The sequence below is a fragment of the Bradyrhizobium sp. Kon10 genome (assembly GCF_055807395.1).
In genome coordinates this window covers 112,133-166,269 of record NZ_JBVVOZ010000006.1, presented here as the reverse complement: position 1 = coordinate 166,269, position 54,137 = coordinate 112,133, and the positions used below count along the sequence as shown (strand labels likewise).

59 protein-coding genes (2 of these 59 running past the window's edge) are annotated in these 54,137 nt (G+C 63.3%); 24 read left to right on the top strand and 35 right to left on the bottom strand.

Annotated features, from left to right (window positions below; all coding sequences use genetic code 11):
- Positions 1 to 224 carry the 3' portion of a hypothetical protein gene (locus tag AC0L2O_RS11720; protein WP_473369906.1) on the top strand. The gene continues 85 nt to the left of window position 1, outside the view, so 224 of the gene's 309 nt are visible here — the last part of the coding sequence; its start codon lies beyond the left edge, outside the window; the stop codon is at positions 222 to 224.
- 43 nt (positions 225 to 267) lie between these two features.
- A complete protein-coding gene (locus AC0L2O_RS11715; protein WP_473369818.1) occupies positions 268 to 1,164 on the top strand; it encodes a glycosyltransferase family protein in 897 nt (298 codons plus the stop codon).
- 4 nt (positions 1,165 to 1,168) lie between these two features.
- On the opposite strand, the gene AC0L2O_RS11710 is transcribed toward AC0L2O_RS11715, so the two are convergent.
- The 3 genes from AC0L2O_RS11710 to AC0L2O_RS11700 form a co-directional block, all read right to left on the bottom strand.
- Positions 1,169 to 1,951 (bottom strand): Crp/Fnr family transcriptional regulator, encoded by a 783-nt coding sequence (locus AC0L2O_RS11710; RefSeq protein ID WP_473369817.1) that lies wholly within the window; start codon positions 1,949 to 1,951, stop codon positions 1,169 to 1,171.
- Positions 1,952 to 2,118: 167 nt separating this feature from the next.
- Positions 2,119 to 2,667: a hypothetical protein gene (locus AC0L2O_RS11705; RefSeq protein ID WP_369722261.1), complete on the bottom strand. Its 549-nt coding sequence runs from the start codon at positions 2,665 to 2,667 to the stop codon at positions 2,119 to 2,121.
- 16 nt (positions 2,668 to 2,683) lie between these two features.
- Positions 2,684 to 3,859 (bottom strand): zinc-dependent alcohol dehydrogenase, encoded by a 1,176-nt coding sequence (locus AC0L2O_RS11700; RefSeq protein ID WP_369722262.1) that lies wholly within the window; start codon positions 3,857 to 3,859, stop codon positions 2,684 to 2,686.
- A gap of 162 nt (positions 3,860 to 4,021) precedes the next feature.
- Here AC0L2O_RS11700 and AC0L2O_RS11695 point away from each other — a divergent pair, with 162 nt between their 5' ends.
- Entirely contained in the window at positions 4,022 to 4,804 is a 783-nt protein-coding gene (locus tag AC0L2O_RS11695) for an SDR family NAD(P)-dependent oxidoreductase (protein ID WP_473369816.1), read from the top strand.
- A 273-nt stretch (positions 4,805 to 5,077) separates the two neighbouring features.
- Here the strand turns inward: AC0L2O_RS11695 and AC0L2O_RS11690 are convergent, their stop codons facing one another.
- Positions 5,078 to 5,272, bottom strand: a complete 195-nt coding sequence (locus tag AC0L2O_RS11690) for a DUF3072 domain-containing protein (protein ID WP_369722264.1) — start codon at positions 5,270 to 5,272, stop codon at positions 5,078 to 5,080.
- A 265-nt stretch (positions 5,273 to 5,537) separates the two neighbouring features.
- On the opposite strand from AC0L2O_RS11690, the gene AC0L2O_RS11685 reads away from it, so the two are divergent.
- The 3 genes from AC0L2O_RS11685 (at position 5,538) to AC0L2O_RS11675 (ending at position 6,993) form a co-directional block, all read left to right on the top strand.
- Entirely contained in the window at positions 5,538 to 5,744 is a 207-nt protein-coding gene (locus AC0L2O_RS11685) for a hypothetical protein (RefSeq protein ID WP_409187731.1), read from the top strand.
- A complete protein-coding gene (locus AC0L2O_RS11680; RefSeq protein WP_473369815.1) occupies positions 5,741 to 5,962 on the top strand; it encodes a hypothetical protein in 222 nt (73 codons plus the stop codon). Before AC0L2O_RS11685 ends, AC0L2O_RS11680 begins: the two co-directional genes overlap by 4 nt.
- Positions 5,963 to 6,075: 113 nt before the next feature.
- A complete protein-coding gene (locus AC0L2O_RS11675) occupies positions 6,076 to 6,993 on the top strand; it encodes an NAD(P)/FAD-dependent oxidoreductase (RefSeq protein ID WP_473369814.1) in 918 nt (305 codons plus the stop codon).
- A 57-nt stretch (positions 6,994 to 7,050) separates the two neighbouring features.
- Here AC0L2O_RS11675 and AC0L2O_RS11670 read toward each other — a convergent pair whose 3' ends face one another.
- From AC0L2O_RS11670 to AC0L2O_RS11655, 4 genes are all read right to left on the bottom strand, one after another.
- The gene (locus AC0L2O_RS11670) at positions 7,051 to 7,260 is read right to left on the bottom strand and encodes a hypothetical protein (RefSeq protein ID WP_473369813.1); all 210 of its coding nucleotides are present in this window, start codon (positions 7,258 to 7,260) and stop codon (positions 7,051 to 7,053) included.
- 140 nt (positions 7,261 to 7,400) lie between these two features.
- Positions 7,401 to 7,790: a response regulator gene (locus tag AC0L2O_RS11665; RefSeq protein WP_473369812.1), complete on the bottom strand. Its 390-nt coding sequence runs from the start codon at positions 7,788 to 7,790 to the stop codon at positions 7,401 to 7,403.
- A complete protein-coding gene (locus AC0L2O_RS11660) occupies positions 7,780 to 10,929 on the bottom strand; it encodes a CheR family methyltransferase (protein ID WP_473369811.1) in 3,150 nt (1,049 codons plus the stop codon). The genes AC0L2O_RS11665 and AC0L2O_RS11660 overlap by 11 nt, the downstream gene beginning before the upstream one ends.
- Positions 10,926 to 11,165 carry a type II toxin-antitoxin system ParD family antitoxin gene (locus AC0L2O_RS11655; RefSeq protein WP_148777175.1) on the bottom strand — a complete coding sequence of 80 codons (240 nt, stop codon included), beginning with the start codon at positions 11,163 to 11,165 and terminating at the stop codon, positions 10,926 to 10,928. Before AC0L2O_RS11655 ends, AC0L2O_RS11660 begins: the two co-directional genes overlap by 4 nt.
- A 320-nt stretch (positions 11,166 to 11,485) precedes the next feature.
- Here AC0L2O_RS11655 and AC0L2O_RS11650 point away from each other — a divergent pair, with 320 nt between their 5' ends.
- A complete protein-coding gene (locus tag AC0L2O_RS11650; protein ID WP_369722274.1) occupies positions 11,486 to 11,884 on the top strand; it encodes a DUF6894 family protein in 399 nt (132 codons plus the stop codon).
- Positions 11,885 to 11,901: 17 nt separating this feature from the next.
- Here the strand turns inward: AC0L2O_RS11650 and AC0L2O_RS11645 are convergent, their stop codons facing one another.
- A complete protein-coding gene (locus AC0L2O_RS11645; protein ID WP_473369810.1) occupies positions 11,902 to 12,873 on the bottom strand; it encodes a Crp/Fnr family transcriptional regulator in 972 nt (323 codons plus the stop codon).
- A 408-nt stretch (positions 12,874 to 13,281) separates the two neighbouring features.
- Between AC0L2O_RS11645 and AC0L2O_RS11640 the strand changes: the two genes are divergently transcribed.
- Positions 13,282 to 15,090 (top strand): SDR family oxidoreductase, encoded by a 1,809-nt coding sequence (locus AC0L2O_RS11640; RefSeq protein WP_473369809.1) that lies wholly within the window; start codon positions 13,282 to 13,284, stop codon positions 15,088 to 15,090.
- Positions 15,091 to 15,195: 105 nt separating this feature from the next.
- A complete protein-coding gene (locus tag AC0L2O_RS11635) occupies positions 15,196 to 16,506 on the top strand; it encodes a hypothetical protein (RefSeq protein WP_473369808.1) in 1,311 nt (436 codons plus the stop codon).
- A 5-nt stretch (positions 16,507 to 16,511) separates the two neighbouring features.
- On the opposite strand, the gene AC0L2O_RS11630 is transcribed toward AC0L2O_RS11635, so the two are convergent.
- Both AC0L2O_RS11630 and AC0L2O_RS11625 read right to left on the bottom strand, forming a co-directional pair.
- Positions 16,512 to 17,492 carry a DUF305 domain-containing protein gene (locus tag AC0L2O_RS11630; RefSeq protein WP_473369807.1) on the bottom strand — a complete coding sequence of 327 codons (981 nt, stop codon included), beginning with the start codon at positions 17,490 to 17,492 and terminating at the stop codon, positions 16,512 to 16,514.
- 170 nt (positions 17,493 to 17,662) lie between these two features.
- Positions 17,663 to 17,800 (bottom strand): hypothetical protein, encoded by a 138-nt coding sequence (locus AC0L2O_RS11625; RefSeq protein WP_473369806.1) that lies wholly within the window; start codon positions 17,798 to 17,800, stop codon positions 17,663 to 17,665.
- Here AC0L2O_RS11625 and AC0L2O_RS11620 point away from each other — a divergent pair.
- Positions 17,784 to 18,071: a hypothetical protein gene (locus tag AC0L2O_RS11620; RefSeq protein WP_473369805.1), complete on the top strand. Its 288-nt coding sequence runs from the start codon at positions 17,784 to 17,786 to the stop codon at positions 18,069 to 18,071. The genes AC0L2O_RS11625 and AC0L2O_RS11620 overlap by 17 nt on opposite strands.
- A gap of 25 nt (positions 18,072 to 18,096) precedes the next feature.
- Here AC0L2O_RS11620 and AC0L2O_RS11615 read toward each other — a convergent pair whose 3' ends face one another.
- A complete protein-coding gene (locus AC0L2O_RS11615; RefSeq protein WP_473369804.1) occupies positions 18,097 to 18,819 on the bottom strand; it encodes a DUF72 domain-containing protein in 723 nt (240 codons plus the stop codon).
- Here AC0L2O_RS11615 and AC0L2O_RS11610 point away from each other — a divergent pair.
- A complete protein-coding gene (locus AC0L2O_RS11610; RefSeq protein ID WP_369722280.1) occupies positions 18,818 to 19,150 on the top strand; it encodes a hypothetical protein in 333 nt (110 codons plus the stop codon). The two genes, AC0L2O_RS11615 and AC0L2O_RS11610, sit on opposite strands and share 2 nt — an antisense overlap.
- Positions 19,151 to 19,168: 18 nt before the next feature.
- On the opposite strand, the gene AC0L2O_RS11605 is transcribed toward AC0L2O_RS11610, so the two are convergent.
- The 6 genes from AC0L2O_RS11605 to AC0L2O_RS11580 all read right to left on the bottom strand — a co-directional run bounded on the left by AC0L2O_RS11605 (position 19,169) and on the right by AC0L2O_RS11580 (position 25,157).
- Positions 19,169 to 20,401 (bottom strand): hydantoinase/carbamoylase family amidase, encoded by a 1,233-nt coding sequence (locus AC0L2O_RS11605; RefSeq protein WP_473369803.1) that lies wholly within the window; start codon positions 20,399 to 20,401, stop codon positions 19,169 to 19,171.
- On the bottom strand, positions 20,394 to 21,179 hold the full coding sequence (locus tag AC0L2O_RS11600) for an ABC transporter ATP-binding protein (RefSeq protein ID WP_409187747.1): 786 nt from the start codon (positions 21,177 to 21,179) through the stop codon (positions 20,394 to 20,396). Before AC0L2O_RS11600 ends, AC0L2O_RS11605 begins: the two co-directional genes overlap by 8 nt.
- Positions 21,176 to 21,949, bottom strand: a complete 774-nt coding sequence (locus tag AC0L2O_RS11595) for an ABC transporter permease (protein WP_473369905.1) — start codon at positions 21,947 to 21,949, stop codon at positions 21,176 to 21,178. The genes AC0L2O_RS11600 and AC0L2O_RS11595 overlap by 4 nt, the downstream gene beginning before the upstream one ends.
- 73 nt (positions 21,950 to 22,022) lie before the next feature.
- Positions 22,023 to 22,967 carry an ABC transporter substrate-binding protein gene (locus AC0L2O_RS11590; RefSeq protein ID WP_409187748.1) on the bottom strand — a complete coding sequence of 315 codons (945 nt, stop codon included), beginning with the start codon at positions 22,965 to 22,967 and terminating at the stop codon, positions 22,023 to 22,025.
- A 106-nt stretch (positions 22,968 to 23,073) separates the two neighbouring features.
- Positions 23,074 to 23,802, bottom strand: a complete 729-nt coding sequence (hutC, locus tag AC0L2O_RS11585) for a histidine utilization repressor (protein WP_473369802.1) — start codon at positions 23,800 to 23,802, stop codon at positions 23,074 to 23,076.
- Positions 23,799 to 25,157, bottom strand: a complete 1,359-nt coding sequence (locus AC0L2O_RS11580) for a formimidoylglutamate deiminase (protein WP_473369801.1) — start codon at positions 25,155 to 25,157, stop codon at positions 23,799 to 23,801. The genes hutC and AC0L2O_RS11580 overlap by 4 nt, the downstream gene beginning before the upstream one ends.
- Positions 25,158 to 25,256: 99 nt before the next feature.
- Here AC0L2O_RS11580 and hutI point away from each other — a divergent pair, with 99 nt between their 5' ends.
- The 3 genes from hutI to hutU are packed head-to-tail and all read left to right on the top strand — an operon-like array spanning position 25,257 to position 29,726.
- A complete protein-coding gene (hutI, locus tag AC0L2O_RS11575) occupies positions 25,257 to 26,471 on the top strand; it encodes an imidazolonepropionase (protein WP_473369800.1) in 1,215 nt (404 codons plus the stop codon).
- Positions 26,468 to 28,027 (top strand): histidine ammonia-lyase, encoded by a 1,560-nt coding sequence (gene hutH, locus AC0L2O_RS11570; protein WP_473369799.1) that lies wholly within the window; start codon positions 26,468 to 26,470, stop codon positions 28,025 to 28,027. The genes hutI and hutH overlap by 4 nt, the downstream gene beginning before the upstream one ends.
- Before the next feature lie 28 nt (positions 28,028 to 28,055).
- Positions 28,056 to 29,726 (top strand): urocanate hydratase, encoded by a 1,671-nt coding sequence (gene hutU, locus AC0L2O_RS11565; protein ID WP_473369798.1) that lies wholly within the window; start codon positions 28,056 to 28,058, stop codon positions 29,724 to 29,726.
- 64 nt (positions 29,727 to 29,790) lie between these two features.
- Here hutU and AC0L2O_RS11560 read toward each other — a convergent pair whose 3' ends face one another.
- Complete coding sequence (locus AC0L2O_RS11560; protein ID WP_473369797.1) at positions 29,791 to 30,729, bottom strand: hypothetical protein; 939 nt, start codon at positions 30,727 to 30,729, stop codon at positions 29,791 to 29,793.
- 299 nt (positions 30,730 to 31,028) lie between these two features.
- On the opposite strand from AC0L2O_RS11560, the gene AC0L2O_RS11555 reads away from it, so the two are divergent.
- The gene (locus tag AC0L2O_RS11555) at positions 31,029 to 31,838 is read left to right on the top strand and encodes an ABC transporter substrate-binding protein (RefSeq protein ID WP_473369796.1); all 810 of its coding nucleotides are present in this window, start codon (positions 31,029 to 31,031) and stop codon (positions 31,836 to 31,838) included.
- Here the strand turns inward: AC0L2O_RS11555 and AC0L2O_RS11550 are convergent.
- On the bottom strand, positions 31,812 to 32,510 hold the full coding sequence (locus AC0L2O_RS11550) for an ABC transporter permease (RefSeq protein ID WP_369726695.1): 699 nt from the start codon (positions 32,508 to 32,510) through the stop codon (positions 31,812 to 31,814). The two genes, AC0L2O_RS11555 and AC0L2O_RS11550, sit on opposite strands and share 27 nt — an antisense overlap.
- 419 nt (positions 32,511 to 32,929) lie before the next feature.
- Between AC0L2O_RS11550 and AC0L2O_RS11545 the strand changes: the two genes are divergently transcribed.
- Both AC0L2O_RS11545 and AC0L2O_RS11540 read left to right on the top strand, forming a co-directional pair.
- Positions 32,930 to 33,781 carry a 3-hydroxybutyryl-CoA dehydrogenase gene (locus AC0L2O_RS11545; protein WP_473369795.1) on the top strand — a complete coding sequence of 284 codons (852 nt, stop codon included), beginning with the start codon at positions 32,930 to 32,932 and terminating at the stop codon, positions 33,779 to 33,781.
- A gap of 137 nt (positions 33,782 to 33,918) precedes the next feature.
- Positions 33,919 to 34,383 (top strand): group III truncated hemoglobin, encoded by a 465-nt coding sequence (locus tag AC0L2O_RS11540; RefSeq protein ID WP_369722295.1) that lies wholly within the window; start codon positions 33,919 to 33,921, stop codon positions 34,381 to 34,383.
- Here AC0L2O_RS11540 and AC0L2O_RS11535 read toward each other — a convergent pair.
- Positions 34,365 to 34,697, bottom strand: coding sequence for a hypothetical protein (locus AC0L2O_RS11535; RefSeq protein ID WP_473369908.1), 333 nt, complete (start codon positions 34,695 to 34,697; stop codon positions 34,365 to 34,367). The genes AC0L2O_RS11540 and AC0L2O_RS11535 overlap by 19 nt on opposite strands.
- Between AC0L2O_RS11535 and AC0L2O_RS11530 the strand changes: the two genes are divergently transcribed.
- Both AC0L2O_RS11530 and AC0L2O_RS11525 read left to right on the top strand, forming a co-directional pair.
- Positions 34,648 to 35,307: a QcrA and Rieske domain-containing protein gene (locus AC0L2O_RS11530; RefSeq protein WP_369722296.1), complete on the top strand. Its 660-nt coding sequence runs from the start codon at positions 34,648 to 34,650 to the stop codon at positions 35,305 to 35,307. The genes AC0L2O_RS11535 and AC0L2O_RS11530 overlap by 50 nt on opposite strands.
- A gap of 106 nt (positions 35,308 to 35,413) precedes the next feature.
- Positions 35,414 to 37,141: a methanol/ethanol family PQQ-dependent dehydrogenase gene (locus tag AC0L2O_RS11525; RefSeq protein WP_409187757.1), complete on the top strand. Its 1,728-nt coding sequence runs from the start codon at positions 35,414 to 35,416 to the stop codon at positions 37,139 to 37,141.
- Between the two features lie 223 nt (positions 37,142 to 37,364).
- On the opposite strand, the gene AC0L2O_RS11520 is transcribed toward AC0L2O_RS11525, so the two are convergent.
- From AC0L2O_RS11520 to xoxF5, 7 genes are all read right to left on the bottom strand, one after another.
- Entirely contained in the window at positions 37,365 to 37,625 is a 261-nt protein-coding gene (locus tag AC0L2O_RS11520; protein ID WP_369722298.1) for a hypothetical protein, read from the bottom strand.
- A gap of 56 nt (positions 37,626 to 37,681) precedes the next feature.
- Positions 37,682 to 39,994 (bottom strand): xanthine dehydrogenase family protein molybdopterin-binding subunit, encoded by a 2,313-nt coding sequence (locus AC0L2O_RS11515; RefSeq protein WP_473369794.1) that lies wholly within the window; start codon positions 39,992 to 39,994, stop codon positions 37,682 to 37,684.
- Between the two features lies 1 nt (position 39,995).
- Complete coding sequence (locus AC0L2O_RS11510; protein WP_369726696.1) at positions 39,996 to 40,448, bottom strand: (2Fe-2S)-binding protein; 453 nt, start codon at positions 40,446 to 40,448, stop codon at positions 39,996 to 39,998.
- A gap of 655 nt (positions 40,449 to 41,103) precedes the next feature.
- A complete protein-coding gene (gfa, locus tag AC0L2O_RS11505; RefSeq protein WP_473369793.1) occupies positions 41,104 to 41,667 on the bottom strand; it encodes an S-(hydroxymethyl)glutathione synthase in 564 nt (187 codons plus the stop codon).
- Positions 41,668 to 41,700: 33 nt separating this feature from the next.
- Positions 41,701 to 42,810, bottom strand: coding sequence for an S-(hydroxymethyl)glutathione dehydrogenase/class III alcohol dehydrogenase (locus AC0L2O_RS11500; protein ID WP_369722301.1), 1,110 nt, complete (start codon positions 42,808 to 42,810; stop codon positions 41,701 to 41,703).
- A 58-nt stretch (positions 42,811 to 42,868) separates the two neighbouring features.
- Positions 42,869 to 43,360 (bottom strand): c-type cytochrome, methanol metabolism-related, encoded by a 492-nt coding sequence (locus AC0L2O_RS11495; protein ID WP_473369904.1) that lies wholly within the window; start codon positions 43,358 to 43,360, stop codon positions 42,869 to 42,871.
- 110 nt (positions 43,361 to 43,470) lie between these two features.
- Positions 43,471 to 45,276, bottom strand: coding sequence for a lanthanide-dependent methanol dehydrogenase XoxF5 (gene xoxF5, locus AC0L2O_RS11490; protein ID WP_409187760.1), 1,806 nt, complete (start codon positions 45,274 to 45,276; stop codon positions 43,471 to 43,473).
- A gap of 517 nt (positions 45,277 to 45,793) precedes the next feature.
- Between xoxF5 and AC0L2O_RS11485 the strand changes: the two genes are divergently transcribed.
- Positions 45,794 to 46,762 carry a helix-turn-helix domain-containing protein gene (locus AC0L2O_RS11485; protein ID WP_473369792.1) on the top strand — a complete coding sequence of 323 codons (969 nt, stop codon included), beginning with the start codon at positions 45,794 to 45,796 and terminating at the stop codon, positions 46,760 to 46,762.
- Positions 46,763 to 46,903: 141 nt separating this feature from the next.
- Here AC0L2O_RS11485 and AC0L2O_RS11480 read toward each other — a convergent pair whose 3' ends face one another.
- The 3 genes from AC0L2O_RS11480 to AC0L2O_RS11470 are packed head-to-tail and all read right to left on the bottom strand — an operon-like array spanning position 46,904 to position 49,858.
- Positions 46,904 to 47,830 carry a type 2 periplasmic-binding domain-containing protein gene (locus tag AC0L2O_RS11480; protein ID WP_473369791.1) on the bottom strand — a complete coding sequence of 309 codons (927 nt, stop codon included), beginning with the start codon at positions 47,828 to 47,830 and terminating at the stop codon, positions 46,904 to 46,906.
- Positions 47,827 to 48,174, bottom strand: coding sequence for a c-type cytochrome (locus AC0L2O_RS11475; protein ID WP_409187763.1), 348 nt, complete (start codon positions 48,172 to 48,174; stop codon positions 47,827 to 47,829). The genes AC0L2O_RS11480 and AC0L2O_RS11475 overlap by 4 nt, the downstream gene beginning before the upstream one ends.
- Positions 48,175 to 48,193: 19 nt before the next feature.
- Complete coding sequence (locus AC0L2O_RS11470) at positions 48,194 to 49,858, bottom strand: methanol/ethanol family PQQ-dependent dehydrogenase (protein WP_369722305.1); 1,665 nt, start codon at positions 49,856 to 49,858, stop codon at positions 48,194 to 48,196.
- Between the two features lie 334 nt (positions 49,859 to 50,192).
- Between AC0L2O_RS11470 and AC0L2O_RS11465 the strand changes: the two genes are divergently transcribed.
- The 4 genes from AC0L2O_RS11465 (at position 50,193) to AC0L2O_RS11450 (ending at position 52,085) form a co-directional block, all read left to right on the top strand.
- Positions 50,193 to 50,588: an EF-hand domain-containing protein gene (locus AC0L2O_RS11465; protein ID WP_473369790.1), complete on the top strand. Its 396-nt coding sequence runs from the start codon at positions 50,193 to 50,195 to the stop codon at positions 50,586 to 50,588.
- A 171-nt stretch (positions 50,589 to 50,759) separates the two neighbouring features.
- Entirely contained in the window at positions 50,760 to 50,840 is an 81-nt protein-coding gene (pqqA, locus tag AC0L2O_RS11460) for a pyrroloquinoline quinone precursor peptide PqqA (protein WP_018460299.1), read from the top strand.
- A gap of 28 nt (positions 50,841 to 50,868) precedes the next feature.
- Positions 50,869 to 51,774 (top strand): hypothetical protein, encoded by a 906-nt coding sequence (locus tag AC0L2O_RS11455; RefSeq protein WP_473369789.1) that lies wholly within the window; start codon positions 50,869 to 50,871, stop codon positions 51,772 to 51,774.
- A 101-nt stretch (positions 51,775 to 51,875) separates the two neighbouring features.
- Complete coding sequence (locus tag AC0L2O_RS11450) at positions 51,876 to 52,085, top strand: hypothetical protein (RefSeq protein ID WP_473369788.1); 210 nt, start codon at positions 51,876 to 51,878, stop codon at positions 52,083 to 52,085.
- Positions 52,086 to 52,228: 143 nt separating this feature from the next.
- On the opposite strand, the gene AC0L2O_RS11445 is transcribed toward AC0L2O_RS11450, so the two are convergent.
- The 4 genes in view from AC0L2O_RS11445 to AC0L2O_RS11430 are tightly spaced (at most 47 nt apart) and all read right to left on the bottom strand, a layout consistent with a single transcriptional unit that may run on beyond the window.
- Positions 52,229 to 52,582 carry a hypothetical protein gene (locus AC0L2O_RS11445; RefSeq protein ID WP_409187767.1) on the bottom strand — a complete coding sequence of 118 codons (354 nt, stop codon included), beginning with the start codon at positions 52,580 to 52,582 and terminating at the stop codon, positions 52,229 to 52,231.
- Positions 52,583 to 52,629: 47 nt separating this feature from the next.
- Positions 52,630 to 53,340, bottom strand: a complete 711-nt coding sequence (locus AC0L2O_RS11440) for an ABC transporter ATP-binding protein (protein WP_473369787.1) — start codon at positions 53,338 to 53,340, stop codon at positions 52,630 to 52,632.
- On the bottom strand, positions 53,330 to 54,067 hold the full coding sequence (locus AC0L2O_RS11435) for an ABC transporter permease (RefSeq protein WP_473369786.1): 738 nt from the start codon (positions 54,065 to 54,067) through the stop codon (positions 53,330 to 53,332). Before AC0L2O_RS11435 ends, AC0L2O_RS11440 begins: the two co-directional genes overlap by 11 nt.
- 1 nt (position 54,068) lies before the next feature.
- A protein-coding gene (locus AC0L2O_RS11430; RefSeq protein WP_473369903.1) for an ABC transporter substrate-binding protein crosses the window boundary here: on the bottom strand, positions 54,069 to 54,137 show its 3' end. 906 nt of this gene lie beyond the right edge of the window; the window shows 69 of its 975 coding nt (coding positions 907-975); the start codon falls outside the window, past its right edge; it ends in the stop codon at positions 54,069 to 54,071.

Here is a 54,137-nt window from a genome sequence, read left to right as displayed (position 1 = left end):
GGGTGGATCAGCGCGGCGGAAAGCCTGCCACCGTGAAGGCAACCGAGGAGGATGGACATGCCGGCATCCTGCGGATCGATTTCGATCCCCCCGATCAAGGCCTGGAGCGGATCGGCTGGGACGAATTCTTCGAGAAGTTCGACGAAACCGGGATAGCGTTCCTTCATCAGGATCGGACCAAGGACGGTCAGTTGAGCCGCTTTCACAAATTCGTAAAAGCCTAGACGGTCGCCCTAAATGGGCGGGACGGGCGGCTGGACGGAAGCAATGCGTGCGGGCGCGTTCGCGCAAGCCTGGGCGATCACCGATCGGGATCTGGCGAGGCTTGCGCTTGCTCCCAAGCATACGGGGCCGCGTCATCTCCAGCGGATCTGGCGCGGCGAGCCGCTCGCAGGCAGGCATGTACTTGTCCGCTGCTATCATGGCCTTGGTGATACGATCCAGTTTCTGCGTTTTATGCCCGCACTTGAAGCTGTTGCGCGCAGCGTGACGGTCTGGTGCCAGGCCGAGTTGTTGCCATTGGTCGAGCGAACGGAGGGCGTTGATCGCGCGATTCCGCTCCACGATGGTACGCCCGGCGTTGAGTTCGAGACCGACATCGAGATCATGGAAGTCCCCCATGCTCTCCGTGTCGGACGCGAGGCGGCCGAAATGCGCGCGCCGTATCTGAGCTTGCCGGACGATGGCGCGCGTGCGGAACCGTTGCAAAACTCCAGCGGCATGGCCGTCGGTTTGGTTTGGGAGGTCGGCGCCTGGGACAAGCGGCGTGCCATTCCCGCGGAGCTTTTGCGATGTCTTGCGCATGACGGCATCGCGCTTTACTCGCTCCAGCGCGGTGTGGGCGTCGATCGGCTCGCGGAGACGGGCGCGCAGGACGTCAGTACGCCTGACATTGTCGCGCTTGGGCATCTCCTCCGTCGGCTCGACCTCGTCGTTTGCGTCGACACGATGGTTGCGCACCTGGCAGGCGCGCTGGGATGCGAGGCCTGGGTGTTGCTGCATGCCGACTGCGACTGGCGCTGGCCTGCTTCGGAAGCACATACGTTCTGGTATCCGACCTTGCGGCTTTTCCATCAGAAGAATGTGGGCCAATGGGACGGCGTCGTCCAAGAGGTGCGGCGCGCGCTGCTCGCGCGTGCCGAGCTGAAACGCACGGCCGCATGAAGGTTCAGGCGAGCTCGACGCCCATCGAGACTGGTGTGAGCTGCGGTGCTCGCGCCGCGCTGTCGTGAGGACGGGTTCGCAGATAGGCGGGATCGAAGCCTGCAAGCCGGACAAGCCCCGGCCAGTCCGTGATCGTCATGGTCTTCCCATGCCATTGCAGGAGGTTGCGCCGACGCAACTCCTGAATCGTCCGATTTGCGTGGACCGGGGAGATGCCGCACGCGGCCGCCAGGTCCGATTGCGTGAAGGGAGACGAAAAGCTGAAGTCTCTCGCCAGACCGACGCCGTGGAGGCGCTCCCTGATTTCGCAAACAAGGTGCGCGACGCGGCAGAGGGCGTCACGGCTGCCCAGATTCACCGTCCAGTTTCGTTGGATGGCGAGATCGGCCAGCATCATCAGAAGCAGCGCCCGGGACATCGCGGGCGAATTCGCGGACAGCTCGCGAAAGAAGTCGTGAGGCACCAGCGCGATGATGGCGGATCCGAGCGTGACCAGATTGGCCCCGACCGAAGGATGGTAAAGCGTGTGCAGATCGGGAACGTCACCGGGCACGTATATCGCCGTGATCTGCCCGTCCTGTCCCGCCGCGACGTGCCAGCAAAGATAGCCCTGCAGCAGAAGGCAACAATGATCGGTCTCGCTGTGGTGTCGCACGACAGTCTGATGAGCGCCAACGTGCACGATGGTGCTTGGCATCTCCGCGAGCAGGTCGAGGTCCTCAGCGGTTAGATCGGTGAGGCTCGACAGTCTGTCTGCCAATTTGGAGAAGGCGAACCCTGCTTGCATCAGGCATCCAGTTAGACGTGGCCAGCGACCCATTTGACTTTGGTTGCAGGACTGTCGCATTAACGTTTGCTAAGTTGGCAGGCAAAGTACGTTGGCGCCCAGCACCCTCGAGCTCCCGGTCACATCGGGTGGAACTTCACGCGACAGGCCTTGACGGTCGCAATTGCTCAGGAGGGGACCACGGTCTTGGCTCGGCTGTTCGTCAGCTGCTTGGCCCGATCCTTCACCGCCGCGAGCCCCTTTGGAAATCCGCTGCGGTCCGGGTAGAGCCTGCGCCTTGCCTTGGGCGAGGGGCGCTTCGGCCTGGTGTCCTGCGCGGCGCGGTAATCGAGCATCGCGATGCCGCCGATCATGAGAAGAGCCAATGCGACATTGCCCTTCTTGGGATTGTCCGGCGTCAGTGCCGACATGAGCGCAGCAGCATCGAGGCCGTCGCCGCCGACACGCGCCCACAAGCCGGCGTTCTTGTCGACCGAGAGCGACATGATCCCGCTGACGATTTCCCGGGCACCGAATGCGCGCACCAGCGTCTCGTGGCCCTCCATCCCCAGCGTCTCCGTGACCCGCCGCGGCGCCAACAGCTCCGCCAATCCGAGCCCGATGCTGAACCAGCCGAGCGCACGTGCGAGCCGGTCTTCGGGGCGCGCGAGACTGCTCCCGCTCTCCACGATAGTCGGATCGCCCTTGGTCCTCACGATATTGCCGAAATGAAACATGTCTTGCTCGCTTCCTTCAGGGCTTCAACACGACCTTGACGCAGGAGTCCCGCTTGTCGCGAAACACCTGGTACATCTCCGGGCCCTGCTCCAGGGGTACGGTATGCGTGATCACGAAAGACGGATCGATCTCGCCTTGCTCGATCCGCCGAAGCAGGTCGTCGGTCCAGCGGTTGACGTGCGTCTGTCCCGTTCGCATCGTCAATCCCTTGTTCATGAAGGCGCCCATCGGAATCTTGTCGGAGAAGCCGCTGTAGACACCCGCGACGGAGATGATGCCGCCGGGACGGCAGACATAGATCATCTCACGCAGCACATGCGGGCGATCGCTTTCGAGCATCACCATCTGCTTGGCGCGATCGAGCAGCGTATCCGGCTGCGAGGCCATCACATGCGATTCCATGCCGGCCGCATCGATACATTTTTCCGGACCCCTGCCGTCTGTCAGCTCCTTGATCCGCTCGAGAACGCTTTCGGTCTCGAAGTTGATCGTGGTGGCGCCGCCGGCTTCCGCCATGCTGAGGCGTTCCGGGATGCAGTCGATGGCGATGACCTGATTGGCACCGAGCAGGATGGCACTGCGGATCGCCATCTGGCCGACCGGGCCGCAGCCCCAGATCGCAACGGTGTCGGTGGGCTCTATGTCGCAATGAACCGCGGCCTGCCAGCCGGTCGGGAAGATGTCGCTGAGAAACAGCACCTGCTCGTCCGGAATGCCGTCGGGAACCTTGATGTGCGTGGCATCGGCAAATGGCACGCGCAGATATTCCGCCTGGCCGCCCGGATAGCCGCCGGTCAGATGCGTGTAACCGAACAGTCCGGCGGTGGTGTGTCCGAACACCTTGTCGCCGAGCTGCCGCTTGCGGTTGGTGGTCTCGCACACGGAGAAATTGCCGCGCTTGCATTGATCGCATTCGCCGCAAATGATGGTGAAGGGCACGACGATGCGATCGCCCTTCTTGAGCTTGCCGTCCACGCCGGAGCCGACCTCGACGACTTCTCCCATGGTCTCGTGTCCCATGATGTCGCCAGGCAGCATGCCCGGGATGAAGTTGTGGAACAGGTGCAGGTCCGAGCCGCAGATGGCGCAACTTGTAACCTTGATGATGGCGTCACGCGGATCCTGAATCTCCGGATCGGTCACGGTGTCGCAGCGAATGTCCTCCTTGCCGTGCCAGACGAGCGCTTTCATGCATGTCTCCAGGTTGAGCTTGACGCATCTAAGTCGAGCAACAAACGATGGTTGCTATGGAAGCTTGAAAAAAGCGGCGTCGGCCGCGAGATGTCGCGAGATTTGGAACGAGCCACGGGCGCGGCGATTGAGCGGGATCATCGACATTCGAAGGATCTGCTTATGCCAGCCAATCAGTTTGCCGTCGTCACCGGAGCTTCCACCGGCATCGGTCTGGAACTCGCGAAATGCTGTGCCAAGGCCGGCTTCGATCTCGTGATCGCGGCCGACGAACCGGCGATCCAGGGAGCCGCCGATGAGCTCCGCGGTCTCGGCGCCAAAGTTGAATCCGTCCAGGCTGATCTTTCAACGACCGGCGGCATCGACAAGCTCTGTGGCGTGGTGGGTAACCGGCCGGTCGATGCACTGCTCGCCAACGCCGGTGTAGGTCTCGGCAAGGCGTTCCTCGATCAGGAGTTCGATCGCGTCCGGCGCGTGATCGATACGAACATCACCGGGACGCTTTACCTGATCCATCGCGCGGGTAACGAGATGCTTCGGCGCAAGAGCGGACGCATCCTGATTACCGGCTCGGTCGCGGGATTCACGCCCGGCAGTTTCCAGGCGGTCTACAACGGGACCAAAGCGTTCCTGGACTCGTTTTCGTTCGCGCTTCGGGAGGAGCTGCGCGATTCCGGCGTCACCGTCACCTGCCTGATGCCCGGCGCGACCGAGACCGAGTTTTTTCGCCGGGCCGATATGATGGACACCAAGGTCGGGACTGAGGAAAAGGACGACCCTGCCGATGTCGCGAAGGCTGGTTTCGAGGCGATGATGAGCGGAGAATCCGATATCGTGACCGGCTTCAAGAACAAGGTCCAGACCACCGTTGCCAACGTCACGCCGAATGAGCTGCTTGCCAAGCAGCACCGCAAAATGGCCGAGCCCGGCACCGCGAAGTCCTAGATCGGGCCGAGAAAAAAGATGCGTCGCCGCCTGCAAGAAATGCGACGGCGCAGGCCCCCGATTCACATTTCATAATGCCGCCGCGACCCCGAGCCGTCAAAACTACGGCTTGGAACGAGGGCGGCGGCGATGGACCATGTGGAACTGTTTTTTCTCGGCACCGCCTTTGCCGGCTTTGTGCTGATGATCGCGGCGCTGGTCTGGATGGCCGTGGCTTGACGGGCCATCAGCGCGGAACAGCTTTCGGTGAGGGCGACGACCGCCTGCGCCTTGTCACTTCTCCAGCCCCGCTTCGGCGCGCAGCTTGTCGATCAGCTCCGAGGCTTGCGCCTTGGTGAGCTGGTTCTCGGTCGGGTCCGGCTGGTTGGCCTGCTCACTCAGGGTCTTGAGGTAGGAGGCTTGCGCGCCGGTCATCGGATCATCCCCGGACACCCACTCGCTCGGGTCCTTCTCGGTGTTGTCTGCCATCATGATCTCCCATCGTTATTCGCCCAACGCGCTGCCTGTGCATCGGTTCCGCTTTTGTTCTTTGCACAGATCGAGAATAGACGGGGCGGAGATCGCGGAAATCTCGCGCGGAATTAACCTATCCAAATGCGGGAACGCGGCTTGCGCCGGAAGCTGACGGTAGTGCCGCTTGGTCGTCCAACGCCGGCATGATCCCAGCCCCGGCGCGCCATACCTCCCGCCCGGGGCCGGCTTCCCCTTTTCAGAAGCAGCCGCGGAAGCGCAGATGACCGCCACACGCAAGCGAACGAAACAGACGCAATCGCTCCAGGAGCGCTTGCTGACATCGGCTGACAAGGCACGCGAGCGCGCGCAAAGCATGCCGCCGGGCAAGGCGCGCGACATGCTGCTGCGCCGTGCGATGCAGGACGAGGTGACCTCCAGCTTGACCGACTGGTTGAGTGCGCCCGGCTACAGAAGGCAGGCTCAATGACCATGCACAGCATCAGGCATTACCGCGCTTTCCAGATCGACTCGAACGGTCACGTTTTTGGTTGCATCAATCTCGTCTGCGGTGACGATGAAGAGGCAAAGCGCCAGGCTGCTTCGCTCGTGCTCACCCATCGCATCGAGCTATGGCGCCTCGACAGGCGCATCGCTCGTTTCGATCTGCCCAGTCAGGGCGCTGACTCTGCCGGCCTGATTGGCTAGCTCGAAGCTGCATTGCGCTCTGCTCGCCCTGCGGTTCGGAACCGCGCGTCGCGGCCTGGGTTGGTCGAAGGCTCGCGCTCCGCGAGCTTGATGCCGAAGGCAGGTTTTCCGCGATGACGGGCCTCGACGAAACAAGCGCGGCGATGCCGCTTGATTGCCTGGTCATCGGCGGCGGGCCGGGCGGCTTGATGGCTGCGATCTATCTCGCACGCTTTCGGCTCCGCGTATGTATTGTCGACGCCGGTGCAAGCCGCGCTGGCCTCATTCCGCGAAGCCATAATGTTCCCGGCTTTGCGCACGGCCTGTCCGGCAGCGAGCTGCTCGCACGGATGTCGGCGCAATTGGCAGAGCTTGGGGTGACGCGAGTGAGCTCCGAGGTCAGTCGTTTGGCGCCGGGCCCGGGTGGATTTCGCGCCACATGGGCTGGAGGCGGGGTCGACGCCAAGGCTGTCGTGCTCGCCTGCGGGATCGTGGATCACCATCCGCCGTTCGAGCAATGGCGGACCGCGGTCGCGGACGGTCTTCTGCGCTACTGCCCCGTTTGCGATGCCTATGAGGCGATCGACCGCCGGATCGGTGTCGTCGGTCCGCCGGCTCACGCCGCAAGCAAGGCTATGTTCATGCGCGGTTACTCTCGCGACGTGACTCTGCTCGCGACCGCGCCTGCCGATGCCGACGCAAGAGCGCGACTGGCCGCGGCCGGGGTGGAGATCGTGGAGGCCGCCGATGTGCAATTGAAGCGCCGGGGTCGCAGGCTCGAAGCCTGCTTCAACGGAGGCGACAGCGCGGAATTCGATGTCGTCTACCCCGCGATGGGAGCCGAGGTGCGCTCAGGGCTGGCGGTCTCGCTGGGCGCGGAACATACGTCGGATGGATATCTCAGGATCGATGATCATCAGCGCACATCCGTCGCCGGCCTGTATGGCATCGGCGACGTCGTGACTGATTTGCACCAGATCTCCGTCGCTTTCGGCCACGCGGCGGTGGCAGCATGCGCGATCAACAATAGCCTGCCGCGACGTCTGGTGTAAGCCCGTCGACCCACAGCGGCGGCTCCGGACCGCGCGCGTCGCTGCTGAAGCCGAGGCCTATCGCGAGGCACGCTTCTGGGGATCATCGCGGCGCTGGGCCGCCTCCGTATTGGCGTCGAGTTGCGCACGCTCGCCTCTGCGCAACCGGCCGCTCTTCATGATGCCGTACAGGATCGCCCCGCCGAGAATGAAGGCGCCTATGAACATCAGCCAAACTGTCGTAGCCGAGAAATCTCCAAGAAGCATTCCGACGCCGCTATTGCCCATATCCGCTCCTCGCTCTGCCTTCCCAGGACGGAAAGTCGGGGCACGCGCCAAGGTTCCTCCGTCGCAGATAACGCCGACGAGGCCGGTTGAGCAGGCGCCGTTCCCGCTGCGCACAGGCGCAGGAGGGCAGGGACGTCGCTTTAAGCCGCGCGATTGTTGAACAATGCACCGAACATTGACAGCAGAGTGGCTTGGTCGAACGGCTTTTCACATCGCGGATGATCCCGGTAGCGACCTTCGAGCGCATCCCGGCCGTATCCGGTCGCAAACAGGAATGGAATGGAGCGCGCGACAAGCGCATCGGCGACCGGATAGGAGTTGCTGCCATGCAGATTGATGTCGAGGATGGCGCCGTCGAAGCTGCCGGGCTCGTTCTCGACCAAGGCAAGTGCTTCCTCCAGTGAACCGACCGGACCGACGACGTGGAAGTCCGCTTGCTCCAGGAAGTCGGTCAGAACCTGAGCGAGCAAATAGTCGTCCTCCACGACGAGAATCCTGCGGACTCGAAGGGTTGCAGCTTCACCCGTCACTCAATGCTCCCTGTCTTGCGGCGGCATCCGTCGCCGGGAGCGGCAATTCGATCCGGCAGAGAAGCCCATCCTCGCCGAACGAAAGCTTGGTCTTGGCGCGCAAGGTGTACGCGAGCGCCCGCTCGATAAGGTCTCGTCCAAAGCCCTTGCGCGCCGGCTTCGAGAGCTTCGGGACTCCGGTTTCCTTCCAGTTCAGCAGCAGAGTCGGAATGCTCTCGCCGTTGGTCTGAATGCTCCAGCGGACCTCCAGTTTCCCCTGGCTCTCCCTGAGCGCCCCGTACTTGATGGCGTTCGTCGCAAGTTCGTGCAGGGCAAGTCCGAAGGTCTGGACCAGTTCGAATCCGAGGGCGACCGGCGGGCCGGACACCGATACCCTTTCGTCGGCCGCGCCGACGGCCTGCAATTCAAGTCGAATGATATCGCCGAGGTCGATGTGATCGTCCATCGATCCGCTGACAAGGCTCTGAACGCGGCCGAGTGCCGCAAGCCTGGTCAGGAACGCTTCCAACGAGCCGCCCTTGCCGAGGGTTTGTTGAGCCAGTGACTGGACCACGGACAGCAGGTTCCGGGTTCGGTGTTGAAGCTCGGCGATGAGAACGCGCTGCCGCGCCTCCGAGCGCGTCAGGCTCGTGACATCGATGAACGTGACGATTAAGCCTTCGATCTTCTGGCCGCCATCGCGGTAGGGAGCCAGCCGCACCAAATAGTGAGGGCCTTGTCCTTCGTCATCGACCCGTCTCTCGATCGGCTCCGCGCTTGCAAACACCTTCGCAATGTCGTCTGCAAAGCCCGCAAGGCTCAGCTTGCTTGAAAGATCCGTGATTGGCCGTCCCTTGTCGGTGGGAAGTATGTTGAAGACCTTCGTGACCGCCGGGGTGAAGCTGCGAATGACGAGGTTTCTATCGAGAAAAACCGTCGCGACGTCGGTACTTTCGAACAGATTCTGCAGATCGTTGTTGGCGCGATCCAACGCGTCCACCTTGCCGTTGAGCTCGGCATTGACCGTATGAAGCTCTTCATTGACCGATTGCAATTCTTCCTTCGAAGCTTCGAGTTCCTCATTGGTTGACTGCATCTCCTCGTTGACGGAGACGAGCTCTTCATTGGAGGACTTCAGTTCCTCGAGCGCCGTTTCGTACTCCTCGATCATGGACTGCAGGCGATCCCGGGTCTCGCGTAGCTCGCGCTCGGTATGTGCGGCCACGCCGTCATGACTGACCTGAGCCCGGTTCAGCGCCTCCTCCCGGCTGAGCACAGGCCCCTGGTCGGAAAAGAGCACCAGGTAGAGCGGTTCGCCGGCCGTCCGGTCGCCCAGCGGCTCGATTGTCACATCGACGATCTGGACGCCACCTTCCTCGCTGTCCAGCGAGACGCCGCTGCGCGTGGCCGTTCGTCCGGTTTCGACTGCTTCCCGGAACAGGGTTCGCAGGTCGAGCCGGAGGCTCTTGCGAGCCATCGTCAGCAGCTGCCGCGTCGGTGCCCCCGCCGGCGCTTCCAGATATTTGCCGGTCCGTGTCGAGTAGTAGACGACGTCGCCGTCGTGATTGACCACGACATGCGGAGGAGCGAAATGCTCGACGACCTGCTCCTCCACCGCCTGGCGCAGGGCAAGGCCGGCGAGCGGCTGCCGCCGCGCCACGAGGTCCGTACCCGGTCCCGGGCGCAGGCCGTGCAGGGCAATGGGAAGGCGCGTTGGAGAGGCTGAATCAGCCCGCCGGCGAAAAATCCGGTGTTTCTTCTCGATCGGCGCAAACAACTCCGCGAACTGGCTGACGTTCTCGGCCGAGCCGAGGAACAGGTAGCCTTCAGGGCGCAATGCGTAATGAAAGGTCGGGATGACCTGGTTCTGCACGTCCGCCCCAAAATAGATCAACAGGTTGCGGCAGGACACCAGGTCGATCCGCGAGAAAGGCGGATCGCGAATGACGCTGTGCGGCGAGAAGATGCAGAGCTCGCGCACGTCCTTGGAAACGACATAGCTGCCGCCATCCGACACAAAGAAGCGCTTGCGCCGTTCCGGCGAGACGGTATCCAGCAGCGCGCCGGGGTAGCGGGCTGCCCGCGCCACCGAAAGCGCGCGGTCATCGATGTCGGTTGCAAAGATCTGCACCCGCGGTACGGCGGTCAATCGGTCCATATGCTCCCGCGTCAGGATCGCGATCGAGAACACTTCCTCTCCGGTGGCGCACCCAGGGATCCAGATTCGAACCGTGTCGTCGGCCCCGCGCCCTTCGAACAGCTTGGGAATAACCGAGGCCGCGAGCGCCTCGAAGGCATCTTCGTCGCGGAAGAAGTTCGTGACGTTGATCAGCAGATCGCGGAACAGGGCGCCGACTTCGGGAGGCTCCTGCCGCAGCCGCTCCACATAAGCCTCGACCGTCGTGAGTTGGGTCACCTGCATGCGGCGCTGGACGCGGCGGATGAACGTCTTTGTCTTGTAGCCGCTGAAGTCGTGGCCAATCTGATTGCGCAGGATCCCGTAGATTTCCGGCAAGGCCTGGCTGATCGTCAAATCATCGGCGCTGTCGGCAGCGCCATTGACCATCTGTTCGAACAAATGGTTGGCGCGGACAAACTCGACCAGCTTCGTCCCCATGTCCTCGACCGGAATGGCGAAATCGATCAAGCCGGTCGAGATTGCAGCATCCGGCATATCCGGATGCTGGGGGCCGAAGCCGTCGCCGACCTGCGCAAAGGTAATCCCGCCGCGCTCCTTGATCGCCTTGACGCCAAGCGTGCCGTCGGAATCTCCTCCGGAGAGAATGACGCCACCGGAGAGCTCGCCGATATCGACCGCCAGCGCACTCATGAAGATGTCGATCGGCTTGCGCTCGCGGCGAGTATTGTTTTTGCGCAGGGTCAGCCGTCGGTTCTCGATACTAAGGATGGAATCCGCAGGCATCACATAGATGTTGTCGACCTCGACGGTCATGGCGTCGGCGGCGACCCGCACCGGCAGGTCCGTATAGCGGCTCACGATCTCATGAAGGAGACTTTCCCGGTCGGGACTGAGATGGGTCACGATGACCAGCGCGAGCCCCGGTTGTGGAGGCAGGCCGCGAAAGAATCCTTCCAGCGCTTCGATGCCGCCGGCTGACGCGCCAAGGCAGATGATGGGAAAGTCTGCTGTGTCGGTCACGATCGTGGACTCCGCGACCGTGCGGCAACGCCGTTAACCTTGGCTCCGGTAAGCGGTCGCTTGGTCAGGCCGGGCCAGGATGAAGGCTGCGATTGCGAAGCGTCTCTCTCCAGCAGGCGCAGTGCCGCCCTGACGACCTCGCTCGATGTCCGGAAACGGCCCGAGGCGACTTGTGCAGAGATGAAGTCGCAGAGTTCGCCCGTCAGGGACACGTTCAGGGTGTGCTTGCTGGGCATTTGCGGAGCTCCGCTGGGTGGCAACCTCTGCTACCCTCGCAGCAAACGAGCCCGTGTCAAGAACGGGATCGCCCCCTGGTAGGTTCCAAATCACGGTTCGTCGTGCGCACCGCCGGGATCATTCTGCGATGGGGCAAGACGAGCGAGCCAAGCGCCGGTCCGACGCCGGCAGCGAGTATTGTCACGATATGTGTAAGTGGATAGGACGTATCGGCTCGGATCGGTGTATGATCTGCGGCAAATAGTTGAGAATGTCCAGGCACGACCAGCCGGTGAGGACGTTGTCGGCAGATTGATGCCTCTGAGGAAAGGACGCCGCGATGCCGCGTTTCTTTTTCGACTTCAGTTCGGGCGGCACGGTCGTGGCCGATGATGTCGGGACAGAATTTCCCTCGCTCGAGGAGGCGTATCTCGATGCGTGCCAGTCCGCCCTGGAGATATCTTTCGAGAAGCTTCGCATCCGCCGCGATCCCAACCTCGATTCGGTCGAAATCCTGGACGCCCGACGCCAACCCTTGATGCAAGTGCCGTTCTCGGATGTGCTTCGTCCGAAGCCTTCGTCGTCGCCTGCCAGACAAGGTCAATGCACCGAGATCGCCAGCTCCTACCAGCAGCAATTGACCCGCGGCAAACGCCTCAAGGCCGAAATCCGCGAAGAGCTGAGAAAAATGCAGACGACATTCGGCGCCATCCGCGCCAACCTTGAACGTCTCAAATAAGGGGACCGATCTCGAGACTAGCTACGGGCATCATCACTCGAATCCAGCGCCTGCACCGGGTCGAGATACTCTGGGTCGAATTCGGCGGCCTCATACAGCCCTTCTCTGTCGACGATGGTGAGTCGGCCCCGGCTGAGGTCGACCAGTCTCCGGTTGCGGAGCTGTTGCAAGACCCTGTTCACGTGGACGGTCGACAACCCCAGAATGTCGCCGAGCTCACGCTGCGTCAGGGGGAATTCAAAATCCTCGGAGCCGCTCCTGCTGGCCAGTGAACGACAGGCGATTTCGCACAGGAGATGAGCCAGGCGTGCCTCAGCCGGCTTGCGGCCGAGCCAGATCAGCCACTCTCGCTGGACCGCCGCCTTCCACGCTGTTTCGCGCCAGAGCGCCCGCATGATCGTCGGCCGCTGTTCCAGGAGGGGATATAATTCGGCCCCTGCAATGAACAAAACCAGTGCGGCCGAGAAGGTGCTGATTGAATTGCCGCATCGACCGAGCACGAAATCCCCGGGATTGAGAGGATCGCCGGGCAGGAAAATGGAGACGATCTGCTGGCTGCCGTCTTCCAGGGTCCGGGTGGCGCGAGCCGCGCCGCTGCACAGCAGGAGCAAGGGAGCGGAGTCGGATCCTTCTTCGACGATCAGTTCGCCCTTGGCGAAGTTTCGCGCCTGCGCGATCGAAAGCAGCGCCTGCTGATCCGCGACTGACAGGACCATTCGGCGCGCGAACGTTGTCAGCAAGGAAGACAGATTGGGCGCGATCGGTTGTGCCGGTATGATGGGCGCCATCTGAGCACCTCTTTGGGCGGAGGACGCCGGGGTGCCCTCCATCCAGGCCCGCAATTCGGCATAGAACTCCAGCAGGCTCGCCTCGTTCAGCAGCAGCGTTCTGAGGTGCCCCTCCTTGGACACGGCCATCGCGCGCCGTTCGGATGCGAGCTGTCGAAGCTCGCCGACAGTTCGGCCCTGTATCGTGAGGCGATGCAGCATGCCCAGATGCCCTCTTCACTAGAACGAAGTACAGCTTTGCCGGTTCCCTGCAAGTTCCAACTTCCTCTCTTGGGGTTCCCAAGGCCTCGGGAGGAGTTTGGGAAGCCTCAATTCCGCCGACAATTGTCGCCGCAGAATCAATGGGGAATGGCCGGTGCGGCAGACAATTTGGAGCGGCATCCGGACCGCGTCTGTGGCGGTCGCCTCAATCACATCTGCTTCAACCCAAGGGAGCGGCGGGGATGGCAGCGGCGGCGGTTCGGGCGAAGCGGGAGGGGGGCCGCCGGCGCAGCGGCCGTATCGGTGGGACGGTGACCCCGGCCGGTCGATAGAGGGGGATGCGGGTTCTAAGAACCATGGACGGGATCGCTGGTTGAGCCTCGATACCCGATCGATGTGGAGCAGCATATGCGCGAGAACGTCCAGCATGACGGCCTGACACAGGTTTCGAACGATATCTGGATATTCGATGCTGCACCGATTCAGGCCGCGGGTCTTCCGATGCCGCTGCGCATGAGTGTCGTAAGACTCTCGAGCGGCGATCTGCTGCTGCATTCTCCCGTAAAATATTCACCGGCCCTGCGCGCGCAGCTGGAGCGCCTGGGGACCATAAAATACCTGCTCGCGCCCAACGTCGCGCACTGGATGTTCTTGCGCGACTGGCAAACTGCTGTGCCCGAATTGGTCACGTTCGCTGTGCCGGGCCTGGCGAGCCGCAATCAGGTTCGTCGGTCCGGCGTTCGCATCGACCGCGAGCTCGGCGATGGAACTCCAGGTGAATGGGCAAACGACGTCGAGACTGTTCTGGTGATGGCCCCGTTCTTCTGCGAGGCCGAGCTGTTCGACAAGCGCAGTCGAACGCTGATCCTGACGGACATCGTGCAGAACATTGATTCCGGCATGTTTCCAGCTGCGTCGAGACCTGTCGCCGGTCTGCTTGGCATCACCAAGCCTGGCGGAATGGCTCCGGTCTACCTGCGCCTTCTGCTGCGCCTTGGTGGTCGTTCTGTCCAAGCCGCGGCACGGAGAATGGTCGGCTTCGCGCCGGAGAAGGTGATCTTCGCGCATGGCGATTGGTTCGCCAGCCGGGGCACGGAGCGTCTGCGCCACTCGTTGCGCTGGCTGCTTCCCGAAAGCAGTTCAGGACGCATGGCCGGACAAGAAGCAATGGCGGGAACACGCGTCGTCATCACCGGCGCCTCCAGCGGCATCGGGCACGCGGCGGCGCTGGCCTTTGCCGAGAAGGGTGCAAGTGTGGTCCTCGCCGCCCGACGTGCAGATGTGCTCGAACGCCTCGCATCGGAATGCGAATCCGTTGGTGGCCGTGCGCTTGCGGTGCCAACCGATATGACCGATGCGCAAGCCGTCAAGCGCCTCGCCGACCAGGCGGATCAATCCTTTGGCGGGATCGACGTCTGGATCAACAACGCCGGTACCGGCGTCTTCGGCGCCTATCAGGACGCCGACATCGCGTTGCATCGCAGAACTGTCGAGGTGAATCTGTTCGGCACCATGAACGGAGCGCACGCGGTTTTGCCGATTTTCCTGCGCCAGAATCGGGGAATCCTGATCAACAATATCTCTCTTGGCGGCTGGGCGCCGACGCCGTTCGCTGCGGCCTATACGGCCAGCAAATTCGGCCTGCGCGGCTTCACGTCGAGCTTGCGGCAGGAACTGGCGGCACACCCGGACATCCATGTATGTGGCGTGTTCCCTGCGATGGTCGACACGCCCGGCTTCGTCCACGGCGCGAACATGTCGGGGCGCAGACTCGATCCGGGTCCGCTGCTATATCAACCGGAGGACGTTGCCGCGACCTTCCTGAGCCTGGTCCGTCAACCCCGAAGTGAGGTCGCGGTAGGTTGGCCGGCACGGGCGGGCCAGGTCGCGTTTGCACTCGCGCCCCGTCCCACCGAGCTTCTTATGGGTTTCGCGTTTCGCTGGCTGTTGTCGCGGGCGCGTCCGGCAGACAAGACCGAGGGAACGATGCTGGAGGCGGGGCCTCAAGGGAGGTCCGCCGATGGCGGTTGGCTCGCGCGCAAAGGACTTCCGCCCGCGGCCGAGCTCAGCAAACTTATGGTGTGGATCGGCGTTGCGACCCTGGTGCTGGTGTCGGCCTCGCGCGCGGCGGCCGTGCCGAAGCGGCGCGAAGTCCGGAGATCGCCGAGAAGGTTGAAGCGCGGAAACAGCTATCTAATGAGCCATCGAAGCCGATAACGGAGTCGAACGTCACAACCGACCGGCCAGCGATCTCGGCCGCAGTCCCGGCGCAGGATCCAAATCCGACCGTCCGCGTTGTCTTCGTGCGGTCAGGGATCGATCATGGAAACGCTCGAGACTTACCTCGACAGGAAGTACGAGGAGTTCGAGCTATTGAACGGCGCGCTCAAGAAGCCATTGGCCGTTCGCCGCCCGGAATCGATCGCCGAAGTGATCGAGCGTAAATTCCACCTCGCCGCAGCGCTAAAGGCCGAGCATGCTCTCAACGGATGGGCGTCGACTGAAACAGCTTGGGCCCAGCCGGACCGGCGGCGGTCCGGACCGTTCGAATTCAGCTACGACTATCAGCGTGCAGACCTCCACGTCATTGGCCCGTCATTCTACCGGCTTGAGGATACGGACGTTGACGCGTGCATTTACACCTCGTCCGGCATGGCGGCGATCTCAGCGCTGTTGCTGGCCTCCGCCCGCGTCGTGGGCGAAGCGGAATTGCTGCTCTTGCCGGGATCTTACGGCGAAACGGTGGAGCTCATCGACCTTCATGCCCGGCATCTGAGGCCTCTGGTGCTGGATAGGCCGCTCGGCGAAGCGGTATTGCCGGCTCGCCGGCCCAGGATGCTGCTGCTCGATTCCTGCGCGGCGGCCGAGGACTTTGCCGCGACGCTGCGGTGCGCCAAGCCCGGGCTGGATCTGGTGATCTTTGATACCACCTGCTTCTCAAGCGGATCGGGGCGTATCGGCCGGGTGATTGACTGGACGCGACGTCATCGGATTCCCATTGTCCTCGTCCGCAGCCACACCAAGCTGGATTCTCTCGGGCTGGAATATGGCCGCCTCGGCTCTGCCGCGTTTGTTCGCGGCGGTCCGGCGGATACCGCCGGGCGCGTCTCCGTGCGCAGCCTGATTGGCGAGACGCGCGTTGCCGTCAGACTATTCGGAGGCGCGGCGCTGCCCGCGCACTTTCCGCCTTATGCGGGCAGCCGCGCTTATCGAAGTCTGACCGACAGGCGTATTGCGGCTATGTTGCAGAACAGCCGGCGCACGGCGCGTTGCTTTGCCGGGGAGCTTGCTTGCGGCTCTGCGGTACTGCATTTCGCCCACGGATTGTACGTCACGCTTGCCCCGGCAAGAGCGCTGGATGAAGCGCAGGCCAGGCGGCTCGCTGCGGAGTTGAGCCACGACCTGACCAAGGTCGGGCTGCCGCTGCGTCATGCGGGGAGCTTTGGCTTCGACTTCGGCGCCACCGAATGGAGCTACGACAGGAGGCACGAACGCCACGTCGTGAGGATTGCGGTGCCGGATCTGCCAACGGCACTCTGGGACGAGGTCGCCCTCGCCGCAGCAAACTGGTGGCGAGCCGGGCAGGCGCCAAAGCGCGCGCGTGCCGATAAAAATATCATTTTGTTTCAATGACTTGGCTACTGTGCATGGGGTTGTTTTCGCGCTTTTTGTTCAAGATTGTTCGCAAGCATGTTGCGCATCGCCCTGCGCACCGCGTCGATGCCCTCCACGTTGTTCATCAGGGCGATCTCGCCCTGCTGCTCGTGACGTATGGCGTGCGCCATCAGACGCAGCCGCGGGTCGCCGGCCGAATGCCATTCGGCGTCCGCCATTTCGACCGCGCCCGCATGATGCAGGCTCATCAAACGGACAAAGACCGCGTCGAATTCGCTATCCGTTGCTTTGCTCGCTTCTGCCATTTGCGACGGCGTCAGATATCCCGGCATCGCCGCACGTTCTTCGCTTGTGCAAACCGGCATCGGCTCGGTGAACCAGCCGTCCCACCAGCGCGTGAAAATGCGGTTCTCTCCCGACTGCGACGCCACCATCAGAGCCGCCAGGGCGCGCAAATGCGGTGCCTGCGCCCTTGCGACGGCGAGCTGCGCAAGTTCGATGCCCTGCTGATGATGCGTCGTCATGTGGCGCATGTATTGCTGGTCGTCGTCGGCGTTGCCGCTCATGAGAGGCAAGGGAAGCGCGAGCGCGTCGGCAAGGCCGAGCGTCGCCGATACGGCAAGCACGCAGCCAGCGCCCACCGCCCAGCGCTGCGCGAAGCGCACGGCGCTGCTCGGCGGGGCTTGGCCGGCCGGCCAGCGCAGCCAGGCGAACAGGGGATACATCAGGGCGGACGAGAGATGCACCAGCAAGCCGATCCAATAGGGCTGCTGCAAGGTGAAGATCGGTTGCCAGAACGGAAGCAGCGGGACGAGCACGAACCATTCGGTCGCGGAGGTCAAAATGGCCCAGGGCACGGCCAGGCCGGCGATGGCTGCGGGATGCAGCTTCTCGGTCCATCGGCCCAGCAGGCCAAAGAACACCAGCGCCCACGAAAAGTCCGCCCATTGATGAAAGGCGACGCCGATGGCGACCACGCTCGCGGTGGGATCGGTGGACAGCATCGCGTCGCGGGCGGGTATCGCTGCGACCGTCATCCAATCGACAAGCGGATCACGGCCAAGCTGGGCCGCTGTCACCTGGCTGAGCAGCGTCGAGAAGGTGCTGCTGACGAGGCCGAGTTGGGCTGCCGCCAGCCAGCGCGACTTGCCGGGTTTAGGAAGGTCGGAATTTCTCACAGCGCGATGATGTACGCGGCGGCGCCGATGAGAACGGCGAGACCGATAAGCATAATGGCGAGAAACAGCCTTCCCACGACGCGCTCCATGCCTCCCAAGCGGGCAATGGATGGCGCCGTGATCCGTTCCATCATAACCGAACCTCGATCAGCGGCTGGAACGAAAGATGTCGCCCGGTTTTCATTCTACGGCCGGCCGGTGTGGCGGACACGGTGGCTCAAAGAGGAAACCACGATGCTTGAAGAGAAGCTCAAGGAAGCAATTGTCGATGAGCTGAAGCGTCAGGCCGCGAACAGCCCGCAAACTCTCAAGGTCGAAGGCTCGGAAGAGCTGATCGTCAACGGCAAGATCGACCTGTCGGAGCTCGTGATGGTGATCGCAGGTTCTGTCGCTGGCGGTCCGTGATGTTTCGCGCGCTTGCCGCAAGCGCCTAGAGCAGCTCCTTCAGCCGCGCGGCATCAGCCGGAGCCGCGCTCTTCTGGTCGTTGTCGAAATACACGTAGACGTCGCAGCCCTGCCGCTTCCAGGATCTGATGCGTCTGGCCCATTCTTCAAGTACCGCCGGCCGGTAATGACCGTGATAGCGGCCGCTTGGTCCGTGGCCCCGAATGTAGACGAAATCCGCTGTTCGCTTCCACGGCGCCGGTGCATCGTGGTGATCCGAAAGACAGAGCGAGATGTTCGCCTTTCTCAATATTTTCAAGATGTCCGGGTGATACCAGCTAGGATGCCGAAACTCGAAGCTGTAACGCGGTTTGCGCGACAGCAGTTTGAGGAAGGAACTGAGCCGATCTGCGTCTGCCTCGAATCGCGGCGGAAGCTGGAACAGGATCGGACCGGCCTTGTGACCCAACAGCGAACGGCGTTCTTCCAGCAATTCGAGACTGTTCGTTGATCTGTCGGATAGCCGCTTCCAATGCGTGATGAACTTGGAAGCCTTCCACGCGAAGACAAAATCCTTGCCGGTTTGTTCGCGCCAGCCGTTTACAGCATCCGGCGTCGGTGTCCGATAAAACACACCGTTGAGCTCGGTCGTATCAAACTGACTGGCGTAGTAACAAAGCTGCTGCTTGATCGGTAGGTCCTTGGGAAAGAAAGGCCCTCGCCAAGACGCATAATGCCAACCCGACGTACCGATATGGACGCGTGCCATGTGGAATTTCAACTCGACTCAGGAAACCTCAACGGTGTCCGTCACCGCTCGTTCCCGCGGGCGGGGATTTTGGAACATCCGTTTATGGCGTCGGTTATTCGATGACCTCGCATGGGCAACACGCGATGGGCTTTGCCGCGTCGCAAACCCCGGAGCTCCGATGTACGCATTGTTCGAAGGCGACAGACAAATCGGCGCTGCATTTCCGACGGAAAAGGAAGTGTGGGAGGCGGCGCTGATCGAAGGGCTTGTCACCGACGTTCCCGTCGCTGACGAGGAAGACGGCCAGATCCTGCCAAACGGGTATCACGTCAAACGGGTCGAGCCGTGACGGCCGCGGCACGTCGTTCTAGCCGCCGAGGATACGCCGGCACGCGTCGACGAAAACCTGCGCGCCCGTGACAATATCAGCGTCGGCGGTGTTTTCGGTCCAGTGGTGGCTGATGCCGCCGATCGAGGGCACGAACAGCATGCCTGCAGGCATGACGGTTGCGAGCATCTGCGCGTCATGGCCGGCGCCGCTGGGCATGCGGAGCGATCGCCCACCGGCGAAGGCCTTGCTCGCGGCTTGAATGGCATCCTGAAAGCCGGCATTCATCAAGGCAGGAGCGCCGGTGCGAATCCGCTCCAGGCACATCGTGCAGGGGCCCCGCGCGTTGACCTCGTCCGTCATGCTCCGCAGCAAATCCTCCAGCCGCGCAATCACGGCCGGATCGTCGTCGCGGATCTGGAACAGCATCTCGGCTGCGCCGGGAATGATGCTCGGTGCGCCTGGATCCAGCGTGATGCGGCCCGTGGTCCAGACCGTGCGCGGTCCGCACGCGCCTGGGAAGCGTTCGTCGATCGCCACGCAGAACTTTGCCAGTGCCAGTCCCGCATCCTTTCGCGCGGCCATGCGGGTGGTGCCGGCATGGTTCTGTTCGCCGACAAAATGGATCTGGTACTGCCAGATGCCGACAATGGACGTCACGACGCCGATCGCGAGACGGCCGCTTTCCAGCGTGTCGCCCTGCTCGATATGCGCCTCAAGATATCCGACGTGGCGCCCTGGTTCGGCGGCGACGCGCGGCCGTCCGGCGAGCCCCATCTCGGCGAGCGCATCGCGCATGCTGCGGCCGCCGGTGCGATCGCGCGCGGCGTCGATTTCGGCGTCGGTCACTTGCCCGACATAGGAGCGCGAGCCGAGGAAGTGTCCGAAATGTCCTTCCTCGTCGCACCAGACGGCAACTTCGACAGCGCCCTGGAACGAATCGTCGCTATTGAGCACGCGCGCAGCTTCGAGCGCGTAAACCACGCCGAGCGGTCCATCAAGCCAGCCGGCGTAGTTCTGGCTTTCCAGATGCGAGCCCGCGAGCAGCTTCGGCCCGGGTTTTGCGCTGCTGCCGAAGACGTTGCCGACGCCGTCGATGGCGGCGGTGAGGCCGGCATCCGGCAGCTTATGCATCAGCCACTCCAGCGACCGCTTGTGCGGCTCGGAGAAGGTCGGCTTGTGCACGCCGGTCTTGTAGGCACCGATGGCGCGCAGCGCATTGAGATCGGCGAGAACCCGCTCGCCGTTGGCGAGACTGTGATGGTCAGGCATGTTCGGCAACCTTCAGCGCCTCGGTGCGGATTTCCTCAACCAGCCGCTCCTTGAGCTGGACGAACTCGGGCGTGGTCTTGATCTTGTAGGAGCGCGGATGCGGCAGGTCCACCGCGATCTCGGCCTTGATGCGGCCGGGACGCGCGCTCATGACGACGACGCGGCCGCCGAGGAAGATCGCTTCCTCGATGTCGTGGGTCACGAAGAGGACGGTCTTCTGGTCCCGCTCCCAGATCCCGAGCAGCATTTCCTGCATCAAGGCGCGGGTCTGGTTGTCCAGCGCGCCGAAGGGCTCGTCGAGCAGCAGTATCTTCGGATCGTTCGCCAACGCGCGGGCGATCGCTGTGCGCTGCTGCATCCCGCCGGAAAGTTGTTTCGGCCAGTGGTTCTCGAAACCGGACAATCCGACCTGGCGGATCAAGGTATCGGCGATCTTGTTCCGCTCGCCTTGCAACACGCCGCGCTCGCGCAGGCCGAAGGCGATGTTTTCGCGCACGGTCAGCCAAGGAAACAGCGTGTAGGACTGGAACACCATGCCGCGATCGGCGCCGGGGCCGGTCACCTCGCGACCGTCGAGGGTGACGCGCCCGCCGGTTGGGCGATCGAGGCCCGCGACGATGCGGAGCAACGTGGACTTGCCGCAGCCGGAGGGGCCGAGGATGGTGACAAAATCGTTGTTGCCGATCACGAGATCGGTGGGCTCCAGCGCTTTGGTGGGTGGGCTGCCGTGGCGGGCCGGGAAGGTCCGCGAGACCTTTTCGATCTTCAGGATCGTCATGCGAGCTTCCACGGAAACAGCCAGGCATTAAACGCCTTGAACAGGAAATCGGAGACGAGGCCGATCAGCCCGATCACGATGATGCCGAAGATGATCTGGCCGGTATTGAGCAGCGCCTGGCTGTCGGTGATCATGTGGCCGATGCCCGATGACGACCCGATCAGTTCCGCAACGATGACATAGGTCCAGGCCCAGCCGAGCACCAGCCGCAGGATCTCCGCGATCTCGGGCGCTGAGGAGGGCAGCAGCACACGGCGGATGATGCCGCGGTCGCTGGCGCCAAGCGTATAGGCCGCCTCGACGAGATCGCGCCTTGTGGCGCCGACGGTCACCGCGATCATCAGGATGACCTGGAACACCGAGCCGATGAAGATGACGAGCAGCTTTTGCAGTTCGCCGATGCCGGCCCACAGGATCAGTAGCGGAATGAAGGCGGAGGCGGGCAGGTAGCGCGCGAACGACACGAAAGGTTCGAGGAACGCTTCGATCGGCTTATAGGCGCCCATCAGCACCCCAAGCGGCACCGCGATGATGGCGGCCAGCACAAAGCCGCCGACAACCCGCCAGACGGTCATACCGATGTCGAACACGAAGCCCTGCTTGGTGAGCAGGTCAAAGCCTTCCTGCACCATGGCCAGCGGGTTGGCGAGGAACGTCTTCGACACATGGCCGCCGAACGTCGCCCATGACCAGAGGAGGACGAACAGCACGAAGAAGGCGAGGCCATAGGCCGCGCGTTGCTTCGATGTCACGGGATCCAGGGGACGCATCAAACGATATATCCGGACAATGGTCCATCACTCCTAGTCCCGCCCTGCGGCGGGACCAGGAGTCGTATGGAAATTACTTGATGTAGCTCGCGTCGAAGAGATCCTCGACTTTCGGCGCGGCCTTGATGATGCCGATCTCGAGCAGCAGATCCGCGGCATCCTTGTTGAAGGCGAGGAAATCGCCCGCGAAGAACTTCTGGTTCGCGGCCTTGTCCTGCCAGCGCAGGTACTTTGCCGAGTTGCCGAATTGCTCGCCGGTCTGCTTCACGTCGGCGCCCATGATCTCGTAGGCCTTGGCCTGGTCTTTGGCGATCATGTCGAGCGCCTCGAAATAGCTGTCGGCGAGCGCCTGCGCGGCCTTCGGGTTTTCGCTCAGGAACTTTGGCGTGCAGCCAAAAGTATCCATCACGATCGGATAGTCGAGCGTGGTCGCGATGATCTTGCCCTTGTCGGGCGCGGCCCGCACGGTCGACAGATACGGCTCATAGGTCATCGCGGCGTCGTTCTGGCCGGAGACGAAAGCCTGCGCGGCCGCTGCCGGCTCCAGGTTCACCACCGTGACGTCCTTCACCGTGAGGCCGTTTTTCTTGAGCATCCAGGCCAGCGCGAAATAGGGCGAGGTGCCCGGCGCCGAGGCCGCGACCGTCTTGCCCTTCAGTTCCTTGATTGCGGTAACGTTGTTGCGCACGGCCATGCCGTCGGCGCCAAAGCTCTTGTCGAGCTGGAAGATCTGCTTGGTTGCGACGCCGTTGGCGTTCCACGAGATCCAGGTCTCGACCGTGGTTGCTGCGCACTGGACGTCGCCTGAGGCGATCGCGAGGTGGCGGTCCTTCTGCGGGATCTTCTTGATCGCCACGTCGAGGCCGTTCTTCTTGAAGATGCCGGCTTCCTTCGCGAGCGTCAGCGGCGCAAAGCCGGTCCATCCGGAGATGCCGATTCCGACCTTGACGTCGTCGGCGAGCACCGGGGTGGAGGCCGCCAGCGCAATGATGGTCGCAAATACTTTCGAACTACGCATGATTGTCGTCCTCTTGCCGATCGGTGGATTGACGTCCTGTTGATTTCTGTCGGTCCGCAAGGACCGCTGCCCGAAGCATTGCACAAAGTGTGCCGACATCGTTCTCTCAGCCTCCCTTGAATCGGGCGACAAGGCGGTGAGAGTCACCGGGATAGAGCAGCCGCACCGCGGTAATCGTGCGGGCGCTGCGCCAAGTATAGCGATCGACCACCAAACATGGTGCGCCCACGGCGATCTCGAGCGCTTCCGCCGCGCGGTCATCCGCGACGATGGCGCTGATCGTATGCTCCGCTTCTGTCCACGGCACATGATGAAGCAGCCAGGAGCCGGGCGGCTCGCGCGCGAAATCCGCGGTCGCGGCGTCGGGCACGGACGACAGATCGATCAGCCTGTCCTCGACGGCAAACGGCACGTTGTCGGCGCTGTGGCGGCAGGCGATCGCGACGACCTTGCCGGCTTTCTTGACACCCAAACGGCCGCGGTCGGCCACTGTCGCCGAGCGCAGCTTGCGATGGATTAATTCGTAGCCATAGCTGCGACCGAGGGCGGTGATCTCGGCGCGGATATCGGCGATCTTGAGAACCGCTGATTGGTGTTGTGGCCGGCGCACGAACGAGCCGGCGCGCCGCCGCCGTTCGATCAGATCGGCCTGAGCGAGTTCCGACAGCGCCTTGTTCACTGTCATCCGCGAGCAGCCGTAGCGCGCCACCAATTCGTGTTCGAAGGGAATCCGATGCCCCGGCGGCCATTCGCCGGTCAAGATCCGCTTCTCGATATCGGCACGGATCCGCTTGTAGAGCGTCGGCTGGTCGACTGCGTCGGTGGCGAGGCTCATGCAACGAGCCTCCGCACCGACACGTTGAAGTTTTCGCGCGCCGACCGACGCAATTTGTGCCGGCCGCCCTCGACCACCTTGTTGCCGCCGGCCCAGACGCAATCGATCGCGCCGCTGCCCGCGGCAAAGATCCAGCCGTCGATGACAGCATCACGCGAACGCCCGGCCAGCGACGGATGCGCCGTATCGAGCGTCACGATATCGCCACGTCCGCCCGGCGTAAGGCCAACGGTCGGCCTCCCCAGTGCCCGCGCACCGCCCGCGAGCGCATGGTCGAACAATGCGCGCCCGGTCGACGCGCCGGCGCCGCCGGAGAGCACGTTGCGCTCGCGATGCTTCAGGCGCTGGCCATATTCGAGCTGGCGTAGCTCGTCCGCGACCCCGACCAGCACGTTGGAATCGGTGCCAATGCCAAAGGCGCCGCCGGCATCGACGAATTCCCGGGCCCGGAAAGTCCCGTCGCCAAGGCTCGCTTCGGTGACGGGACAGAGGCCGGCGACCGCGCCGGTCCTGGCGAATGAGGCCAGTTCGTCGTTCGTCGTATGGGTCGCGTGAATGAGGCACCAGCGCTGATCGACGGGGGCGTGTTCCAGCAGCCATTGCACCGGACGCCGTCCCGACCACGCCAGGCAATCCTCGACTTCTTTGACCTGCTCGGCGGCGTGAATATGCACCGGGCCGCCGTCCGCGAGCGGAATGATGGCCGCGAGTTGGTCCGGCGTCACAGCACGCAAACTGTGCGGCGCGATGCCGGTATCGGCGCCCGACAATTTGCTGATGGCCTTGCGCGAAGCGGCCATCGACTTGGCGAATTGATCGACCGAGCAGATGAAGCGGCGCTGTCCGGCATGCGGCGCGGCGCCGCCGAAGCCGCCATGCGCATAAAAGCTCGGCAACAGCGTGAGGCCAATGCCGGAATCCTGGGCCGCTTGCGCGATGCGCACGGCCATCTCGGCGAGATCGGCGTAGGGCGAGCCATCACGATCGTGGTGCAGATAGTGGAATTCGCCGACGTGGGTAAAACCCTGCTCGAGCATCTCGACGTAAAGCAGCGTTGCGACGGCCGCGACGTCATCCGGCGTCATCGCGAGCGCAAAACGATACATCGTCTCGCGCCAGGTCCAGAACGTATCCGTGCTGTCACCGCGCAGTTCCGCCAGCCCCGCCATGCCGCGCTGGAATGCGTGGCTGTGCAGGCTTGCAAGTCCTGGAAGCGCTATACTGTGACGTTCGTCGCCGGCGGCTGGCGCCACATTCGGCGTCACGGCGGCGATCGCGCCGGCGGTGACGACCACCTGCACGTCAGTGGCCCAGCCCGAGGGCAGGAGCGCGGAGGCGAAATGCAGTCGTGTCATGTTTACACGCCGGCTGGACAGAACCAGGCCACGATTATATGTCTAGACATATAAGTCAAGCACCCCAGGACGAAGCCGTATCCGCGAAGGGACATCCGCATGGCAGAGCGCTTCGACCGGATCTGGCACAACGCCCGGCTCGCCACGATGCGCGCCGACCGTCCCGACCTCGGCGAGATCGAGCATGGCGTGATCGCGACGCGCGGCGGCCGCATCGTCTATGCCGGCGCGGAGACGGATTTTCCGGCGGATGCAGACGCCATCAAGCGGATCGATTGCGAAGGGCGCTGGATCACGCCCGGCCTCGTCGACTGCCACACCCATCTCGTCCATGGCGGCAATCGCGCGCACGAGTTCGAGCTGCGCCTGAAGGGCGCAAGCTACGAGGAGATCGCGCGCGCCGGCGGCGGCATCGTTTCAACCGTGGCCGCGACGCGCAAGGCGAGCGAGGCCGAGCTCGTCGCAACTGCGCTGCCGCGGCTCGACGCGCTGATCGGCGAGGGCGCAACCACAATTGAGATCAAGTCCGGCTATGGCCTCGATACCGAGACCGAGATGAAGCAGCTTGCCGCAGCCCGCAGCCTTGGCCGGATGCGGCCGGTCGCGATCCGCACCTCCTTTCTCGGCGCGCATGCGTTGCCGCCTGAAGCGGAGGGCGACAGGGATCGCTACATCGATCTTGTCTGCAAGGAGATGCTGTCGGCCGTTGCAAAAGCTGGCCTGGCCGATGCCGTCGACGCTTTCATGGAGGGCATCGCGTTCTCAGCCGAGCAGACCGCGCGGGTGTTCGAGGCTGCCAAGGCGCTCGGGCTGCCGGTCAAGCTCCATGCCGATCAATTGTCAAACCTCGGCGGCGCGGCGCTCGCAGCGAAATTCTCCGCACTCTCGGCCGATCATCTCGAGCATAGCGACGAGGCTGGCGCGGCCGCGATGGCCAAGGTCGGGACGGTGGCCGTGCTGCTGCCCGGCGCGTTCTATTTCATTCGCGAGACCAAGACGCCGCCGGTCGAGGTGTTCCGCAACCAGGGCGTCCACATGGCGCTCGCGACCGACTGCAATCCCGGCAGCTCGCCGCTGACCTCGCTGCTGCTCGCCATGAACATGGGTGCGACCTTGTTCCGGATGACGGTGGCCGAATGCCTTGCCGGCGCCACCCGCGAAGGCGCGCGCGCACTCGGCCTGCTGGAGGAGACCGGCACGTTAGAGGCCGGCAAATGGTGCGACCTCGCGATCTGGGACATCGAGCGTCCTGCCGAGCTCGTCTACCGCATCGGCTTCAATCCGCTGCATCGGCGCGTTTGGAGGGGACAGTGACGGAGCTGGGCGCAGCGATCGTCATCCGACCGGGGCCGGTCAGCCTCGACGATCTCGCGCGCGTGCTGCACGGCGCGTCCGTTGTACTCGATCCTGCGTTCTGGCCGCGCGTCCAGGCAGCCGCGGAGATCGTCGCGAAAGCCGCGCGTGCGGACGCGCCGGTCTACGGCATCAATACCGGCTTTGGAAAGCTGGCGTCGAAACGCATTCCGCCGGATCAGACCGCGGTGCTCCAGCGCAACCTCATCGTCTCGCATTGCTGCGGCGTCGGCCCGGCGACGCCCGAGGCGATCGTGCGGCTGATGATCGCGCTGAAAATCATCTCGCTCGGGCGCGGCGCCTCCGGCGTGCGCCGCGAGGTGATCGAGCAATTGCAGGCGATGCTGGCGCTGCGCGTCTATCCGCTGGTGCCACAGCAAGGATCGGTCGGCGCCTCCGGAGATCTCGCGCCGCTCGCGCACATGACGGCAGTGATGATCGGAGAGGGGCAGGCGATCGTAGACGGCAAGCCCGTATCGGGCAGCGAAGGGCTCGCAGCCGCTGGCCTCGTGCCGCTGACATTGGGCCCCAAGGAGGGGCTCGCGCTGATCAACGGCACGCAGTTCTCGACCGCCTACGCCATGTCCGGCGTGCTGCGCGCATTTCGCCTGGCCCGCGCCGCGCTCGTGACCGGCGCGCTATCGGTCGATGCAGCGATGGCGTCGACGGCGCCATTCCGTCCCGAAATTCAAGCATTGCGTGGTCATCCAGGGCAGATCGCCGCGGCTGCGGCGCTGACGGCGCTGCTCGAGGGCAGCGACATCAGGCTGTCGCATCTCGAGGGCGACGAGCGCGTGCAGGATCCCTATTGCCTGCGTTGCCAGCCGCAGGTCGCGGGCGCCGCGCTAGACTTGATCAGGCAGGCGGCGCGAACCCTCATCGTAGAGGCCAATGCCGTCACCGACAATCCACTGGTTCTGGTCGAGACCGGCGAGATCGTCTCCGGCGGCAATTTCCACGCCGAACCCGTGGCCTTCGCGGCAGACGCCATCGCGCTCGCATTGTCAGAGATCGGCGCGATCAGCGAGCGGCGCATCGCGACGCTGGTCGATCCCGCGCTCAATTTCGGCCTGCCGCCGTTCCTGACGCCCGATCCCGGCATCAATTCCGGCTTCATGATCGCCGAGGTGACGGCGGCCGCGCTCTATGCCGAGAACAAGCAGCGTGCGGCGGCCTGCTCGATCGACTCGACGCCCACCAGCGCCAACCAGGAAGACCATGTCTCGATGGCCGCGCATGCCGCGCGGCGCTTGTCCGACATGGCGGACAATCTCGCCGCCATCCTCGGGATCGAGCTGTTGGTCGCGGCGCAAGGCATCACGCTGCGCGCGCCGCACGCGACGAGCGCGCCGCTCGTCGCAGTCATCGCCGCGTTGCGCGAACAGGTGGCCGCGCTCGGCGCCGACCGCTACATGGCCGGCGATCTCGCCAAGGCGGCCGCGCTGATCGAAGCGGACGCGCTTCCGACCGTAGCCATCGACGCGCTTTCAACCGATCCGTTTCCGAGACTTGACTGAACGAGTAGCTGGCTAAAGAGGCTTTCGCATGAACCGCCGACTGGACAATGACCGCATCATTCGCGCCCCGCGTGGTAGCGAAATCAGCGCCAAAAGCTGGTTGACGGAAGCGCCGCTCCGTATGCTCATGAACAATCTCGATCCGGAGGTGGCAGAGCGCCCAAGCGAACTCGTGGTCTATGGCGGCATCGGCCGCGCCGCGCGCGACTGGGAGAGCTTTGACCGGATCGTTGCCTCGCTGCGCACGCTCGAAGGCGACCAGACCTTGCTGGTCCAGTCCGGCAAACCGGTCGGCGTGTTCCGCACCCATGCGGACGCGCCGCGCGTGCTGATCGCGAATTCCAACCTCGTGCCGCACTGGGCGACGCTCGACCATTTCAACGAGCTCGATCGCAAGGGCCTGATGATGTACGGCCAGATGACCGCCGGCTCCTGGATCTATATCGGCAGCCAGGGCATCGTGCAGGGCACTTACGAAACCTTCGTCGAAGTCGGGCGCCGGCATTTTGGCGGCAGCCTCGCGGGCAAATGGATTCTCACCGCCGGTCTCGGTGGCATGGGTGGTGCGCAGCCGCTGGCCGCGACCATGGCGGGCGCCTCGATGCTCGCGGTCGAATGCCAGCCGAGCCGGATCGAGATGCGGCTGCGCACAGGTTATCTTGATCGGCAGGCGGCGACGCTCGACGAAGCGCTTGCGATGATGGAAGAGGCCTCCAAGACCCAGAAGGCAGTCTCGGTCGGCCTGCTCGGTAATGCGGCCGAGATCTTTCCGGAGCTGGTGCGCCGCGGCGTTAAGCCTGACATCGTCACCGACCAGACCAGTGCCCATGATCCGATCAACGGCTATCTGCCGAAGGGCTGGACGCTCGCCGAATGGGAGACGAAACGCGCGGCCGATCCGAAGGCGGTCGAACGCGCCTCGAAGACCTCGATGGTTGATCACGTCCAGGCCATGCTGGATTTCCACGCGCAGGGAATCCCGACACTCGATTACGGCAACAATATTCGCCAGATGGCGAAGGACATGGGCCTGAACAACGCGTTCGATTTCCCCGGCTTCGTTCCTGCCTATATCCGCCCGTTGTTCTGTCGTGGCGTTGGACCATTCCGCTGGGCGGCGCTCTCGGGCGATCCCGAAGACATCTTCAGGACCGATGCCAAGGTCAAGGAGCTGATGCCGCACGACAAGCATCTGCACAACTGGTTGGACATGGCGAAGGCCCGCATCAAATTCCAGGGCTTGCCGGCGCGAATCTGCTGGGTCGGCCTCGGCGATCGGCATCGGCTTGGCCTTGCGTTCAACGACATGGTGGCGCGCGGTGAATTGAAAGCCCCGATCGTGATCGGCCGCGATCATCTCGACAGCGGCTCGGTGGCAAGCCCCAACCGCGAGACCGAGGCGATGCGAGACGGTTCGGACGCGGTGTCCGACTGGCCGTTGCTCAACGCACTCTTGAACTGCGCGAGCGGCGCGACCTGGGTGTCGCTGCATCACGGCGGTGGCGTCGGCATCGGATATTCCCAGCATGCCGGCATGGTGATCGTCGCCGACGGCACGCCGGACGCGGCGCGTCGGATCGAGCGCGTGCTCTGGAACGATCCGGCGACCGGCGTGATGCGCCATGCCGACGCGGGCTATGACACCGCGATCGAATGTGCCAACGCCAGCGGGCTCGATCTGCCGAGCCTTTCGAAGTAGCTCTACCCAGCAAGTGTGAGGGCGCCACGAGGTGCTGGCGTCCGATTGACCGACGGGCAGACGATCAGGCGAGAGCGGCCTGTCGTTCCCGCACCGGTTCGCGGACCCGGCCGGAGGTCTGTGGTTCGGCGAGCCGGGTGAAGCTGCGTTTGTCTCCGTGTGCTGGCGCTTCGACGATGACGCCTTCGCAGACAATCTGGCCGCCGAGCATTTTGAATTCCAGCTTGTCGTAGCGCGGTAAGTTTTCGCCGGGCGCCGGCGGCAGCAGTTCGACGCGGCCCTGGATGTTCAGCGTAGCGTCGCCGGTGCCATGGAGCCGTGGATTCCACATTCTGATCCCGGTCTCAGCCCAGCGCTGCCGGATCAGCGTGGTGCGATCGATGGCGTCCGCGACTCTTGCGCGAGCGTTCGGCGCCTCGCGGATCTCCGGAGCAGGCGACACGAGGACTGGGGACAGAAGAACAGTCTGAAGCTCGATGCTCGTCGAGACTGCGAGGGAGTCCGCGAAACAGGCCGGAGCCGTCTCGACCTCGACAGGCGAGACGAAGGCGTCGTTCGCAACCACGGGCTCGACGTGCGTCGGAAGTTCGGAAGAGGCATCGGCAGCGATGATGAGTTCCGCGATCTCGGCCGGCTCGTCGTCGACGTCAGACGAGACCGAAGCCTCTGCTTCCACGATCGACTCGATGTCCAGGAGTGCCATATCAGATGGATCGTCGCCGACCTGGCTATCGGACGGCGCGGCCGATGGGCTCTCCGCGATGACAGAGAGGTTCGAGTGATCCTCTGTGACCACGTTGCCGGCGCCGTGCAACGCCTCGGTGCTGATGCTGGTCTCGAGAGCCAGAGCGGCGTTCGCAATTTCGACGATCACGGCCGGCTGCTCGTCCGCGACGATCGGCGCTACATCAATGCTGCCGCTGTGCGGCAAGGGCCGAAGCCGAGTGAGCGCCCATTTCACCGCGGGAATGCGGCGCAGCAACGATATTAGTCTCGAAAGCACTGGGAGTTGTCCACGTGATACTCAGCTTGAGGCCATCGCTGATTCGCCAGCAATGCAAAAACTGCCCCGGTCGTCACATCGCTGTCAATGTAGGTGGGACCAATTGCAGAACATCCACGCATCCGCAGCGTGCGAGAGAAAACGAAAGCGACGTCGCGCGTGCGCCCGCGATGTAACGTTTCGGCATGCTCTCGCGGGTTCAAAAGCCGTGGGGTAAGCCTGAGCAGCGACTCGGGGTTTTCGGAATCTGTCCCGCAGAGTAATCTCGATCGCCAATTGTCCGCATTGGGAACGATCGCATGAGAAAAATTGCCGCCATCGGAATGGCTCTGCTCTGGTCCACCGTCGCCTTTGCGCAGGATCGCACCATTACCGTGGCTTCGACGACGTCGACGGAGCAGTCTGGCCTGTTTGGCTATCTGCTGCCCCTGTTCTCGAAGGCCGAGGGTATCAACGTGAGGGTCGTGGCCGTCGGCACCGGCCAGGCGCTGGACATCGGCCGGCGCGGCGACGCCGACGTGGTGTTTGTTCATGACAGGCCTGCGGAAGACAGGTTCATGTCCGAAGGACAGGGCGTGAAGCGCTTCGACGTCATGTACAACGATTTCATCATTGTCGGGCCGCGGAGCGATCCCGCGCAGATCGCCGGCGGCAAGGACGTAGCCGAGGCGCTGCGCAAGATCGCGGCTGCGAAAGCGCCTTTCATCTCGCGGGGCGACAAGTCCGGCACGCATGCGGCGGAGCTGAGGCTGTGGAAGGAGGCAGGCGTCGACGTCGCCGCCGGCAAGAACAGCTGGTACCGCGAGATCGGCCAGGGCATGGGACCGGCGCTGAACATGGCCTCCTCGTCGAACGCTTACCTTCTGTCGGACCGCGGCACATGGCTGTCGTTCAAGAACCGCGGCGAGCTCGCGGTCTTGACCGAGGGCGACAAGCGGCTCTTCAATCAATACGGCGTCATGCTGGTGAATCCGGAAAAACATCCGAACGTGAAAGCGCAGGATGGGCAGGCGTTCATCGACTGGCTGGTTTCGCCGAAGGGGCAGGAAGCGATCGTCAGCTACAGGGTCGGCGGCGAGCAGCTATTTTTCCCCAACGCGTCCCACTAGCAGGAAGGCGACGGTCGAGACTGCGACGCTGAGCGCAAGCAGGATCAGTCCCAATCCGAGCGCGAGCGGCAGATCTCCCTTGCTGGTTTCGAGCGCGATGGCGGTTGTCATCGTGCGGGTGAAGCCACGGATGTTGCCGCCGACGACGATGATGGCGCCGACCTCCGCGATCGCGCGTCCGAAGGCTGCGAGAAAGGCCGTCAGCAGCGACGTCCGGCCGAGCGCAAACAGCAAGCCGATGCTGCGCATCGTCGACAGACCGTCGATCCGCGCCAGATCGCCATATTCGGCCCATAGCAAGCTCGCCGGCCTGTGCACCAGCGCCACCACGATCGGCGTAGCGAGCAACGTTTGCGCGATCACCATGGCGGTCGGCGTGAACAGCAATCCGGCAGCCCCAAGCGGGCCGGACCGCGACAGCACAAGATAGAGCCCCAGTCCGACCACAACCGGTGGAAGTCCGAGCAGCGCATTGGTCAGCACGACGATCACCTGCCGTCCGCGGAAGCGAACGATCGCAAGAAACGCCCCGAACGGCGCGCCGATGATCAGCGCAATGATACTGGCGGCGAGGCTGACGCGCACCGACAGCGCGACGATCCCGAGCAGCTCGGCATCGGCTTCGCCGATCAGGGTAAAAGCAGCGCCAACGGCTCGCGTGAAATCGCTCATCCGGCCCGGCGCTTCCGAGTCGGACATGAGACGTCCGGACAGTTGATATCGAGGCTCCGAAGCCGCTTCACGGATTGTCCCTTGCGACTCTCGTCGACGTTCACAGAATACCCGGCAGCGTCGGTTTGGGCACTCGATTCGTTCGGAAGCAGACGGCCACTGCCGTGCTGCGTCCATCGAAGTTCGGTTTATCGGATTCGGTGGTCGCGGCCGAGTGGCGCAGAGGAGGGGTCAACCGCGAGCTACAAAGGCCAAATCATGCCTTTTCCGATCAACAGGCGGCTTTATTCCCGCCACCGATGGGTTAAGGAAGGGCCTAGCGGACGCGGACACGATCGCAGGCGGCGTGCCGGTCGAAACAAGGTCAAACCGGGCCCGGCTCCTGCGGGGCTGTGCCCGATAGAGGAGAAGGACAGGTTATGATCCAAAACGTTGGTATCATCGGGGCAGGGACCATGGGCAACGGCATCGCCCAGATCTGTGCCGCGGCCGGGCTCTCGGTGGTGATGGTCGACATCTCCGATGCGGCGGTGAGCCGTGGTGTCGCCACCGTCGGCGGCAGCCTCGAGCGCCTGGTCAAGAAGGAGAAGATGTCGCCGGCCGACCGCGAGGCCACGCTCAAGCGCATCACCGGCACGACCGACCGCGCCAAGCTTGTCGATTGCGATCTCGTCATCGAGGCCGCGACCGAGAACGAGGAGCTCAAGGTCAAGATCCTGAAGGACCTCTGCGCGACGCTGTCGCCGCGCACGCTGCTTGCGACCAACACCTCGTCGATCTCGATCACCAAGCTTGCCGCCGCGACCGATCGCCCCGACCGCTTCATCGGCATGCACTTCTTCAATCCGGTCCCGGTGATGGTGCTGCTGGAACTCATCCGCGGCTTGCAGACCTCGGACGACACTCACGCCAAGGCGCTCGATTTCGCCAAGCGCGTCGGCAAGGTGGCGATCACGGCCAAGAACAGCCCGGGCTTCGCGGTGAACCGCATCCTCTGCCCGATGATCAACGAGGCGATCTTCGCGCTTCAAGAAGGGATCGCGACGGCGGAAGAAATCGATGCCGGCATGAAGCTCGGCTGCAACCATCCGATCGGGCCGTTGGCGCTCGCCGATCTGGTCGGCCTCGACACCATGCTTTCGGTGATGGAGGTCTTTTATAAAGGCTTCAACGACCCCAAATACCGTCCAGCGCCCTTGCTCAAGGAAATGGTCGATGCCGGCCATCTCGGTCGCAAGACCGGGCAGGGCTTTTATACCTACAGCGCCTGATCATGGCGCCGGCGGCGGGCATCGAACGCCCGCCGCTTGTCCCGCAAATTTGCGCTGCGACAAAGACGTCGCGCGCGATTGTCCCGACAATGTGGCGCGGGCGGCCTGCGGGAACAATTGAACGGATAGAAAACGACATGTCGGATCGATTGAAAGCCGAGCGGCAAGCTGCGGCCGAGCGGCGGAACCTGCTGGTCCAGGACGCGATCGAGCGTACCGGGATCACGGAAGAGATGATCGGGGAACTCGTCACCCGCTTCTACGGACGCGTGCGCGAGGACGCTTTGCTGGGGCCGGTGTTTGCCATCGTGCAAGATTGGGACGAGCATCTCGGCAAGCTCAAGAACTTCTGGTCCTCGGTCGTGCTGATGACCGGCCGGTATCAGGGTTCGCCGATGCGCGCGCACATGCCGCTGAGCCTCGTGGGCGATCATTTCGACCGCTGGCTCGACCTGTTCGAGCAGACCGCGCGCGAAGTCTGTCCCCCGCCGGCGGCTGCGTTGTTCATCGACAAGGCACGGCGCATCGCCGATAGTTTTGAAATGGCATCGGCAACGATGGCGGGCCGCATCGCCTCGCCGCGTCACGTGCTCCGCTCGTAAACTGCAAATGCCTGCCACAGAAACGTGCAGCCGCGTTGATGTTGGCAGACATCACGGCGCACGTTGGCGCGTTGCACCAATTCCAACATCATCGGTCTGATCTGCAAAATCATCATGCCGGTCGCGTGGCATGACGTTGCAATTGCAAAAAGCGCGCTTGAATGCGCGAATTCGTATTCAATCCCCGCGAGCAAATCACATTGACGCACTGCGGTGCGAAATCTCCGCCTTTTTTTCGGCAGAGTTCCAGCGCCTGCTAGATGCATGTCGAATTCATCATTCAACATCGCCTCAACAACATCATCGTCGGACACCACGCCGGAACCTGACGTGGATGCGTCTGCGGAACAAACGCGTCGAACGCTCCTGCTTGGTGCGCTCGCCAGCTCCGTCTGCCTCGGATGTTCGACGCAGGTGCGCGCCGGCGAGGACGCCCCCGGCTCGGACGAGCGGCCGCAGAAGGGCGACCTGCTCGTCTTCTCCGAAGGCGATCAGGAAGGCAAGCCAGTCAGCGCCGCCGACCTGCCGACCGGCGGTCCGCCGGTGCACGCCTGGCCGAAGGATCCGAAGACATCGGTCGTGCGTAGCGGATCGCGGCTGAACGAGATCCTGATCATCCGGCTAGACCCCGCCGAGCTCGACGAGCAGACCCGCGCCCGCGCCGTCGACGGCATCATCGCCTATTCGGCGATCTGTTCCCATGCCGGCTGTCCCGTCACTGCCTGGGTCAAGAGCGATGTCGGCGACAAGGAGGTGTTCAAATGCATGTGCCACAACTCCGAATACGACCCCCGCGCGGGCGCGCAGGTCGTGTTCGGGCCGGCGCCGCGACGGCTGGCCGCACTGCCGCTGGCGCTCGCTGACGGCTCGCTCAGCGTTGCCGGCAACTTCGTCGGAAAGGTAGGTGCCCAGCAGCAGGGATAACGACCGCGGGTCGCGCCCGCGTCACGACAGGCCGTCCGCGCGTTGCGCGGGTGACGAGACAACGAAAAAGAATTCACAAACGAATTCATCAAAAGGGGATACGTCCATGACCAGGAAGCAATGGTTACTGTCCGGCTTCGTCGCCTTCACCTGCATCGCCTCGACCGCCGCTGTTGCGGGCCCGATCGAGAGCTATTCTCCGGTGACCGCGCAGCGCCTGGAGAATCCGGAACCCGGCAACTGGATGCTCTACCGCCGCACCTATGACGGGCAGGGCTACAGCCCGCTCGACCAGATCAACACCACCAACGTCAAGGATCTCACGCCGGTCTGGACGTTCGCCACCGGGGTCGTCGAAGGCCACGAGGCGCCGCCGATCGTTAATAACGGCGTGATGTTCGTGGCGACCCCGATGGGGCAGGTGATCGCGCTGAACGCGAAAACCGGTGACGAATATTGGCGCTACAAGCGGCAACTCCCGGACGACCTTTTTCAGTTGCATCCGACCAGCCGCGGTGTCGGCCTGTGGGAGGACAAGCTCTACCTCGCCACCACTGACGACCATGTCGTCGCGCTCGATGCCAAGACCGGCAAGGTGGTGTGGGACACCAAGGTGCAGGACTACAAGAAGGGCCAGTACATGACCCTGATGCCGCTCGTCGTCGATGGCAAGGTCATCGTCGGCGGTTCCGGAGGCGAGTTCGGCGTGCGCGGTTATGTTGCCGCCTACGATGCCAACGACGGTAAGGAATTGTGGCGGACCTTCACCATCCCCGGCGAGGGCGAGCCCGGTCACGATACCTGGCAGGGCGAGGACTGGAAGAATGGCGGCGGCTCGGCCTGGATGACCGGCACCTACGACAAGGATACCAAGACGATCTATTGGGGCGTCGGCAACGCCGCGCCGTGGCCCGGCGAAATGCACCCCGGCGATAATCTCTATACCTCCTCGGTGCTCGCGCTCGACCCAGGCAACGGCAAGATCAAGACTTATCACCAGTACCACCAGAACGATTCCTGGGACTGGGACGAGGTCGACGCACCGATGCTGGTGGATTTGCAACGCGATGGCCGCAGCATCAAGAGCCTGATCCACCCCGGACGCGATGCGATCTTCTGGATTCTCGAACGCACGCCGACCAAGATCAATTACATCGCCGGCTGGCCGTTCGTGTCGACTGACGTCTGGAAGGGTATCGACGCCGAGAGCGGCAAGCCGATCCTCGATCCCGCACACAAGCCGGTGGTCGGCAAGCGCGTCGAATTCTGTCCGTCACTGTGGGGCGGCAAGGACTGGCCGTCGGCGGCCTATAGCCAGAAGACAGGTCTCGTCTATGTGCCCGCGAACGAGAACTTCTGTGGCGGCTTCACCGGTGAGAAGATTCCGCTCAAGCCCGGCGAACTCTGGCTCGGCACCAAGCCGGAGGATATCGGGCTGAAGACCAAGCCGGGCGCCGACCATTTCGGCGAGCTCCAGGCCTGGGATCCCGCGACGGGCAAGAAGGTGTGGCAGCACAACTTCCCGAAGTCGCAGCTGTTCGGCTCGGTGACGGCGACCGCGGGCGATCTCATCTTCGCCGGCGGCACCAACGATCGCAACTTCCGCGCCTTCAACGCCAAGACAGGCGAAGTGTTGTGGGAGCAGAAGACCAACTCCGGCATCATGGGCATGCCGGTGTCTTATGAGATCGACGGCACGCAATACATCGCGATCCAGTCCGGCTGGGGCGTGGACGCGCAGCGTATCCAGGACGCGCTCGCGACCAACAATATCGGGATCGAGTCCAACGTGCCGCAAGGCGGCGTGGTCTGGGTGTTCGCGCTGAAGAAATAAGCTCCGCGGCGGATCGAAGAAGGCGGAGCGGGGGCGAGCAAATGCGGCGGACGGCAACGTCCGCCGCATTTTTGCGTGTGCCTCGTCATAAGTTCGACGCTCGCGCCACGAACTCGTCATGCCCGGGTTTATCCCGGGCATCCACGTTCTTTGCACCCGTGCAGATCGTGGATGGCCGGGATAAACCCGGGCATGACGAAATCGGGACCTGAGCGCGCCAGATCTATTTGCCCTCGCGTTCGACCTTGTCTCTCGCCTTCTGGTTCATCTCGCGAACCTTCGGATCCGGACTGGTCTGCCCCGTCGTCTGCGTCGTCGAGGCAGGCGGAGCGTTGGCGTTGGGGAGCGAGTTCTGGTCTGGTGCTGCGGGGCGCGTCGCCGTGGTCGGCGGGGTCGCGCTGCCTTGTGCGTACGCGCTCGCGACGGCAAAGGAGAAGGCGCCCGACAGCACCAAGACCGCGAGCGCCTTTGAGATGTTGGTCATCGATCTGCTCCTGTGAGATCGATGGAAACGGCGCGACGCCGCTTAATGTTCCCGCCTCATGCCTCCAATTGCTTCCCGATCGGAAGCGCGCGGATGCGCTTTCCGGTCGCCGCGAAGATCGCATTCATCAGCGCAGGCGCGAACGGCGGCACGCCGGGCTCGCCGACGCCGCTGGGCGGCGTGTCGAGTCCGGGCGGGACGATGTAGACGTTGGTCACCAGCGGCGATTCATCGATCCTGATGACCTGGAAGTCGTCAAAGTTCTTCTGCTCCACCTTGCCGTCCTTGAAGGTGACCGCGCCGTATTTGGCGAGGCTCAGCCCCATGATCGCCGCGCCTTCGATCTGGGAGGTGATGCGCTCGGGATTGACATAGGTGCCGCAATCAATCGCGGTATCAACCCGCGGCACCGTCAGCTTGCCCTTGTCGTCGACAGCGACCTCGACGATGGTGGCGATGTAGCTGACGAAGCTGCGGTGCACGGCGATGCCGAGGCCGTGACCCTTGGGCACCTGACGTCCCCATTCGCCCTTATCGGCGACCAGCTCGACCACCTTGCGCAGGCGCGCGGTGTCGATCGGATAGCTGTCATAGGGCTCGCCATAGTTCCAGAGGTCCTTCACCGCCGGCTTGACGATGCGCGGACTTCCGATCAGCGCGAGCAGCGTCTCCTTCTGGTCGCGCCCGGTCGCTTGCGCGATCTCGCCGACCATCGATTGCACGGCGAACGCGCGCGGGATGTTGGAGACCGAGCGGAACCAGCCGATACGGGTGTGCGCGGCCGCTTCCGGGTTCTCGCAAGAGACATTGGCGATCTCGAACGGCATGTCGACGAGGCCCATGCCGAGTTCGAAAGACGCCTGATGCACCGTTCCGGCCGCAAACGTCGAGGCGATGCTGGGCGCCACGCTGCGGTGGCGCCAGGCAATCACCTTGCCGTCCTTGTCCAGACCCGCCTCGATCCGCTCGACCGAGACGGTGTGCAGGAAGTCGTGATGGAGGTCGTCCTCACGTGTCCATTGCACCTTGACGGGGACGCCGAGTTCCTTGGACAGGAGCGCGGCTTCTAGCGCGAAGTCGCATTTCGACTTGCGGCCGAAGCCGCCGCCGAGCAGCGTGACGTTGACCGTGACGTTCTGCTCGGGAATGCCGAGCGTCTTGGCGACGTCCTCGCGGGTGCCGCCCGGGCTCTGCACCGGCGCCCATATCTCGGCCTTGTCGCCTTTGACATCGGCGACCGCCACCGGCGGCTCCATGCTGACATGGGCGAGATGGGGGATGTAGTACTCGCCGACGATCACCTTGTCGGCGCTCTTCAGGGCGGCATCCGCATCGCCCTCCTTGCGCACGACGAGACCCGGTTTGCGCGAGGCCTCTTCGAGCTCCTTCCGGTAGGCCACCGAGTCATATTTGCCGTTCGCCCCATCGTCCCAAACGAGCTTCAGGGCATCGCGGCCCTTGATCGCCGCACCGGTATTGCGTGCAATCACGGCGACGCCGCCAAGCGGCTGGAATTTCGACGGCCAGGGCCAGCCGCGCACTTCCATCACCTTCTCGACCCCGGAGACCTTCATCGCCTCAGCCGGATCGAACGAGACCAGTTTACCGCCGGTGACCGGCGGCCGCGCGATCACGGCGTATTTCATGCCGGGCAGGCGCACGTCGGCGCCGTAGCCTGCCTTGCCGGTGGTGATGTCGTGGAGATCGACGATGCCGATCTGGCCCTTGGTCAGGTAGCGGAAGTCCTTGGGGTCCTTCAGCTTGAGACCTTCGATGCTCGGCACCGATTCCTTGGCCGCGTCCGCGGCGAGCTCGCCGAAGCCGAGCTTGCGCCCGCTGGCGCTGTGGACCACCTCGTGGTTGACGGCCTTGACCTCGGTCGCCGGCACGCCCCAGCGTTTGGCTGCGGCCTGTTCCAGCATCGTGCGGGCAGATGCGCCGATCTGGCGCATCGGGATCAGATAGTGCCGCGTGCTGCGGGAGCCGTCGGTGTCCTGGTTGCCGAACTTGACTTCGTCGCCATGGGCCTGCTGGACCTTCACCTTCGACCAGTCAGCTTCCATCTCCTCGGCCACGATCAGCGGCAGGCTGGTGCGCACGCCGGTGCCCATCTCGGCGCGGTGTGCGACGATGGTGACGGTACCGTCGGGCGCGACCGCGACGAACACGCGCGGATCGACCACGACGCCATGAGGCATCTTTCCGGCGCCGGTCTCATAGGCAAAGGCCTGGCGCGACATCACGGGCGCGGCGAGCACGAAGCCGCCGGTGATGCCGAGCCCTTTCAGGATACTGCGGCGCGAGATTTTCTCGACCTTGACGTGCTTTTCGAAGCCGCGAAGCTTCCGGGGATTGTCGATGAAATTCATGTCACACTCCCGTCGATGCGAGATGGACTGCGTTCTCGATGCGTTGGTAGCAGCCACAGCGGCAGATATTGCCGGACATCGTCTCGCGAATCTGGTCGTGCGACGGCTTTGGATTGTCCATCAACAATGCCGCCGCCTGCATGATCTGTCCGGCCTGGCAGAAACCGCATTGCGGGACGTTGACCTGACGCCAGGCCTTCTGGACCGGATGATCGCCGGTCGGATGCAGCCCCTCGATCGTGGTGACCTCGCGTCCGGCGACGTCATTGATCGATGTGATGCAGGAGCGCACGGCTTCCTTGTCGACGATGACCGTGCAGGCGCCGCACAGGGCCTGGCCACAGCCGAACTTGGTGCCGGTCAGCCCGGCCTCGTCACGCAGGAACCAGAGTAGCGGGAGGTCCGGGTCGCCATCCCAGCTCTGTTCCTGGCCGTTGATCTTCACCTTGATCATGATCGTCCCTCGCTCTTCATAAGCTTTGCCGATTTTGGAATAGCCGACCTCGGTCGGCGCCATGGTCCCTGCATCATCGCAACCGCGTCCGAGCCCGTTATCCCGCGCGGGCAAATCCCGGCAGGGGGCATGAAGGGTGATCGCGATGTTCGGATGTGCTCGATACCTCCCGTGTTGTTCTTAATTGATTGAACTTCGCGCGGCATCGTCACGGCGCGACCGTAGCAGAGATCGGGCCGCCCCGGCATTCACAGCCGGTTGTCCTTGACGTGAACAGATTGCATCCGGGGTTTGTCAAAAGCAGGGCGCGGCAACACGTCACGCGTCCTGTGCGACTACAAAATTGTAATCGAGGTGAAAAAGCTTCGTCCGGCAGAGTGACTGCACGGACGAAGCAGGATGCCTCAGTCGAGGGAGGGAGAATCGCAGGACCCGCGGACTTCAAGGACAAAGTTCAGGGCATTGCGACGTCATTGAGAGACCAGGACTGAGACCCGAAGGCCCGCGAGCCAAGCACCACCACACGCAAAATGCAGTGGCGGCGACATCGCCGCGATCAACCGCCCGCGGTCATCTGCGCGATATGCTCGTCCGCTCGCCGGCGGTGGTCACTACCGGCGAGCTGATGGGGCCTAGCGGAGTCTGGCGGCCTTGTTCAGGCGGCTTTGGCTTTCGCTACGTGGGTCGCGATCGCGTCCATCAGCGCCGGCGACAGGCAATCATAGGACTCGAGCCCGATCTCCTTCAGGCGGGAACGGATGCCGGCCATCTGCTCCGGCTTCACGCCCGATTCGATCACCGACGAGACGAAGGCGGCGAATTGTGGTGCCTGGGAGCCCTGCTCCTGGAACAGCTCCGGATGGATGAAGTCGAGCCCGTAGAACGGATGATTCTTGTTCTCGATCCGGCCATACATGTGTGTGCCGCAGGCCTTGCAGGCGTGACGCTGGATCGCCGCGGAAGCATCGACGATCTGGAGCTTGTCGCCGTTCTCGAGCACGGTGACGTTCTGGCGCGGCACCACCGCGACGACAGAGAAATTCGCGCCCTGCGGCTTCCAGCACTTGGTGCAGCCGCAGGCGTGATTGTGGGCGACGTCGCCCTTGACGGCGACCTTGACCGGGCGGTCGCTGCATTTGCAGACCAGCGTGCCGCCGGCAAAGTGGCCGGTGCCTTGCTTGATGCCGTTGTCGATCGAGGGGTGGAGTGCAACAGTCATGGGTCGATCCTCCTTGGGTGTGACGCTTGCGAGCTAGAACACGACGACAGAACGGATAGACTTACCCTCGTGCATCAGGTCGAAGCCCTTGTTGATGTCTTCGAGCTTGAGCGTGTGGGTAATCATCGGATCGATCTGGATCTTTCCGTTCATGTACCAGTCGACGATCTTCGGCACGTCGGTGCGGCCGCGCGCACCGCCGAAGGCAGTTCCGCGCCAGTTGCGGCCGGTAACGAGCTGGAACGGACGGGTGGCGATCTCCTTGCCGGATTCCGCAACGCCGATGATGATCGAGGTGCCCCAGCCGCGATGACAGGCTTCCAACGCCTGGCGCATCACATTGGTGTTGCCGGTGCAGTCGAACGTGTAGTCGGCGCCGCCATCGGTAAGGTTGACGAGATGCGGAACGATGTCGCCGGTGATCTTCTTGGGATTGACGAAAGCCGTCATGCCGAACCTTCGGCCCCATTCCTCCTTGGAGTCGTTGATGTCGACGCCGATGATCTTGTCGGCGCCGGCCATCTTGGCGCCCTGGATGACATTGAGCCCGATGCCGCCGAGGCCGAACACGATGACGTTGGAGCCCGGCTCGACCTTCGCGGTGTTGACCACGGCGCCGACGCCGGTGGTGACGCCGCAGCCGATGTAGCAGCTCTTGTCGAAGGGCGCGTCCTCGCGGATCTTCGCCACCGCGATCTCCGGCAGCACCGTGAAGTTCGAGAAGGTCGAGCAGCCCATATAATGGTAGACCGGCTTGCCGTTGTAGGAGAAGCGGCTGGTGCCGTCGGGCATCACGCCCTTGCCTTGCGTCGCGCGGATCGCGGTGCAGAGATTGGTCTTCCGGCTCAAGCAGCTTTTGCACTGCCGGCATTCCGGCGTGTAGAGCGGAATGACGTGATCGCCCGGCTTCACCGAGGTCACGCCGGCGCCGATCTCACGGATAATGCCGGCGCCCTCGTGGCCCAGGATCGACGGGAAGATTCCCTCGCTGTCGAAGCCGTCGAGCGTGTAGGCATCGGTATGGCAGATGCCGGTCGCCTTGATCTCGACCAGGACTTCGCCGGCCTTCGGCCCTTCCAGATCGACTTCGACGATCTCGAGCGGCTTCTTGGCTTCGAAAGCGACGGCGGCACGTGTCTTCATCGTAAACTCCTCAAATTCTCATGGACGCCAGACTTAAGTCTCGGCCGGGACCAAACGTTCACTTCCTGCCCATGCACGAATCTTCGTTCTTGGTATAGGCGTCGTTCTTGTCGTCATGCTTGCTGGGACGGGCGCGACCCCAGGCCTCGTTGGAGCGGGCGCGCAGGTAGATGTAGAGATCGTCCATGTAGCAAGCGACGTTCGGATTATCGCCGAAAGCCGGCATCACGTTCTCCTGCGCGGTCGAGATGTTCTTGCGACCGGAGGCTACGACGCCGAGGAAATCGGCGTAGTTCATGGTCTTGAGCGAATCCTTCAGCGCCGGCGCATAGGTTGAGCCCATTCCGTCGGGGCCATGGCAGACATGGCAGTCCGAGTGATAGCGGCGGTATCCGGAATAGGTGTACCAGTCCACTGTGCCATCGGCCGAGATCTTGTAAGTCGGGTTACCCTCCTTATCGAGCCATTCCCCGGTTTCGTTCTGCTTGACGGCGGTCGGGTCACCCGACCCGTCCGCGATGGCAATTCCTCCGGACGCAACGAAGAACATCGCGGCAATGACAGAGCAGAATTTACGCAAGAGATTTTCCTCGTGGCGTTCGGTGGAGACGAGCCGGCGCGTGGAGTTGATCCACGCGCCGGAGCGATACGGAGTTGAGGTTAGTTGGTCGGCAGCGAGAACACGGTCAGCGTGCCGCCGAGCGCCGTGTAGTTGCTGAGCGCCGCATAACCACCGACTGCGCCAAGGCCCGCGGTCGGATCGGTCAGGCCCGCTGCCAAACCGATGCCGGCCCAGCCGCCCACGCCGGAGAGCACCGCGACGTACTGCTTGCCGCCGTTCTCATAGGTGGTGACGTTGCCGATGATCCCGGAAGGAGTCTTGAACTTGTAGAGCTCCTTGCCGGTCTTGGCGTCGACCGCCTTCAGGTAGCCTTCGAGCGTGCCGTAGAACACCACGCCGCCGGCGGTTGCGAGCGCACCCGACCAGACCGAGAACTGCTCCTTGTTCGACCACACGATCTTGCCGGTCTTGCCGTCCCAGGCGATGAAGTTACCCATATTGGTATCGCCCTGCGGCGGATACATCGAGAGCGTCGCGCCTACATAGGGCTGACCCGCGGTGTAGCTTACCTTGAACGGTTCGTAGTCCATGCAGACGTGGTTGGTCGGGACGTAGAACAGCTGCGTGTCCGGCGAGTAGGCTGCCGGCTGCTCGTCCTTGGTGCCGAGCGCGGCCGGGCAGATGCCCTTCACGTTGTGGTCCTCGCCCGCCTTGTCGGTCGAAGCGGCGTCGAGCACCTTCGGACGGCCGTAGGTGGCCGAGTTCTTGTCCATGTCGACGCCGGAGGTCCAGTTCACCTTCGGATCGTACTTCTCGGCAACCAGCAGTTCGCCGGTGGCGCGATCGAGCGTATAGCCGAGGCCGTTACGATCGAAATGCGTCAACAGCTTGCGCGGCTGGCCGTTGATCTGCTGGTCCGAGAGGATCATCTCGTTGACGCCGTCATAGTCCCATTCGTCATGGGGCGTCATCTGGTAGACCCACTTGGCCACGCCGGTGTCCGGGTTGCGCGCCCAGATCGTCATCGACCATTTGTTGTCGCCGGGGCGCTGCTTCGGGTTCCAGGTCGAGGGATTGCCGGACCCGTAGTAGACGAGATTGAGTTCTGGATCGTAGGAGATCCAGCCCCACGTGGCGCCGCCGCCGATCTTCCACTGATCGCCTTGCCAGGTCTTGAGGCTGGAGTCCTTGCCGATCGGCTTGCCGAGCGCGGTGGTCTTGTCGTCGACCAGGATCTGGTTGTCCGGGCCTTCCGAATAACCGCGCCAGACCTCCTTGCCGGTCTTGATGTCGTAGGCGGTCATGTGGGCCTGAACGCCAAACTCGCCGCCGGAAATGCCGACCAGCACCTTGTCCTTGATGACCATCGGCGCGGACGTACCTGTCTCGCCCTTGCTGGGATCGCCGTTCTTCGCGGACCAAGCAACCTGACCGGTCTTGGCGTCGAGCGCGACCAGGGTGGTGTCGGCCTGATGCAGGAAGATCTTTCCGTCGCCGTACGACAGGCCACGGTTGACGGTGTCGCAGCACATCACCGGGATGACGTTCGGGTCCTGCTTCGGCTCGTACCTCCAGACGATCTTGTTCTCCTGCGAAAGGTCAATGGCGTAGACCTTGTTCGGGAACGGTGTGTGGACGTACATCATGTTGCCGACGATCAGCGGGCCACCCTCATGGCCGCGCAGCACGCCGGTCGAGAAGGTCCAGGCCACCTGCAGCTTGCCGACATTTTGTGCATTGATCTGATTCAGCTTGGAATAGCGGGTATTGGCATAGTCGCCCGTCGGCATCACCCAGTCTTTCGGGTTCTGCGACATCTTGATCAACTCGTCATTGGCTGACGCGCTTCCGACGGCGAGAGCCGCTGCGGAGCCAAGAAATGTCGCCAGTAGCACCTTGCGCATAGTCGTTCCTCCGTTGGATTTCGTTTTATTGATTCCGAAGCGTTGCTTGATCGCCGGGCTTCTCGTCCAGCGTCTGCTCGTGCAGGGCGGTCTCGATTGGGACCGGAAACGATGCTGGGGTGTTTTCTCCTCCTGATGAGAGCCGCAGGTCCGCGTGCAGGAGCGGCCCGTCTTCTTTTTGTTCCTGCCGCAATTCCTAACGAGTTCGTCATGGGGAAACTTGCCCAAGAGAGAAGCCGGTTTGCTCGACAGCGCACGGACGCAAAGATTTTGATTTTGCAGCAGCGAATTCAGCGGCTTCCGCATCGCACCGCGCGCCGCGCCAGCGCTGATGTTCCACTTGACGGCGCGGCGACTAAGGCGGAGGATTAACTTTCAAGGGTGGCAACGGAACGATGGCGCACCGTTTCAAAGACCTCCCAAATTTGAGGTAAACGTCACGTAATCTCGGCTGAGGGCTTCGGCAGCGCTGCTCGCGATTCGTGTCGAACCTCGGATAAAACCAGCGGCTGGATTCATGTCCGACACAATTCACACGCTCTCAACGACCGGAATGACGCCGAAGAGGCAGATCCAGAGCTGGGTCGACGGGTTGACGAGTCTATGCGGCTATTTCGACGTTGATCCGCTGGAGGCGTCCTCGCTCGAAGGCCGCATCGACTACACCTCCGTCTCGCGCCTGAAACTTTGTCAGATCGAGGTGAGCCAGCATCGCATCGCGCACACGCTGGCGCGCGCCAAGGCCAATGAACATCCGTACATCAAGATCCACTTCCAGACCTACGGCGTGTCCTATTTCGAGCAGGAAGGCCGCCACATGGAGTTGAACCCGGGCGACATCATCGCGTACGACGTCTCCTGCCCGCATTCGATCATCAGCCCAGCCTTCACGCGCCACGACGTGGTGATCGTTCCGAAGTCACTGCTGCGCGATCGTGGATTCCCATCGCAACGGATGCCGGCCTGCAAGCTGTCGTCACGCACCGGCACGGGTCGGATCGCTCACGATTTCGTTCATGCCACCTTCGACGAGGCGGCAAAACTGTCCGCGAACAGCGCGGTCGGCGTCGCCGATTCGCTCATCGACCTGCTGCTTTTGCCGCTGCGGGAAGCCGACTCGATGTTGGATCGGGTCGGGCCCGAGGCGATGTATGTGCGCGCTCAGTTCTTCATCCGCGAGCACCTGCGCGATCCGGATCTGTGCATCGACGAGATCTCCACCGAACTCGGCTGCTCCAAGCGCTATCTGCACATGCTGTTCTCCGAGCGCGGCACCACGGTGAGCGACTACATTTGGCAGGCACGCTTGCAGAACTGCCGCCAGGAGCTCGAGGCTCACGCAGGCAAGACCATTACCGATGTCGCGTTCTCCTGGGGCTTCTCCAGCTCATCGCATTTCAGCCGCGTGTTCCGGAAATATTTCGGCGTGGTGCCGTCCTCGATCCACAAGATGCAGCACGGCGCGGCGGCCGTCGGGGAGAACTAGACGCAGGGCGGGCAGTTCTCTTCGGGCATCGCCGACGGGCCGGTGAGGCCAGTAGCGCCGTAGCTGCCTATCGCTAACCGCATCGTGCGTCATTGCGAGATGCATGCGTGTGCACGCAGGCTCGGAATGCACCGCAGCGCTTCAACGCTGGATGATCTGCCTCCAGACATCGCCGAGGATTGCGGGCTCTCGCGGCGGCAGGTAGGTGAGGCCGGCGTGTTGGCCGAATGCAGCGATCTTGCCGTCGGCGGCGAGCTCCGTCAGGGCCTTGTTGACGGCGTCGATCAGCGCAGACTCGCTGGCAAGCCCGACATAGCCGCGATTGGCCCCGATCGGGTAATAGTAGCCGGAGGCGGTGATCGCGGTCTCGGGATGCGCGGCGCGGTAAGCGTCGAAGCGGCCGAGGTCGATCAGCGTGGCATCATGGTCGCCGCGCTCGAGCGCGCCGAGGAGATCGTCGCGGCCCGGCACCAGATGGGTGATGCCGTCGATCAGGCGTCCCTTGTCGAAACTCATCAAGATGGCGTCGCCGAGCGACCCGCTCTCGATCGCGAGACGAAGCCCGGTGAGATCGCCGATATCGCCGATCTTGCGCCCGCGCGCCTTCGGTCCCAGCACCACCGTCATCGGCGAATAAACATAGGGCTGGCTCGGCGCGAGCACGCCGAGCGCGACGCGGCGGCGCCGGTCGTCGCGCGTCGCGCCGGCGAAATCCGGCAAGCGCGCCGTCTTCATGCCGGGCGCGACCAGCGAATCCGTGGTCAGCGCATAGCCGCCGACGAGCGAGCAGCGACCGTCGGAGAGCAGCGCATTGGCCTCGAGCTGCGGGCTCGAATCCTCGTCCAGCTTGCTCTCGAACCACTGGATCCTGAGCTGCCGTCCCAGCCGATCCGCGATCGCCTGCGCCAGCATCACGTCGAAGCCCGAATCGGGCTTGCCGCGGTGATGCGCTGAGAGCGGTGGCCGGTCCTCGTCGAGACAGACGCTCAACGGATCGGCCGCGCCGGCCGTTGTCGCCGGACCGATCAGCATCGCAGCGAGACTGAGCGCCGCCAGCCTGCCTCTCATGGCTTCCTCCGACTCGAGATGAAGGCCCAGAGCTCGCCGATCTCATCGTCGTTGAGAACGTCACCCCATGGCGGCATCCTGTTGTTCTTGCCGTTCTTCACCGTGGTGACGAAGCGGGTCTTGTCATCGGGGAAGGCGCGCAGGTCCGGCGTGATGGTGCCGGAATTCATCATGTTGGGGCCGTGGCAGTGCGAGCATTTTTCGGCATAGGTTGCCTTGCCGTGGTCGATCTGCATTTGGGCGGGGTTGCCATTTGAGTCATCCGCGGCACGAACGGTCGCCGCAAGCGCGACCGTCAGCACCGCGACGGCGGCGAAGATCGCCGCCGTCCTGTGAGATACCATTCCCAGCACGTCTCGCCGTTTACTGCTTGACCGCAAAGACCCACAGCGAGCCGCCCGGCGGCACTTTCGCCAACCGCTCGTCGCCGGAGAACAGCGAGTAGACGCCGCCATAGCCGCTCGTCACGGCGACATACTGCACGCCGTCCTGCTGCCAGGTCACCGGTTGTCCCTCGATGCCGGAGCCGGTCTGAAACTGCCAGAGCTTCTTGCCGCTGTCGGCATCGAAGGCCTCGAACTCGCCCGTCAGCGCGCCGGTGAACACGACGCCGCCTGCGGTCGACAGCACGCCGGAGAAGCGCGGGATGTCGCTTGGTGCTTCCCACTTCGCCTTGCCGGTCATGGGATCGATCGCCTTCAGATGACCGCGCGCGCCGTCACCCCATTCCCAGGGATCCGTGAGGTCCATGCCGAGATACCATTCGCCCTGCTTGAAGGTGGCGGGCTCCGACTTGTACCTGCCGCCGAAAGCAAGCGTGTTGGCGTAAGCCAGTCCGGTCTGCGGATTGAACGACATCGGCTCCCAGTTCTTGCCACCGAGAATGGACGGATAGACCGTGACCTTCTTGCCCTCGCGCGCGCCGGTCACGACGTCGGTTTCGATCGGACGCCCCGTCTTCATGTCGATGCCGGTCGCCCAATTCACTTTCACGTAAGGATTGGCCGCGAGCAGCTTGCCGTTGGTGCGGTCGAGCACGTAGAAGAAGCCGTTGCGGTTGGCATCCATCAGGACCTTGGTCGGCTTGCCCTCGACGTTCATGTCGGCGAGCACCATCTCGGCCACTGCGTCATAGTCGAACGGATTGTTCGGCGAGAACTGGTAGTGCCACTTGATCTTGCCGGTCTTGGGATCCATCGCCAGCACGGAGCAGGTGTACAGGTTGTCGCCGGGGCGCACCGCTGCATTGAAGGGTCCGGGATTGCCGATGCCCCAATAGACCGTATTCAGCTCGGGATCATAGGAGCCGGTGATCCAGGTCGAACCGCCGCCGAGCTTCCAGGTGTCGCCCTTCCAGGTGTCGCCGCCGGGCTCGTCCGGTGAGGGGATCGAATGGGTGCGCCAGAGATGCTTACCCGTCGCTGGGTCCCAGCCGTCGATGAAGCCGCGGGTGCCGAACTCAGCGCCGGAGATTCCGGTGATGATGACCCCATCGGCGACCAGCGGGGCCACCGTCATGGAATAGCCTTCCTTGATGTCGGCCGCCTTCTGCCGCCACAATTCCTTGCCGTCCTTGGCGTCGATCGCGACCACGTTGGCGTCGAGCGTTGTGCGGAACAGCTTGCCGTCATAGAGCGCGGCGCCGCGATTGATGATGCCGCAGCAGACGATTCGCGGGGTCTCGGCCGGATACTCGATCTTGGACTTCCAGATCTGCTTGCCGGTTTTGGCGTCGACCGCCATCGTCGCGTTATGCGAGGTGACGTAGATCACGCCCTGGTAGACCAGCGGCTGTGATTCCTCGCTGCGATCGTCGTTGAAGGAGTAATTCCAGATCGGGACGAGGTTCTTGATCGTGTCCTTGTTGATCTGGTTCAGGGTCGAGAAGCGCTGGAGATTGTAGCCCATCCCGTAGTTGAGAACGTTCGATGTGTCGGTCGCACCCTTGACCAGTTGATCGGTGGTTTGTGCGCTCGCAACCGAGCATGCGGACATGACCAGGCTCGCGGCCATCGCAAGGCGTTTCATCTATTCCTCCCCAGTACGCGCGTCTTTTGACGCTGCGACAGCAACAGTCGTTCGGAAACCAAAACGCGTCAATACGAAAGTCGTAAGCGTCGTGACGAATTATTAGACGCCAAATACCAGTTACCCCGAGTAAACCTCTCGGCCATGAACGCCATTTGCGTCGAGGCGCTGGTGAAATTCCGCGGCGTGAGACGGCGCGTGCGGCTGGCCAGCCACGCGGGTGTGGAGTTTGCCGGGCAGGTTGCAATACGTTGGGGCTTGAACCGCGCACTGCGTGGGGACTTATGTTGTCGCGATCCCGCGCGAATCGCGGGCTCTTGGTAGGGAGGCTTTGATGATATCGCGTCGCTCCATTGCGCTTGCGTTGACCGGGCTGCTGCTCGCTGGCCCCGCCTGGTCGGCCTCTGCCAGCGCGGTCAAGATGTTCAACAGCGACAATGACGGCACGCTCGATCTCGCCGAGGTGAAGAAGGCGGCGGCCGCGCTGTTCGCGAAGCTTGATCCCGATCATGACGGCACGCTGGATCTGCGCGAATTGCGCGGACGGTTAACAGCGAAAGAACTCGCCGCCGCCGCCGATCCCGATCACGACGGGACACTCACGCTCGACGAATATCTCGCCGTTGTGGAGCAGCGCTTCAACGCAGCCGATCCCGATCACGATGGCACGCTCGACGCCAAGGAGTTGAACTCGCGTGCGGGGCGCGCTTTGCTGCGATTGTTGCGGTGAAGGGTGCAGCGCTTGACTGGGAGCGAAGGCGGTTTGCCCGGGAGCGAACAGCGCACGCGCAATTCGCTGCATCGTTGTATCAGCCGTTCGATTCCAGACTTGCGCTGTGCTTGACCCAGCCCTAGGTTTTGCCCGGCGCGATGTCGCGCTCAATCCCTTGGGAGACCCCGAATGGCTTGGAAAGCTCCGAAGATCGTGGAAGTGCCGGTCGGCATGGAAATCAACATGTACGCCTGCGCTTTGCGCAAGTAAGACCACCCGACGACCTGCCGCGGCTTCGATGGCAAATGCCGTCGAAGCCGTGGTAGTGTTCGGGATGCGCGCGAGAGCCCAAATAGTCTCGATCATAGCTGGCTGTATAGTCGCGCTTGCACCGGCATGCGTGCACGCCGAAGAGGGCTTTGATACCGAGCACATCTTCGGCTTCATGATCGGCACCGATGTTGGCAATCTCGGCGAGCGCGAATTCCAGAGCCAGACGACGGGACGGTTCGGCAAGGGCGGCGGGATCTATCGCGCCATCGGCCAGGAGGTCGAGATCGAAGTCGTCCCGCTGCCGAATTTTCGCATCGAGGCCGGCGGCATTGCGACCCTGCACGACATCACCGGGGTCCCCGACATCGACGGCCGCCGTCAACTCAACTTCCAGGGCGCCTCGCTCGATTTGCGTTATCGTCTGCTCGACCGCGAGCAAGCACCGTTCGGCCTGACCGTCGCCGCGGAATTGCATGGCGATCGCATCGATGAGACCAGTGGCGCGAAGGGGCGGATGTACGGCACCGACTTCACACTGGCGTTCGATCGTGAGCTGATCCCGAACTTTGTCATCGGCGCGCTCAACTTGATCTACCAGCCGGAATGGGCGCGGTTCGAGGTCAGCGGTCTCTCGGAAAAGAGCTCGACGGTCGGCGCCGCCTTTGCCGGCATGGTGCGCCTGCGCCCGGACTTTCTGCTCGGTGGCGAGCTGCGCTATTTCCGCCAGTATGAGGGCATCGGCCTCGGCGAGTTCGCCGGGCAAGCCCTGTTCGTCGGCCCGACCGCCTATTATCAGATATCGGAGCGCTCCCGCCTGACCCTGAGCTGGAGCATGCAGGCCTGGGGGCGTTCGGCTGGATCAGGCGCCAATCTCGACCTCGTCAATTTCGAGCGGCAGCAGGCGAGATTGATATTTGGGGTGAATTTCTAGCGAAGTGGGTTCCAGCTAATCCTCACGCCAGATTGAAACTTCCCGCTCTTTGGCACGTATCGTTTGTGCTAATCTCCACTGCCCCCGCGCGAGGATCTGGCATGAACCCGATCGACCTTGTGGTGACTGTGTGTGCGGTGCTCTCGCCCGCGACCTGCGAGGAGCAGCATATTGTGTTCAACTATGCGGGGTCGCCGACGCAATGCGCGATGGCCGCGCCGCCCTATATCGCGCAATGGGTCGGGAACCATCCGAAGTGGCAGGCGGTGCGGTGGCGCTGCGAATATCCGCACCCCAACGACAAGGCGTGATCCGGCGCGAAACCCTCATGGTGAGGAGCGCGAAGCGCGTCTCGAACCATGCAGGCGCGGTTCTCGCCTGTGGCCATCCTTCGAGACGCCCGCTTCGCGGGCTCCTCAGGATGAGGAGCTAAGCCACTTCTGATACGCCCGCGCTACTTGGTGCAGTCCTTCAGATCCTTGTCGGCGATCGAGAACACTGCGTCCGCCTTGATCTCGACATCGCGCACGATGCACTGCCGCGAATTGGGATAGGTGACCTTGGCGTCATAACGGCCGGGCTCGACGCCGGTGATGCGCAGCCGCTCGTCATGATCGACCTCCTTGTCCTTGTCGTTCAAGGTCTGGTTTGGACCCCAGTCGGTCTTGCCGGCCGGTGATAGCTGAAAGCCGGAGATCGTCTCCGTTGTCAGATTCCATAACCGGATGCCCTTGCCTTTGGCCTGCGCGAGCGCCGTGCCCGGCATCGCCAACATCAGGATGCCGATCGCAATCAGCGTACGCCGCATGGTGACCTCTCTCGACAATCTCGTTTGGTCCAGTTGACCACGAGGTTTCATTTCGATTCAAGTTGTGCTGCAGCGAGCTCGGCCTTGATCCGGCCGAGCTCGACCTCGCTACGCTGCGCGCGCGGGATCGGAATCGGGACCTCCCGAATGATGCGCGCCGGCCGTGGCGACAGGAAGAACAGGCGATCGCCGAGACGGATCGCGTCGTCCAGGCTGTGGGTGACGAGCAGCGTCATCATGGGGCGGCTTGCCACCAGTGTCGCGATCTCGTCGCGCAGGCGGCCTGCGAGCGCATCGTCGAGCGAGGCGAGGGGCTCGTCGAGCACCAGCAGATCGGGCTCGACCGCAAAGGCGCGGGCGAGTGCAACGCGGCGGGCGAGCCCCAGCGACAATTCACCGGGGAAGTGGCTGCGATGCGAGTCAAGCTCGAGGATCCTGAAAAGCTCCGACAGCTTTGCCTCGCTGACGTCGGGGGCGGCTAGCCGTACGTTCTGCTCCACCGAACGCCACGGCAACAACCGCGGCTCCTGGAACACCATTCCAACCCGCGCTTCGGGCGGGCGTGCGACCTTTCCATGATAATCGCGGTCGAGCCCCAGGATGATGCGCAGCATTGTGCTCTTGCCGCAGCCGGACGGGCCGATCAGCACGCCGACGTCGCCGGATTGAAGCGCGAACTTGATCGGCGCCAGCACCTCGTGCGTTCGGCTCGCGGCGCTCTCGAATGTCTTGCCTGTGATATCGACCTCAAGCCGCACGGGGGCGCCACCGTGTTGCCCGAGTTTCGAACGGCTGCACCAGCGCGGTCTCGATCACGAGCACGACCGCGGCGAATGTCAGCGAATAGGCCAGCAGCCGTGGCGTGTCGAATAGCTGGAAGGCGACGCCGATCTCGAAGCCGACGCCGTTCGGCCGTCCTAACAATTCGGCGACCAGCACGATCTTCCACACCAGCGACAGCCCGGAACGGGCGGAGGCCGCGACATAAGGCGCAAGCTGCGGCAGCACGACATGGCGGAACGCGCGCCAGCGCGGCATGGCGAACACGGTCGCCATCTCGTCCAGCGAACGGTCGAGCGCGCGGGTGCCCTCGCGCAAGGTGACGACTGCCGTTGGCAGCTTGTTGATGGCGATCGCCGCAATGGCGGCGGCCTCGGTGAGCCCGGCCCAGATATAGGCGAGCACGATCACGACCAGCGCCGGCAGATTCAACAGCAGGATCAGCCAGGGATCGCCGAGCCGGTCGGCAAGCTTCACCCGTCCCATCAGATAGCCAATGGCGCTGCCGAGCGACATCGCCAACACGAAGGCGAGCGCGACGCGTGCGAGCGTGGCGCCGAGATGCAGGAAAAGCGCCCCGCTCGAGGCTTCCGCTATGATGACGTTGAGCACGGCGGGTGGGGAGGGCAGTTTTGCGCCGCCGACGAACAGCGCGGCTGTCCACCAGATCACGAGAAGCAGGGCAATCGACAGAAGGCGCAGCACCTCAGTCTCCGGTCACGGCGTGATAGAAGGTGCCGGGGTCGAGCTCGGCCGCCGGTCCAACCAGATCACG

Bases quoted from the DNA above. Each gene is read 5' to 3' on its own strand.
- AC0L2O_RS11715 (WP_473369818.1), top strand. From the start codon at position 268: ATGCGTGCGGGCGCGTTCGCGCAAGCCTGGGCGATCACCGATCGGGAT.
- AC0L2O_RS11710 (WP_473369817.1), bottom strand. From the start codon at position 1,951: ATGCAAGCAGGGTTCGCCTTCTCCAAATTGGCAGACAGACTGTCGAGC.
- AC0L2O_RS11705 (WP_369722261.1), bottom strand. From the start codon at position 2,667: ATGTTTCATTTCGGCAATATCGTGAGGACCAAGGGCGATCCGACTATC.
- AC0L2O_RS11700 (WP_369722262.1), bottom strand. From the start codon at position 3,859: ATGAAAGCGCTCGTCTGGCACGGCAAGGAGGACATTCGCTGCGACACC.
- AC0L2O_RS11695 (WP_473369816.1), top strand. From the start codon at position 4,022: ATGCCAGCCAATCAGTTTGCCGTCGTCACCGGAGCTTCCACCGGCATC.
- AC0L2O_RS11690 (WP_369722264.1), bottom strand. From the start codon at position 5,272: ATGGCAGACAACACCGAGAAGGACCCGAGCGAGTGGGTGTCCGGGGAT.
- AC0L2O_RS11685 (WP_409187731.1), top strand. From the start codon at position 5,538: ATGACCGCCACACGCAAGCGAACGAAACAGACGCAATCGCTCCAGGAG.
- AC0L2O_RS11680 (WP_473369815.1), top strand. From the start codon at position 5,741: ATGACCATGCACAGCATCAGGCATTACCGCGCTTTCCAGATCGACTCG.
- AC0L2O_RS11675 (WP_473369814.1), top strand. From the start codon at position 6,076: ATGACGGGCCTCGACGAAACAAGCGCGGCGATGCCGCTTGATTGCCTG.
- AC0L2O_RS11670 (WP_473369813.1), bottom strand. From the start codon at position 7,260: ATGGGCAATAGCGGCGTCGGAATGCTTCTTGGAGATTTCTCGGCTACG.
- AC0L2O_RS11655 (WP_148777175.1), bottom strand. From the start codon at position 11,165: ATGCCCAGCAAGCACACCCTGAACGTGTCCCTGACGGGCGAACTCTGC.
- AC0L2O_RS11650 (WP_369722274.1), top strand. From the start codon at position 11,486: ATGCCGCGTTTCTTTTTCGACTTCAGTTCGGGCGGCACGGTCGTGGCC.
- AC0L2O_RS11645 (WP_473369810.1), bottom strand. From the start codon at position 12,873: ATGCTGCATCGCCTCACGATACAGGGCCGAACTGTCGGCGAGCTTCGA.
- AC0L2O_RS11640 (WP_473369809.1), top strand. From the start codon at position 13,282: ATGCGCGAGAACGTCCAGCATGACGGCCTGACACAGGTTTCGAACGAT.
- AC0L2O_RS11635 (WP_473369808.1), top strand. From the start codon at position 15,196: ATGGAAACGCTCGAGACTTACCTCGACAGGAAGTACGAGGAGTTCGAG.
- AC0L2O_RS11630 (WP_473369807.1), bottom strand. From the start codon at position 17,492: ATGCTGTCCACCGATCCCACCGCGAGCGTGGTCGCCATCGGCGTCGCC.
- AC0L2O_RS11625 (WP_473369806.1), bottom strand. From the start codon at position 17,800: ATGATGGAACGGATCACGGCGCCATCCATTGCCCGCTTGGGAGGCATG.
- AC0L2O_RS11610 (WP_369722280.1), top strand. From the start codon at position 18,818: ATGTGGAATTTCAACTCGACTCAGGAAACCTCAACGGTGTCCGTCACC.
- AC0L2O_RS11615 (WP_473369804.1), bottom strand. From the start codon at position 18,819: ATGGCACGCGTCCATATCGGTACGTCGGGTTGGCATTATGCGTCTTGG.
- AC0L2O_RS11605 (WP_473369803.1), bottom strand. From the start codon at position 20,401: ATGCCTGACCATCACAGTCTCGCCAACGGCGAGCGGGTTCTCGCCGAT.
- AC0L2O_RS11600 (WP_409187747.1), bottom strand. From the start codon at position 21,179: ATGACGATCCTGAAGATCGAAAAGGTCTCGCGGACCTTCCCGGCCCGC.
- AC0L2O_RS11595 (WP_473369905.1), bottom strand. From the start codon at position 21,949: ATGCGTCCCCTGGATCCCGTGACATCGAAGCAACGCGCGGCCTATGGC.
- AC0L2O_RS11590 (WP_409187748.1), bottom strand. From the start codon at position 22,967: ATGCGTAGTTCGAAAGTATTTGCGACCATCATTGCGCTGGCGGCCTCC.
- hutC (WP_473369802.1), bottom strand. From the start codon at position 23,802: ATGAGCCTCGCCACCGACGCAGTCGACCAGCCGACGCTCTACAAGCGG.
- AC0L2O_RS11580 (WP_473369801.1), bottom strand. From the start codon at position 25,157: ATGACACGACTGCATTTCGCCTCCGCGCTCCTGCCCTCGGGCTGGGCC.
- hutI (WP_473369800.1), top strand. From the start codon at position 25,257: ATGGCAGAGCGCTTCGACCGGATCTGGCACAACGCCCGGCTCGCCACG.
- hutU (WP_473369798.1), top strand. From the start codon at position 28,056: ATGAACCGCCGACTGGACAATGACCGCATCATTCGCGCCCCGCGTGGT.
- AC0L2O_RS11555 (WP_473369796.1), top strand. From the start codon at position 31,029: ATGAGAAAAATTGCCGCCATCGGAATGGCTCTGCTCTGGTCCACCGTC.
- AC0L2O_RS11550 (WP_369726695.1), bottom strand. From the start codon at position 32,510: ATGAGCGATTTCACGCGAGCCGTTGGCGCTGCTTTTACCCTGATCGGC.
- AC0L2O_RS11545 (WP_473369795.1), top strand. From the start codon at position 32,930: ATGATCCAAAACGTTGGTATCATCGGGGCAGGGACCATGGGCAACGGC.
- AC0L2O_RS11540 (WP_369722295.1), top strand. From the start codon at position 33,919: ATGTCGGATCGATTGAAAGCCGAGCGGCAAGCTGCGGCCGAGCGGCGG.
- AC0L2O_RS11530 (WP_369722296.1), top strand. From the start codon at position 34,648: ATGTCGAATTCATCATTCAACATCGCCTCAACAACATCATCGTCGGAC.
- AC0L2O_RS11525 (WP_409187757.1), top strand. From the start codon at position 35,414: ATGACCAGGAAGCAATGGTTACTGTCCGGCTTCGTCGCCTTCACCTGC.
- AC0L2O_RS11520 (WP_369722298.1), bottom strand. From the start codon at position 37,625: ATGACCAACATCTCAAAGGCGCTCGCGGTCTTGGTGCTGTCGGGCGCC.
- AC0L2O_RS11515 (WP_473369794.1), bottom strand. From the start codon at position 39,994: ATGAATTTCATCGACAATCCCCGGAAGCTTCGCGGCTTCGAAAAGCAC.
- AC0L2O_RS11510 (WP_369726696.1), bottom strand. From the start codon at position 40,448: ATGATCAAGGTGAAGATCAACGGCCAGGAACAGAGCTGGGATGGCGAC.
- gfa (WP_473369793.1), bottom strand. From the start codon at position 41,667: ATGACTGTTGCACTCCACCCCTCGATCGACAACGGCATCAAGCAAGGC.
- AC0L2O_RS11500 (WP_369722301.1), bottom strand. From the start codon at position 42,810: ATGAAGACACGTGCCGCCGTCGCTTTCGAAGCCAAGAAGCCGCTCGAG.
- AC0L2O_RS11495 (WP_473369904.1), bottom strand. From the start codon at position 43,360: ATGTTCTTCGTTGCGTCCGGAGGAATTGCCATCGCGGACGGGTCGGGT.
- xoxF5 (WP_409187760.1), bottom strand. From the start codon at position 45,276: ATGCGCAAGGTGCTACTGGCGACATTTCTTGGCTCCGCAGCGGCTCTC.
- AC0L2O_RS11485 (WP_473369792.1), top strand. From the start codon at position 45,794: ATGTCCGACACAATTCACACGCTCTCAACGACCGGAATGACGCCGAAG.
- AC0L2O_RS11480 (WP_473369791.1), bottom strand. From the start codon at position 47,830: ATGAGAGGCAGGCTGGCGGCGCTCAGTCTCGCTGCGATGCTGATCGGT.
- AC0L2O_RS11475 (WP_409187763.1), bottom strand. From the start codon at position 48,174: ATGGTATCTCACAGGACGGCGGCGATCTTCGCCGCCGTCGCGGTGCTG.
- AC0L2O_RS11470 (WP_369722305.1), bottom strand. From the start codon at position 49,858: ATGAAACGCCTTGCGATGGCCGCGAGCCTGGTCATGTCCGCATGCTCG.
- AC0L2O_RS11465 (WP_473369790.1), top strand. From the start codon at position 50,193: ATGATATCGCGTCGCTCCATTGCGCTTGCGTTGACCGGGCTGCTGCTC.
- pqqA (WP_018460299.1), top strand. From the start codon at position 50,760: ATGGCTTGGAAAGCTCCGAAGATCGTGGAAGTGCCGGTCGGCATGGAA.
- AC0L2O_RS11455 (WP_473369789.1), top strand. From the start codon at position 50,869: ATGGCAAATGCCGTCGAAGCCGTGGTAGTGTTCGGGATGCGCGCGAGA.
- AC0L2O_RS11450 (WP_473369788.1), top strand. From the start codon at position 51,876: ATGAACCCGATCGACCTTGTGGTGACTGTGTGTGCGGTGCTCTCGCCC.
- AC0L2O_RS11445 (WP_409187767.1), bottom strand. From the start codon at position 52,582: ATGCGGCGTACGCTGATTGCGATCGGCATCCTGATGTTGGCGATGCCG.